Origin of the sequence: Pseudobutyrivibrio sp. YE44 (assembly GCF_900104335.1) — a bacterium.
In the GTDB taxonomy this organism is placed as follows: Bacteria; Bacillota; Clostridia; order Lachnospirales; family Lachnospiraceae; genus Pseudobutyrivibrio.
In genome coordinates, this window is record NZ_FMXT01000016.1 from 1 (window position 1) to 51,238 (window position 51,238).

Below are 51,238 nucleotides of genomic sequence, written 5' to 3' on the forward strand. Positions count from 1 at the left end.
ACAGACAGACAGACAGACAGACAGACAGACAGACAGACAGACAGACAGACAGACAGACAGACAGACAGACAGACAGACAGACAGACAGACAGACATTCTAATAGCCATATTTTTAGGCTTATTCTATAGCTTTTTTTGTTTGGCAGTATCCCCATTGATAAATAGATTAAATAATGACGGACAAGTTTATTATTTAATGGGGCTGGGAATAAAAAAAGGATCTATACCATATCTGGATTTATTCGATAATAAGGGTATATATTTATATTTCATAAACACGATTGCCAGTTTAATATCTGAAAAATTATCTGTAGGACTATTTTTAGTAGAAGCTGCATTTATAATGGCAGATATTTACGTAGTTTTGCAGATTGCAAGATATTATATGGACAGCATATATTCACGTTTGGTATGTGCGATGCTCTTTATGTGTTTGGCACTAAATTACTTTACATTTGATGGTGGAGGTAATTTAGTGGAGGAATATGCCCTGTTTCCGCAATTAATTTCAATATTCTTAATAATATGTTTTATTAAAGGTAATTACAATAATAGACATATGTTTTTTCAGGGAATTCTATGCAGTTTCTCATTCTTTATCAAGCCAAGTTTAATTATGTTTTGGGGTGGAGTATTAGTTATAGTAATACTTCTATTAAAAAAACGTTTTTACAAGCAATCATGTATTTCAATCGGTAGTGGAATAATTGGATTGATGGTGGGTGCTTTACCAGCGTATATTTATGGACGTTTTACAGGTTGCTGGGACGCAATGATTGAAGCAATAGTAATGTTTAACTATAGATATTCTAGTGCAGAGGGCGAAAGTCTAATAAAGAAAATATTTTCTGTAATTTTAAATTGGAGAATGGGTGGTTTGTTTATACTTACCATTGCTTCGTTCATCATCGTTTACAAAAGTAAGAATATAGAGATGCTTCTGATTTATGTCACTTCATTGGTTTTAGAAGTGATTAGCATCAGCTTATCTGGATATAGTTTTGGACATTACTATGAAGGTATGATTGTGTTTACACTACCTTCGTTAGTTTGGATAAGTAAAAAAATATATATAAAAAAAAGCATTGTTATAGCGATAGCAGTTGCAGGAATACTCTGTAATGGAAAGTTACTGATAAAGATACTTGATGATTATGGAATAATCAGAACAATTAGCTACGATGATATGAACTTCATGGCGAAATGTGCAAATTTAAAACAGCAGAATTACAATGATTCAAGTGTTTTGGTGGTGACAGGAACGGGAAACTGCCAAGGAGCTAAATATTACACAGCAATGAATGTTATGCCGGATAACAAGTATTTTTATACACTTAAGATTCCGTATGAAGAACTCCCTGATTCTGTGGATGCTATAGCAAATGCAACTTATAGTGGCAAATATGATGTTTTAGTTATGTATTACATATATAAAGATAAGTCAAAGATGTGGGGGGTTGATAAATACGATAGTGGGCTAAGAGAGTTCTTAAATGAGAACTATGAATTATGTATAGAGAACGAAGTGTTGCCCTTAGAAATGTGGGTGAAAAAAAAGTAGTTCAAAAAGGGTAAATATGCTTTTAGCAGGATGGAAAATTATGAAAATAATTGGTGTTATCATAAAAAGAACAATATCAGTATTTGCGGTGGGGATACTGAGTATTCTATGTATACTTTCTATTAGGTATAACGTAAAAATGAACTTTCAAACGTTTGACGAATTGGCAGTTTTATATACAAATAGTTATGTAAAAGAAGTTATTGTTATTATATTACTTGTAGCGACACCATTGATGCTATGGTTTTTGCATGAATCACTAAATGTAAGAAGAAGGATAATTCTAGGTGTCACATTTATTTTGTTAATAATACATGCGGGATTGTCTGTTTTGTGGATTAAGTATAATACATATCCTCCTTTGTGGGATCAAAAAATGGTATGGGATACTGCAAAGATAATGGTCGAGGGAAAAGAACTGACGGATAAAGCATATTTTGAAATGTATCCATTTCAAGGCGGAATGGTATATATATTTGCTTTATTAATGAGGATTAGCGGGATAAGTAATCCTTTGATGATACGTATACTAAACGTAATGTCAGTTATAGCGTTGGATTTAGGGATAATACTAATTGGAAAAGAATTATGCAACTCATGTGAACAATCGACAATTAATGAACTGGGCGGAATTACAACAGCTATATTATTGATACCATTTCTTCCGTTAGTTATATATACAACTTATGTATATGGAACATTATTTTCAATAGCATTAATAACATGGTCTTTTTATGGTACCGTAAAAATGTTAAACACGAGTTGTTTGAAATGGCTACTAATACCGCTATTTTTTTTGCCAATTTCTAATGTTGTATATACGGGAAGCATTATTGCAACAGTTGCAGTTGTAGTAGTAATTATATTTAATGTATTGGTTGCAGAAAAAAAACAACTTGAAAGCATCATGATAATTGCAGCATTAGTTATTTTGACGGTAATTTGCAAAAGAGGGGTAAGTTCAAGTTTTAATAACAGATTCACTGTATCTGGAAACAATGGTATTTCGCCTATAGAGTATCTGTATATGGGGTTAACAAGTGATGATGGTGTGAGTGGCCCTGGCAGTTACAATGCTTCAACATTAGAGTTATATAACAATTATAATATGCAAGGTGAAGAGTATGGAAGTGAAAATCTCTTACCTGTAATAGAACAATATATGAATGGTTCTCGTAAAGCTGAATATTTTAAAGATAAAACCATTTATCAATGGCTTGAACCGTACTGGGGGGGGCTTTCTATGACTATATTCAAATGGACTGATTATGAACTCCCTGATGAATTTGAGTTGTTTTTAGAAGGAGGATATTTAGAAAACTACAATGTTATATTGAGTATATACATACAGTTGATGTATTTGTTTTCTCTTGCTTATGTACTTCTTACATTTAAGGAAAAGAACTTTTCAAAAATATTAAATATTGTGTATTTTATTGGAGGATTTATTTTCTATTTAGGATGGGAAGCAAAGGCTAGATATTGCTTGCCATACTTTGTTTTATTATTACCTCTTGCTGCTAACGGAATCATACAATCAGCTAGTATAGTTGACAATATAAGGAGAAAGAAACAATAAATAACAATAAATAAACGACAAAAATAGGTTTTTTAAGAGGGGATTGTGACAAAAATGTTCCATATGTAAACCTATTTGATAACAACAAAGGGAGGGAAAGTGATTGTTTAAAGTGGAAAAGAAAATTGTTGAGTGGACGGAGAATAATATTTTTATCATATATTTTTTTGTTGCAACAATTATATCAATCTATGCTAGATATAGTTCGCGAGATTTTGTGTCGACTGACATGGAATTTTTCCTTTTACCATGGTTTGATGATATAAGAAATCGCGGTGGCCTCGGAGCGTTAAATAGCCTTGTAGGTGATTATAACATTACATACCAAACACTAATAGCATTCCTTACATATCTACCATTTAAGCCAATGTATATGTATAAATTTTGCTCATGCTTATTTGACTATTTAATAGCAGGACTAATATACATATTAATTGCTGAAATAACTGGTGATAAGCAAAAAGCAGTATTTTCTCATGTGATGTTTACCTTTTTGCCGATTGTTGTATTTAACTCCTCTTTATGGGGACAATGTGATGCAATATATAGTTTCTTTGTATTACTATCGTTCTGGCTAGTTGTTAGGGAGAAATATCAATGGGGATTTTTCGCGTTTGGAATATCGCTAGCATTTAAATTACAATCGATTTTCTTTCTTCCATTTCTTTTGTTTTATTATATATACAAAAAATCCTTTAGTATATTCAACTTTTTGTATATACCAGTGGCAATGGTAGCATGCGGTAGTGTTGGTCTTTTAAAAGGATTGCCAATTTCGAATTTATGGCAAGTATATATTGCTCAAAAAGACAATAGTACGGCTATATCATTAAATTATCCTTCTTTATGGGCTGTGACAACTTTAAACGGTTCAGAATTATACTTCAATGATTTATACACATTTGCAGTTGGATTAGCATTTATGGTTTTGCTAAGTGCAATGGTTTATTTGATAAAGTTGGAAAAAGAGTTTTCTTTAGTAGAGTTAGTACAGATTGCATTTATTTTCATATATACAACAGTAATTATTCTTCCAGGGATGCATGAGAGGTATGGTTATCTATATATTGTTTTTGGATTTATAGCGATTGTGCTAAAAAGAAAGCTACTATTGAATTATTTAGTACTTTGTATAATAGACATTATGACGTACGGAGATTTCTTGTTTGATATTGAGATTAATTGGGTATTTTTATCAATAGTAAACATAATATGTTGGTCGATTTCATTCTATACAATTATGAAAGAGTTGAAGCAGTAGCTTATTAGTCGATAAGAATAGCTATATTTGCAAACAGGGAAATTGAAGAATATAGAAATGTAGTGGGAAAGATCAATATGAAAATGGACAAAATAATTATCGGTGCAGGCCTCTACGGACTTTATTCTGCACTTTATAGTCGAAAAAAAGGACAGCATGTTATAGTTCTTGAATGCGATGATGCACCTTTCAAAAGGGCTACTTATATCAATCAGGCAAGGGTTCACCAAGGCTATCATTACCCAAGATCAATTTCAACAGCTCTAAAATCAGCAGGATATTTTGAAAGATTTAATAAGGATTATGCGTTTTGCGTAAACAAAGAGTTTGATCAGATTTATGCGACCTCAAGTCAGTATTCTTGGTCAGATGGGAAGCAGTTTAAAGATTTTTGCAAAGCAGCAAATATTCCGTGCGAAGAACTTCATGCAAGCAATTATTTTAAAGATGGTATGTGTGATGGTGTGTTTAGAACTTGTGAATATACATACGATGCAATGATTCTGAAAGAGTATTTGCTAGATGAACTTTCAAAATATGAAAAAGCGGTAACCATTAAGTATGACGTAAAAATTATTGCTATAGAAAAGCAAACTGATACTTATGTTATCAAAACAGAAGATGGTAGTTCGTATGAATCTTCATTTGTGTTGAATTCTACTTATGCAGGAACAAATCAGATTCTCGAGATGGCTGGATTTGAAAAATTTGGAATCAAGTATGAGCTTTGTGAAATTATTCTTTGCGATGTTAATGACAGGCTCAAAGAAATTGGTTTCACAGTAATGGATGGACCATTTTTTTCAATAATGCCTTTCGGAAAAACTGGATACCACTCACTTACATCGGTGACATTTACACCGCATACAACAAGTTATGATACACTGCCAACTTTTTCTTGTCAGGAAGAAAGTAATGGGTACTGCTCAACGAAAAGACTAGGTAACTGTAATGTCTGCTCGGCAAAACCATCGACAGCATTTCCATACATGGCAAGCTTGGCAAAAAAATATATGTTGGATGATTACCAGTTTGAATATAAGAAATCATTATTTTCAATGAAGCCAATATTAATGAGCTCAGAAATAGATGATTCAAGGCCAACAGTGATTAGAACATATTCAAAGAGTCCAACATTTGTAGGAGTTCTTTCTGGAAAAATAAATACAGTTTATGACTTGGATGAGGTGTTAGACGATGGAGAATAAGGAAAAAAACTTCGTATCAGCGGTTATATATGTTCATAACGCTGAAAGAAGGATAGAAAACGTCTTAAACATGATAATCGGAATCATGGAAGAGAACTTCGAGCATTCTGAAATAATCTGTGTTAACGATTGTTCCGATGATGCTAGTGTTGATGCCATTAAAAAAGTAAGCGATAAGGCAAAAACAACAAGTGTTTCAGTTGTAAACATGAGCTTTTTCCATGGCCTGGAGATGGCTATGGATGCAGGAATGGATTTGGCAATTGGCGATTTTGTTTTTGAATTTGATAATACAAATTTTGATTTTGATCCTGAGATGATTATGAAAATTTATCGTCATTCTTTGACAGGATATGACATTGTAAGTGCTTCTCCTAATAAGAGAGAAAAACTTTCATCAAGATTCTTCTATAAGGTTTTCGATAAATTTGCTGAAAATTCTTGTGCCATGACAACTGAGAGCTTCAGGATTCTGAGCAGAAGAGTAATAAACAGAATCAGCTCTATGAATAAGACAATTCCATACAGAAAAGCTATATATGCAGGAAGTGGCCTTAAGACGGCAAATCTCAAGTATGAAGTGAAGATAGATGGTAGAGGAAATGTTGATTCAAAAGAGAAAAGATATAGAAAAAGTTTGGCAGTAGATACATTGATTCTCTTTACAGAGTTTGGTTACAGATTTTCATTTTGGATGACATCCGCGATGATGCTTATTTCAGTATTTATGATTTTATATACAGTAATTGTTTATGTTATCGGTCATCCTATTGAAGGATGGACGACAACAGTATTGTTTTTATCAGTTGCATTTTTGGGATTGTTTGGAATACTGACGATTATTGTTAAGTACTTACAGATAATTGTGGATATGGTGTTCAAGAGAAAATATTACAATTTTGAGAGCATAGAGAAACTAACAAAATAGAGTAGGTGGGGAAATGAAGGCATTAGTAGGTTATACAGGATTTGTAGGAAGTAACATATATGCTGCTGGTGATTTTGATGCAGTTTATAATTCAAAAAACATACAGGATGCATATGGTACAAGACCGGATCTTTTAATATATGCAGGCCTAAGAGCTGAAAAGTATCTTGCAAATAATGCACCCGAAAAAGACATGGAGCTTATTTATCAGGCAGAGGAAAACATAACAAAGATTAATCCAAAAAGATTGGTACTTATATCAACGATAGATGTATTTAAGAACCCGCAGGGCGTAGATGAAAATTCGGATATTGATACAGAAAAACTTCATGCATATGGCTTGAATCGCTATAAATTGGAGTTGTGGGTTAGGGAAAAGTATCCAGATGCTTTAATTATTAGACTTCCAGGTTTATTTGGAAAAAACATTAAAAAGAATTTTATATATGATTACATTAATTTTATTCCATTTATGTTAAAGTCTGATAAGTTTGAAGAATTATCTACAGTGGATACTGAGCTTAAGAAGTATTATAAACTTCAAGACAATGGCTTTTACAAAGTGCAGGATGTTGTAGATAGGGAAGATCTTAAGACACGATTCAGAAAGCTTGGCTTTTCAGCTTTGAATTTTACAGATTGCAGAAGTGTATATCAGTTCTATAACCTTGGAAGACTTTGGAATGATATTCAGGTTGCTTTAGAAGCAGGTATTAAGCTATGGCATCCTGCAACTGAACCGGTATCAGCTGCAGAAGTGTATAAATACCTCTCAGGTGAAGCGTTTGTCAATGAATTAGGCGGAACACCTGCCAATTATAATTATAAGACGGTTCATGCTGAAATATTTGGCGGGAAGAATGGATATATATCGGATAAAAGTCATATTCTAGGAGAGATAATGGAGTTTGTAGAAAATGAGATTGAAAAATAAACGAACAGGCATAATTATTCTAATAGTATTATGCGTACTAATGGCTATATTAATCGGACCAATGGATTATTTTAGACATGGACATTACTACGAAGAATATGATTTTACGCAAATAGCGGAAGAAGATTGGAAGGATCAGATATCGCTAGAGAATGAAGCATACGAAATGGAGTTTTCTCCAATAAAATATTATTTGAATGGATTCTCTATATTTCTTTACAATCAACCAGAGGACAATGAAGGTAGTCTAGTATTAACTATTACAGATGAAAAAGGGAAAGTTATAGATAGTACTAAGGTTGATTTGAGTAAACCACAGGCAGGAAAGTGGTACAAAACTTATATAGATTCAAATTTGAAAAAGGATAAGGTTTACAAGTTGCAGTTTACAGTACATGACTGCAAATATTATCCATATTTACAAAATGTTGATGATGACTATTTGCCAGAAGAAACTCAGTCAGGCAGCATTCTAATAGCATATTCATATGCACAACCGACTTTCACTTTTCAGGAAAGAAGTATGATTGTGCTATTGATACTTGCTTTAATTTTGATGTTAATAGGGGGATTGATTCCTGAAAGAAAAAAAATATTAAATTCAATTGCAATAGTGATATTTCTTACATTAAATTTGTCATGGAACTATATGCATAATTCAATGGATAATGCAAACACATCATTTGACACATATCAACATGATTCAGAGGGATTGACATCTAGTGTGATTTATGCTGAGGAGGACGGTATATATTTTTCAGACGCAGAAGAGAGAGGTTATGGACTTGGTCGATATTATGATTTGAAAGGTGCAATGACAAGCTATAATTTGGAATATACTACTGATGAAGATTGGAACCAAGGATATAGTAGAACAATTGGTGCTATTTTTGTTAGTAAAAATCCATATTCAGAAGAAGTAATAAAAGAGGGGAACTCTATAAAATTTTCAAATGGAGAAATGTTTCAAATAACAAACGTTGAAGAGCGGAAGATAAATGAAACAACATGGAACTATATTGTTTATTTGAACACGGAGTTTACGTTATCGCCATTGAAGTATGGTTCGCTAGATAATGCAGAAATATATAATTCAAACGGTGATAGATTATCACGAAGCAAAGTTACAGCATATGCTTCGCAATACGGATTGCAAGGAAAGATATTTAGACATTTGGCTAGATATATGGAAACAGAAAACGAAATTTCGAATTTAAATTTAATATGTAGCATACTTACTGCTTCGATATTTGTATTAATTGTTTTCATAATTTCGCAAAAATATAATAAACTTATGGCTGGTGTTTATTATGTAACATTTTGGCTATCCCCTTGGATTGTTAACTTTGCAAGAAATACATATTGGGTAGAATTTACATGGTTCATACCAATGTTAATTGGTTTATTATGTTCATGGAAAATAAATAGAAAAGAATGTCGATTATTGAGTTATTTTTTAGCATATATATCTGTACTAGTAAAAAGCTTGTGTGGATATGAATATATTTCAGTTATAATGATGGCGTTAATCGCCTTCTTGATTGTTGATTTAATAATATCTGGTGTTACTAAAAACAAAGAAATGGGAGTATTACAATTTAAAGCAATAGTTATAATTGGTGTTGCCGCGTTAGCGGGGTTTATGACTGCAATTTGTATACATGCAAGTCTTAAAGGGCAAGGAAATATACTCGAAGGAATAAGTGAAATTATCGAAAAAGATGTTTTGAGAAGAACAACAGGAGCGGATTACAATGATTATGAAATTAGTGATATTGATAATATTTGGGTGATAAATTCATTTAACGCATCTGTTTGGGCAGTATATAATGTCTATTTTAAATTTAGTACAGAAATAATAACAGGTATTCCGGGAAATCTATTTCCTCTAACATGTATTATTCCACTGATATTATTTGTAGGAGATTATTATAAAAAGAAAGTAGTTGTTGAACATATTGCTATGTATGTAGCCTTTTTCCTTACATCTATATCCTGGTTCTGCTTAGCAAAAGCACATTCATACGTTCATATACATATGAATTATGTCCTTTGGTATTTTGGTTTTATTCAAACATGTTTCTACGTAATAGTTGATAGGATTGTAAAAATACACAAGAAGAATAATATGGAGAAGTCAGAATGAAATTATCACTCTCAAATATAGGTTGGGCAGTAGAAAATGATGCAGAAGTCTATTCTATGATGAAGAACTATGGGTTTACAGGGCTAGAAATAGCTCCGACTCGTATTTTTTCGAAACAACCGTATGATAAACTTGATGACGCAAGAGCGTGGGCTGACAAACTGAAAGCTGAAAACGGGTTTGTTGTACCATCCATGCAGTCAATATGGTATGGAAGAACAGAGAAACTTTTCGGAACTGATGAAGAGAGATCTGCGTTAGTTGATTATACAAAGAAGGCGATTGACTTTGCAGAGACAGTCGGATGTAAAAATCTTGTATTTGGATGTCCAAGGAATAGAAGCATTCCGGATGGCGCTGATGAAAGGATAGCAATCAAATTTTTTAAGGAAATTGGTGACTACGCAGCAGAGCACGGAACAGTAATTGGAATGGAGGCTAACCCGCCGATTTATAATACAAATTATATAAATGATACTGTGAGCGCTTTGGAGCTTATAGAAAAAGTAGAGTCGGAAGGATTCAAACTTAATTTAGATGTTGGAACCATTGTTGAAAATGGTGAGGATGTTAATGTCCTAAAAGGTAGTGAAAAATATATTAATCATGTTCATATAAGTGAACCAGGTCTTAAACCTATAGAAGAGCGACAGCTTCATCGAGATTTAGGAGCTTTGTTAAAAGCTTGTAATTATAATGGCTTTGTATCTATTGAAGTGGGTAAGCAAGAGAAGGTTGAAGATTTAGAAAATATGATGAGATACGTGGAGGAAATCTTTGGATGAATCAACAGATAAAAGGTCGACAAACCTTAAAAAATAAGGCTTTACGAGTGATTCGGGGGGGGCAAAGCCTAGGTGTAATTTGTATATTTGCAGTCATATTTGTAATGATGGCAACAGTAGCAAGGTACAGATCTGGAGAAATTGATTATTTGGATTCTGATGCTACGTGGCACACTTTACTAACAATTGAATGTTATGATGAAACACCAATATTGCAACACTTATTTTTGCCAATAGTGTCTATGGGGGGAGTAGATGATAAATGGATTGGCTGGGGTGCAACAATCCCAGATTCTGAGGGAAATTATTATTATACTTCCTTTTCTCCTGCAGGATATTTCTTACCCTGGCTATGTATGAAGATTTTTAGGCTACCGGTTGCTGAAAAGAGCTTATACCTTTTCAATAATGGGTTGTTTTGCCTATCAGCAATCATTTTTGTTTTGCTTTTATGGGAAGTTTATAGAGAGAATAGATATAGAAATCTTTTGGTAATAATAGGTGTAATATCGTATATTTTTGCTCCTGAATTACTGCATGGTATGGGAATCGTATATTGGAATCAATCTATCATGCAGGTGACACTCTTATTGCAGATTTATGCGTACTATAGATATGCAGTAAATAAGAACGAAAAAGCAAGGTTGGTTTTTTATGTTACAGCATTTACCAATCCATATATAGAATGGACAGGTTATGTTGCAAATGTGGGTTTTGCCATAGCAGAGATTATTGTTAATTATAAGGATTCGAAAATCCGTGGATTAAAGAAGGCTATAATCCTTGGATTGATAACGGTTCTTTCTTTTGGTGCTTTTTGTGGACATTACTTGCTGAGAACAGATACAGTTACTTTTTTTATGGCACTGAAGAATCGATTTATGGCAAGAAATGTTACGACCTCAGTTTTGTTGACGGATGTTATAGGTGGATATCTTAAATCATTTTTGTATCTATGGGTTGTCCTTTTGGCTTTTACTATATGGGCATTTATCAAGAAGGGGAATGTTGAAATTAAAAACGGTATTCTATTATTTGTATCCTCATTTCCGGTACTTGAAAATATTATTATGAAGGAGCATGCCTTATCATATACCTATGATAGGATGAAAGGTGCTTTTGCCCTGATTCTTATCTTATGTGAAATAGTAAGAAATATACTAGAAACCTATAATACAAAGAAAAGTGCAGTGATAATTGTAGGTGTTTTTATTGCTTCCGCATGGTTAAATATTACGTCCTATATGAATAATCCGGCATATATATGGGAAGTTGATTATAGAAATAGCAATTCACAGATAGCTAAGTATGTAGTTACAAAGTATCCAGATGCTATATACGCGTCAGATACTGCGATTAGAGGATATATGAATCTGCTATTTGGAAGAGGAATATATGAATGGCAAAGTATTGATTCAGCCACAGAAATAGCCGGTCAGAAAGAAAAGCAAACCGTGGTGTTTATAAATAAAGACGGATATAAATTGCAGCCGGTTCATGTAAAGGATATTTCTTCAGGAATGATTACAGAAATTAGCATTCAAGATGGAATGATTTCAGAAGTACTTATGGAATAGAGGAATGAAAAAATGATATTTGAAAAGCAAAGTGGAGTCCCGAAGTTTGAAAGCGCTGAATATGCAGACAAGACCAAGGACTATGTTGTTCTTATCCCAATCATAAATGAGGGTGATAGGATTCATAAGGAATTAAAAAGAGCACAGGATAATAACGTGTCTTCATATGCTGACATAGTTATATGTGATGGTGGATCGAATGATGGATGTACGGCAGAAGAGATTCTGAAATCTTTAGATGTGAATACTCTTTTGGTAAAGAAGGATACCGGAAAACAAGGGGCTCAGCTTCGAATGGGAATATGGTGGGCTCTTGAACGTGGTTACAAAGGAATTGTAACTATAGATGGAAATAACAAGGATAGTATTGAAGATGTTCCTAAGTTTATTGAGAAATTGGAGCAAGGGTATGATTTTGTCCAGGGATCTAGATTTATAAAGGGCGGACATGCAGTTAATACTCCATTTGTCAGAACAATAGCAGTAAGATTCATTCACGCTCCTGTTATATCTCTTACAGCGCATCAGTATTTTACAGATACTACAAGTGCATTTCGTGGATACTCAAGAAGGTATCTGGAAGATGAAAGAGTTCAACCATTGCGTGACATTTTTATGACGTATGAACTGCTGGCATTTCTTTCGGTAAGAGCGACTCAGATAGGCATGAAGGCATGCGAGATTCCTGTTACAAGAGCTTATCCTAAAAAAGGAAAAACTCCAACAAAAATTAGTTTCTTTAAGGGTAATAGCGAACTTATGAAGATTCTCTTTAAAAATGCTTTTGGTGCATATAATCCGCATAATAATTGATAATGAGATAGAATATTACGTAACACTTTACATATGATACATCTTGGAGATTCTTATGACAATGTTATACAGCCGTATCTTTCGTTAGGAATTCATCAGGTTGATTCTCTAATACTAAGAGATTCTGACAATTCATTTGGAGTAAGAAAATATATAGTTGAAAATGGTTATGATACTGTTATTGTTGTCTATGCTCAGTTTATGGTTGGCGCACATGATAATGAAGAATCAGAGAATTATAGAATGTTTTCTTTTGAAAAATAATTAATATAATTGGCATTTCCATTTAGGTAGGAGTATAATACTCGCATTGCAACAATCATAGTTAGGGTGCGTGATTTTAGAAATCCTTAAAAAGTAAAGGTATTAGTTAAAGGTAAATAGAGGAGTGCGTTGTTATGCGTAAAGGTGCAGAATTGGAAAAATTGGCGATTAATGGGGGCTATCCTGTTCGCAATGAGAAAATATTTTATGGTTGTCAGTGTATAGATGAAGAAGATACAAAAGCAGTTGTAGAGACTTTATTAAGTCCATACATTACTTGTGGGCCTAAAGTCGAAGAGACAGAAAGAAAGCTTGAAGAATACACAGGTGCTAAGCATGCGGTAGTAGTATCAAATGGTACGGCAGCGTTACACTGTGCTTGTATTGCAGCAGGCGTTGGACCTGGAGATGAAGTTATTACAACTCCCCTTACATTTGCTGCATCTGCAAATTGTGCCTTATATTGTGGGGCTAAACCAGTGTTTGCAGATATAGACCCAGAAACTTACAACATAGATCCTAAAAGTATTGAGGAGCATATCACTGAGAAAACAAAAGCGGTAGTTGCAGTTGATTTTACTGGACAAGCTGTAAAGATTAAAGAAATCAGAGAAATATGTGATAAGCATAATCTTATTTTTATCGAGGATGGAGCACATTCTATTGGTACAAAATATGATGGAAAATATGTAGGTAGCCTTGCTGATATTACCTGTTTTTCATTTCATCCTGTTAAGACAATTACTGCAGGTGAAGGTGGCGCAGTTACTACTAATAGAGATGATTTATATCAAAAGATTGTAGAAGCACACACTCATGGTATTGTTCATGAAGAAGAGCTTATGGAAGAGGCTCCTCATGAGGGGCCATGGTATTATGAGCAGATTTCATTAGGATACAATTACAGAATGACAGATTTTCAGGCTGCACTTCTTTTGAGTCAGATGAAGAAGCTTGAAAAATTTAAAGCTAGAAGACATGAAATAGTTGAAAAGTATAATAAAGCTTTCGCTGAAGTGCCAGAGATAATTGTACAGAAAGAGATTCCAGAGTCTGATACATGTAGACACCTTTACATTATTAGACTTGATTTAGACAGATTAACATGTACTAGACGAGAATTCTTTGATGCTATGTCTGCTGAAAATGTGCAACCACAGATTCATTATGTGCCTGTATATTGGTTCCCGTATTATAAGCATTTAGGATATGAGCGCGGTTTATGCCCTAATGCAGAGGAAGTATATAAGGGAATAATGAGTATACCACTATATCCTAAGATGACAGATGAAGATGTAGATGATGTAATCGCTGCAGTTAAAAAAGTAGTGGAGGCATATAGAAAGTAATGGAATTATGTCTAGGAACTGTCCAATTTGGAATGGATTATGGCGTGTTTAATCAGCCAAAGAAAGATGTTGATTACTGCGTAGATTGCTTGGATTATGCAACTCAAAACGGAATAAACGCTATTGATACTGCCACTGCCTATGGCATAGCTGAGGAAGTTGTTGGCAAATTTATCAGAAAGAATACAATTAACCGAAATAAGCTTTTTATTAGTTCAAAACTGTTACCAAATATTCTTGATGATTATGAGAAAGAGGATTATGAAAAGGTAATTCTTGATAACATAAAAAAACAATTATCCGTGCTTGGTACCGATTATTTGGATGCATACTTTTTACATAGTTCAAGATACATCCATAATCCTGAGATTCTTGAGGCACTTCAGATTGTGAAACATGAAGGATTGGCTAAAGATGTTGGTGTTTCAATTTATTACGAAGATGAAGCTAAAGTTGCCTTTGGAAACAAAAATGTGCAGTATGTGCAGGCACCATATAGCATTTTTGATCATAGAATGAAGAAAGTTGGGCTTTTTGATAAGACCAAAATTGGAGAAATGAAGGTGGATACGAGAACTACCTTTATTAAAGGATTAATTCGACTTTCTGATTCTGAAATACCAGAGCATTTAGAGAAAGCAAGACCTATTTTGCGAAAACTTGATGAAATATGTAATGAAACTGGATATAACAGAATCCAATTAGCAATCGGTTATGTGAAGCAGCAAGAGGTAATTAACCACCTTGTGTTTGGTGTTCGAGATTTGGAACAGCTAAAGCAGGATATAGAAGCATTTGAATTAGATATACCTTCAGACATCTTTACAAAAATGGATGAAGAGTTTAAAAATATTGACACAGATATCGTTGTGCCAAGTCTATGGAAGAGGTGAGACTGGTGAAGTTTTTAGTATTAATACAAGCAAGATGTGGCTCAAGCAGACTGCCGAACAAGGTGTTAAAGGATATCTGTGGAAAAACAGACTTGCAGTGGGTTATTGAGAGAGTAAAAAGAAGCAAGAATATAGATGAGGTTATGGTTATAACCTCCATAGAAAAAAATAACCTTCCGTTAATCCAAAAATGTGTTGAATTAGATACGAGAGTTTTTGTAGGCTCTGAAAATGACGTTTTAGATAGATATTATCAAGCTGCCAAATTGATTAAGCCTGAATATGTAATTAGAATCACAGCAGATTGTCCGTTATTTGATTGGAATTATCTTGATATGGCTATTGAGCAGATAGAGCCAGACACTGATTACATGGGAGAATTAACAGTCTCTTTCCCTGATGGATTAGATCTTGAAATAATCAAATACACTGCACTTGAAAAAGCTTGGGAAGAAGCGAAGCTTGCGTCTGAACGAGAGCATGTAACTCAGTATATTATTAAGCATCCTGAGCTTTTTAAACACCAGAATTTTGAGTGCCCTATTGAAGGGATTTCTAATCTGAGATGGACACTAGATGAAGATGAAGATTATGAATTAATTAGTGAAATTTATCAACACTTTGTAGCGTCAAAAGGGATGGAAGACTTTACTACAGAAGATGTATTAGGTTTAATAAAGGAAAAACCAGAATTGTTGAATATAAATTCAAAGTTTGCTCGTAACGAGGGATTGATGAAATCGCTTGAGAATGACTATGTTGTATCTTAGTTTTGGTTTGTGTTAAAAAAGAAAGGCATCGAAAATGAATAGTTTTACAAAATCAGATGAGTTATTACAAAGAGAACTTAAGGTATCGCCATTAGCAGCACAGACATACAGTAAGTCATATAGATATTTTAGCAAAGGCTTTGCACCAAGCTATATGGATCATGGTGAAGGTTGCTACATTTATGATGTTGATGGAAATAAATTTATCGATTTTATGTGTGCGTTGGGACCTATCACTGTTGGTTATAATGAACCATCTGTTAATGAGGCAGTAATAAAGCAAGTAAATAAGTTTTCAAGTGGTTCACTTCAGTCAGAGCTGGAAGTTGAATTGGCTGAAAAGATTTGTGAAATTATCCCATGTGCAGAGATGGTTCGCTTTGTAAAAAATGGTGGTGATGCTACCACTGCTGCAGTGAGATTAGCACGTGCTTATACAGGTCGTGATATTATTCTCATGTGCGGTTATCACGGAATGCATGATTGGTCAATTGGTGCATCAGATAATCATAAGGGTGTGCCTGAAGCAGTTAGAAAGCTTACTATAAACTTTACTTATAATGATTTGAATGACTTAGAGACTAAACTTAAAGAAAACGAAGTCGCAGCTGTTATACTTGAGCCAATTCAAAGTAATGGTCCAAAAGATGGCTATCTCGATGCGGTAAAAGAACTTACTCATAAATACGGTGCAATTCTCATATTTGATGAGGTTGTGTCAGGGTTCCATTATGCACTAGGAGGTGCACAGGAGAAGTTCAATGTTGCACCTGATTTAGTAGCATTTGGTAAGGGAATGGCTAACGGTTATCCAATTTCTGCTGTTGCGGGTAGAAGGGATTTACTTGAGCAGATAGAACAAGGTGTGTTCGTTTCAACCACCTTTGGTGGAGATAGCATCGCCATGGCAGCATCGCTCGCTACAATTAAGATATTAGAACAGCCGGGATTTTATGACCATATTAATAAGATTGGAACAATCCTTCATGATGGAATACAAGAAAGAATAGATAAATACGATTTGAATGACGTGCTTGCGGTGAGTGGAATGCCAGCACACTGTGGAGTGGCATTTGAGGGACATGGTTCGCTTTCATATTTAGATGTGCAGTCGGTCTATTCTCAAACTATATTGCAGTATGGTGTTTTACAGTTTGCAATTTATTTCTTGAATGCACATCATACTGAGAAGGAAGCAAAAATATATTTGGATGCAACCGACGAGGCTTTTTCGCTTATAAGAAAAGCTATAGATAAAGATAGCTTGGATGGAATATTGGTAGGCGGAAAAGTTGATCCTGTGTTCAAGAGAAATATAAAATAGTATATAATGAACTGTGAAACTTTTGTTTTCACAGTTCATTTAATATTGGAGAGGAAAAGTGTTTCATATATACGAGAAAATAGCAGCAAATGAACCTTATATAATAGCTGAAATGAGTGCAAATCATGGTGGCTCATTAGATAATGCCTTGGAGATTGTAAGAGAGGCCGCCAAAGCAGGTGCTGATTGTTTGAAAATCCAAACGTATACAGCAGACTCCTTAACTATAGATAGTGACAATGAGTGTTTTAAAATAAAGGGTGGCTTATGGGATGGATACAAGCTATATGATTTGTACAAGGAAGCAGGCACACCCTATGAATGGCAGGGCCTGATAAAAACTGAATGTGAAAAATATGGTATGGACTTTTTATCTACACCATTTGATAAAGATGGAGTTGATTTTTTAGAGAGTTTAGAAGTTGAAGCATACAAAATTGCCAGCTTTGAGCTTGTAGATATTCCTCTTATAGAATATACCGCCTCAAAAGGAAAGCCTATGATTATGTCTACGGGGATGGCATCTATAGATGAAATTCAGGACGCTATTGATGCGTGTCATAGAGTCGGGAATGAGCAGATTATTTTGCTGAAGTGTTGTAGTGAATATCCTGCACCATGGCCAGATATGCATTTAGGAAACATCCCGGATATGTCAAAGCGCTTCAATGTGCCAGTTGGATTATCAGATCATAGTGCAGGCAGTCTAGGTGCTGTAGTAGGCGTTGCGCTTGGCGCATGTGTTATTGAAAAGCATGTAATGCTCGAAGGTGTGGATAGTGCTGATAGTAAATTTAGTATGACTATGACTGATTTCGCCCAGATGGTAAAAGATGTACGCAATGCCAAAATGATAGCAGAAGGTCCAAACTATGAACTGACAGATGGAGAAAAATCATCTACAGTATTTCGACGTAGTATTTTTGTATCAAAGGACATAAAAGCTGGTGACATTTTTTCGGAAGATAATATAAGTGTTATTAGACCAAGCAATGGTATTGAGCCTAAGTATTATGATGATATTGTTGGGAAAAAAGCAGTCAAGGATGTATCCAAAGGAACTCCTTTGAAATGGGAATTGATAGAGGAATAATATTATGGCTAACGGGAAAATTTACTTGCGCAAAGCATCAATAGAAGATTGCGATTTATTGTTTGAATGGGCTAATGATGAAGTTACACGAGCGAATTCATTTAATACAGATAAGATTGAATATGAAAGTCATGTAAAATGGTTCGAAGCGCTAATAAATAATAAACATCGTGCACAATATATTTTGATGATAGACGAAAACCCTATAGGACAAGTTAGATTTGACATAGATGGAGATGTTGCTGAGATAGGTTACAGTATCCAAAAATCCAGTCGTGGAAAAGGGTATGGGAAGTTGATTATCGAATTAGCTGTTTCAATGTTAAAAAATGAATTTCCAAATATAGAAAAGATAGTTGCTAAAGTGAAGGTTGAGAATATATCTTCATCAAAATGTTTTTTTAATAATAATTTTCAACAAGATTATATACAGTATTCTCTAGACGTATAGCGTTTATGGAATTATTCAGATAAGGTGATGGTAATGCATCTTATACAGTAGTCATTGCCATAGGAAAAATCCAAAATCAATAGTTAATGAATGTATTATTGCACAGCTATCAAAGTGAAAGGAAAATAGATTAATTTGCTTCTGAATTAATCATAAAAGCGGAAAGTATGTCCTATACATCTTTGTGGTATTACATAATGGTAATACTGGCACTAATAATATTTTACTTACTACCTAAGCGTTTCAGCTGGGTAGTTTTATTTGTAACTAATTTTATATTTTATGCTTTTATTATTGGAAATAAATACTCGCTGTTGGTTTTGTTGGGCGTGATTCTATCTTCATATCTCAATGCTATTATTTTGTCTAGAAACAAATGGGGCATACATTCTGGTATAATGCTAACAATTGGTGTGAGCATTACATCCATACCTCTACTATTATGGAAAATCACAGATTTATTCCATGTTGAAGTGATTTCAGATAGAATGGCTATTATCGTTCCAATTGGTTTGTCTTTCTTTTCCCTACAGTTGATTGCTTATCAAATTGACGTATATAGAGGTCAAATACAGCCTCAAAGAAATCTATTCAAGTTTTGTACATTCGCAATGTTCTTTCCTCAGATTATTCAAGGTCCTATTCCAAGGTATAATCAGTTGGGTTCACAATTATTCAATAGAAAAGAATACAGTGAAGAAAATACAATTGCTGGGTTACAGTTAATACTATGGGGGTTCTTTCTTAAGCTAATGATTGCTGACAAGGCTTCGATTGTTGTTGACGAAATTTTTAATAATTGGCAGGCATATAAAGGGATGTATGTTCTGGTTGGCGGAATATTGTATAGTATTCAGCTGTATGCAGATTTCTTGTCTTGCACGACTCTTTCCCAGGGTGTTGCCAAATTGTTTGGAATAGATTTAATGGATAATTTTAATCATCCATACTTTTCCCGTTCGGTTAAAGAATTCTGGAGGAGATGGCACATATCATTAAGTACATGGTTAAGAGATTATGTTTATTTCCCTCTTGGAGGAAGTAGGTGTGGACAGTTTAGAAAATGGCTTAATGTATGTTTGACTTTTTTAATAAGCGGTTTATGGCATGGAAATTCCTTCAGATTTATTTTCTGGGGAATCTTGCATGCTTTTTATCAGATATGTGAAGATGTTGGTTCGCTCTTGTTTGAAAGACGAAATCATCATGGCGATAAGAAAAGTGAATCACGAGTAATAACGCTGTTCTGCGTAATGCTAGGATGGATTATCTTTAGAGCGAATTCTCTTAAAATAGGGATAAAGATGATTATCAGCATTTTCACGTGTTTTAACTGGAATGTATTGGTAGATGATTCGTTACTCAGATTAGGTCTAGATATAAAAGAATGGATTGTGTTAATTCTTAGTATGATGGTTCTTTTGATTATAAGTCTTGTTCAAGAAAGAGGAATTGTAATTAAGGAAAAGGTCAATTCATTAGGAACTATCAAGAGATGGATAGTTTATTATGCTTGTATTGTATCCATTTGGATCATGGGGACATATGGATACGGATTTAATGCTGGTGATTTTATTTACGGAGGTTTTTAGCAGGGATGCATAAGCGTTTTACAATTATTAGAGTGATATTGTTTTGTCTTCCGTTGATAGGATTATTATTAGTAATTAATTATATACTCGAGCCAAAGTACACCATTGAAAATAGTGATTGGCCCACGACAAATTATATTGATTTTTATAATTTGGAACAGGATTCCATTGATGTTTTATTTTTAGGCTCAAGTGTTGCTGCAAATGCATTCAATCCTCAGGAGTTATATTCAAAATATGGTATCACCAGTTATAATCTGGCAAGTGCTCAGCAGAGCTTGTTTATGAATTATTACTGGCTGAAAGAGGCATTGAGATATCAAAGTCCATCTGTGGTTGTAGTGGATACGAAGTTTTTATGGAATGTTCATCCAGAAGATTCAATCAATATGTCTGAGGGCCATATCAGAAGATGCTTGGATCCAATGAAATGGTCTTCTGTGAAAATGGAAGCCGTTCATGAACTGTGCAAACTTGACGGCTCACAAGATGAGATGAGCTATTATTTTAAGAATAAACGCTATCATTCTAAGTGGACTTCATTATCGTCTCAGGATTTCCAAATGAGAGATGATATCTCTTATCCATTGATGGGATTTGCGCTGAATTCAGATTATGTTTATGGTGAGTTTTCGGCGTTTGATCCAACAGATGAGGATGCTGTTGTTGAGTTTGCACCGTTGATGCAGGAGTATTTAGATAAAATCAGTGCTTTGTGTAAGGAGAATAATATTAGTCTGGTTTTAACTAGTATGCCAGGCGGAGTGATGAATGATAGTTTTAACAACACGTTGGAAAAGTATGCCAGTGATAACGGTATAGCCTACTATAATTTTGCAGCTGCTGATTTGTATAGTGAGGTCGGAGCCGAGCTGCCACGGGAGAGCATCATAGAGCATGCTAATCTGTGGGGAAGCATTAAGTTGATGGATTATTTAGGAGGCGTTTTTACAAGTGAGTATGGCTTGAAGTCCCATAAGGATTTGACGTTTGAAGAATCAGTTTCCGATTATGAAAGTCTGAAGTACAACTGTGAGATTAAACATATTGAGAATCAGGTTGATTATTTGAACGCAATTAATGTTGATAATTACGCTGTGTTTATAACAGCTAATCATGATTCTGATATTTTGTTTAGTGATGAGGTGAAGACAGCATTTTCTAATCTAGGACTAAGGATTGACATGGAACAATATCCATATCACGGATATGTGGCGGCTATTATTGGCGGAGAAGTGGTTTGCGAGCAAGTATGCGCTGAGCCATATGGTGAGAAAGGAACCGTTGGAAATAAGATATACTCTATCAGTAATTCTGGTCTTAATGGAAATGGCCAGATTCAGCTAGACGGCCAGAATTTGTCTCGTACAGATATTGGAACTAATATTGTTGTTTATGATATTAGACATAAGGTTGTTGTGGATAATGTTGTGCTATCGGGAGAAGAGGTTTTGAGGTGAGAGTTTAGTTGGTAATTTGTGCGAATGTGTGAGGGGATTTTTATGGGTGAGTCTGGGAAATTTGAATTGGAAGAACAAGTTGAAAAATATATTTCTAGGTATATTCGCTCCGAAAATGGAACCTTGCTGGTAGAGCAAACTAGCGAGTTCGCTTGGATTGACTGCTATAGCGTATTTGGCGATTACGTGGGCAAGAATCTTAATTCAGATGAGATAGACCGATTGGCATTAAAACTATTTACATATCTAGCAAACTGGAGCATGTACTCGCGTGGAACGTTTCTAATGGATTATAACTACAGGACTCATTACGATGCGGTTAGGATATTAGTTGATTTTGAATATGCGGATTTGTATGGCAGGAGATATTTTAGCTCAGTTGGAAACGGACGTGGGTTATCAAGTGATTATGAAGAGTATATAAGCGCAGTTATGGAGTTGAAACGTGAATTGGAAGTAGCATACGCTAAGTATAAGCGGAACAATGATACTGTATCTGAAATATTGATTTCGAAGGTAATGCTTGGAGCTCTTGGCTGCGTACCAGCGTATGATACTTGTTTAAATTATGCGCTCACTAAATTGCAAATAGCTCCTAAGACGTTTTCTGGAAATTCTTTGAAGGCGGTACTTAAGTATTGTGAAGACGATGGGAAACAGATTGAGTCTTGCCGCTCCACTTTGATAAATGAAACTGGAATTGAATATCCCGATATGAAAATAATAGACATGGCGCTTTGGATGTATGGAAGAAAGGATGATTCTTCCAAAACAGATGTTATGTGAGTGTATTCACTCAATCGGTATGACATATGTGATAAGTGGAAGCTAGGAGAAGGATGTTGACATTATTTAAAAATGGTAGTTTAACAGGATATTCAAACGAAGAGATTGAAAAACGGAAGATAAAATCCATCTTAAAACGAGAAGGATATACTTTTAATCGGAACTTTATAGATATCGAGGCTGATAGTGTTTTTGATTTGATAACCCATTCAGATGACAAGTATTTTATTTTTATTGATAATAACGTGGAATTGAAATGGGAGTTTACTAAAAATTTTGAAAAAGTTCTAGATAAGAATGATTGGTGTAAAATACAAGCGGAAGTGATAAGAATAATCAACTTACGTGAATTCACAATCCTCAATAAAAAAGCCAGAAAACAAGCATTGAGTATGCTTGGGACGGCAATTGCAACTGTAGAGTGTTATGAGGAAGCAAGAAAGATTTTGCTAGACACAGAAGTGTACGTGCGTGAGAGCGCGAAAGAAACAGTAAGAAATTGGCTCCTAATATTTACTCTTGGGAACATTGGTATCCTTATTGCTTGTGTAGTATGTAATTATTTTTTCAATGTATGGACAAATATGATAAATGTGCTTACACCTTGTTTTTTTGGGGTATTAGGTGGATGTTTTTCTATATTGGTGAAATCAAGGAAAAATGTATTAGAATATAATATTGGTGCAGGTATTGGGGTGATTTTTGTAGATTTTCTAGTCAGAATCACAATTAGTGGTTTGGCTGCATATATTTTATTTTTGGCTTTTGATGCAGGTATTATAAGCATTTCAATAGATGGAGATATCAGCCGTAATTCGTTAAGAATTATTCTTTATATAACAGCGGGGTTTAGTGAAAGACTTGTTCCATCCCTGCTGGAACGTTTGGAAAAGGTTTTTGAAAAAGTAAAAATTGGTTCTAGCCATTGATAGTTTGGGGATTATGGAATCAGATAGCTAAAGAGGGGATGCGTTGATTGCCAAAACTGGCGGGCTTAAGTCTAGTATAATCTTTAGGCAAACTTATGAGGATGAAGGATGTTGCTAAATTAATGGAGGGTATGTATGGAGGATAGAGGAGAACCAATCATGTACACATGCAACATGTGTCAAATGAACTTTCAATCAAAGAAGTGCCCTAAATGCAGAAAGCTTGGTATTAAAGTATATAAAGATCAGATAGGTGATCGTTCAAAGAACAATCCGACGGATATGAATGCATTTTTTAATAAGAAAGGACAATAATGATAATTGATGCTTTTTTTAGTGCGATGGAGCAAGTACGCCGTTTTACTGATAAATATGAGAAATGGTTTGTGGCCAATAAGAGGCGTATAGAAATTTTTAATTTAGTTCAGTTTTTTGTATTTGCAATTATTTACATAAAGTCCAGGAATACGCTTGTAATAAATATAGCGTTTCCTCTGTATTTCTTTTTGTTGTATGTTGAAAATGTATTTGGTTGTTGTAAATCAATTAGGATTTTTCTGAAGACGTTATTCCTTTATTTGATTGGATTTTGCTTTTTGTTGTGGGCCTTATGGGGCCAATTGCTACGATATAACTTATTGACATTTATATTGACAGTAATACTGTATTGTGCACTTTGGATTTTTATTTCAGTTTTAGCAGACTCGGATGTAGCGTTGCTAGGAAATGAGATAATAGCAGGAATCTCCACAACCATCTTCTCAATAGCTACCTTTGTGCTAGCTTTAATTATGAAAAGCTTACCAGGAGATGAGGTCTTTTCAGAATATTATGATGGAAATGAAGATGCTCTTCTACAAGCTTTTTTTTGATCATGAAAAAATGGCAATTGGATTATTTGAGTATGGCTTGTTAAGCTTCATCGAAAGAGCTTTTGTTTTGTTCTTGCCTATTATGGCGTTGAGCTCTGTTAGTATTATTCTGGTGAAAATCAAAGAGTATAGGTTGAAAAAGGCGGAGGCGTTTGTGGAGGTAAGTGATTAATAGTGAGTCTGAAATGAAAAATGAGGTGTATGATAACTTTAAAACGCACGCAAAAACGCACGCGTGCGTTTTTGCGTTGAAGAAAGTCACGATTCGTGTTAACATCTAATAAAAGAAGCTTTGGAGGTACAGGTGGTGCGCACTATTCCGGAAAAAGAAAATCTATCTATTGAGTTTAAAAGTGATATAGAAGGATTCAATGAAAATGACTTGGTTGCGGAAATTGTTGGTATGACTAATACAGAAGGTGGATATTTATATCTAGGGGTAGAAGATGATGGTAGTATAACTGGGCTGTCAGAGAAGCATCGAGATCCAATAGGGTTAATGGCCTTAGTCGCGAATAAGACTGTGCCATCAGTGGCAGTTCGTGCTGAAATATTAGAGGAAACGGGTAACGAAGTAATGCAAATAGCGATACCAATGAGTAGAACTATTGTGGCAACATCCGATGGAAAAATTCAACGCAGAAGATTAAAGGCAGATGGCACACCCGAGAATGTACCTATGTATCCGTTTGAAATCCCTAATAGGTTATCAACATTAAATATGCTTGATTTTTCTGCTCAGATATTGGAAGGTGCAACCATAGATGACTTAGATGAAAGAGAGCGAGTTCGATTAAGAAACATAATAAGATATAGGAAGGGTGATAATTCTCTATTAGAATTAAATGACATGGAATTAGACAAAGCTCTTCGTATAGTGACAGAAGATTCTTCTGGAATACATCCAACCGTAACGGGCATGCTTTTAATAGGCAAAGAAGAACGATTAGAAGAGTTAATGCCTACGGCAAAGGCGATGTTTCAAGTGTTAGAAGGAACGAAGATTAGAAAAAATGAACAGCTATCAAAGCCACTCTTGGCTACATTTGAGTTATTTGAGGAGTATATAAAAGCATGGAATCCTGAGCGAGAAATGGAGTATGGCTTGTTTAGAGTTCCAATACCAGAGTTTTCTGAAGCTGCATTACGAGAAGGATTGGTTAATGCCTTTTGCCACAGGGATTACACAATCCTTCAATCGGTTAGAGTTGCCATTGAGGATGAGGGGTTAACTATTAGTAGTCCAGGTGGGTTTGTAGAAGGTGTAAATATAAAGAATTTGCTAACTGTGGAACCTCATGGCCGTAATCAAACTTTGGCTGATGCGTTAAAAAGAATTGGATTAGCAGAAAAAACGGGAAGAGGTATTGATAGAATTTTCGAGGGGTCGATAGTTTATGGAAGACCATTGCCAGACTATTCAGAGTCTACATCAACGTATGTAAAGCTATTTATTCAAAGAGCGGAGCCTGATTTGCAGTTTACAAAAATGATTTCAAACGAGGAAAACCGCCTTGGCAGATCATTACCAATTAATTCTTTGTTAATATTGTCATGTTTACAAAGTCATAGACGCTTGGATATCAATAGTATTTCCAATGTAGTAAATATAAGCGAGAGCCGAACTAAACAAAATATCGAAAAATTGGTAGAAGCAGGTTTGGTCGAGGCTGTGGGTAGCAATAGATCACGTGAATATATTCTAAGTGCTAAGGTATATAAAGAACAGGACAATGTGGTTGGCTACATAAGACAAACAGGCATTGATTCATTAAAATATGAGGAACTTATAGTCGAGTTGGCCACACGACAAAATGGTTTTGTATCTAGAGAAAATGTCGTGGATTTACTAAACGTTACTCAGCCTCAGGCGTATCGATTATTAAAGAAGCTTGTAAAAAAAGAACGTCTTGAAATGGTTGGTGCAGGGCGCAAGGCAAGATATAGGTTAATAAAATAAACGCACGCCAAAACACACGCGTGCGTTTTGGAATAATGCTGAATAAGGTAAACAATTTTTGTATTAATAATTCTAACAATTACATGCATAATGCTAAGTAAAATAGATAAGCATGTGGATTATAAAACAATGACATTTTTTGGAGAAGCGCTGAATAGCCCGCATGAATATCTGGTTACATCAAAGGGAAAATATACTGAAGAGATTTCTTTGGATTCACTGTGCATGGATAATCAATATATCAAAATGAGCCTTGAAGGAAAGACCACGCGGTTTAGCTGTGATATAGAGGTTGGCGATATATTACGTGAAAATGATGTTAAAGAATAGGTTATTAAGGATATGCTTTTTAATTCAATAAATTACGCAACCTTCCTCCCAATAGTTTTCATCCTATATTGGGCACTACCTACAAAATTCAGAACAGTTTTATTACTTGCAGCCAGCTATTACTTCTACATGAGCTGGAACGCTAAGTACTTAGTTTTGATTTTGTTTGTGACGGTGGTGAGCTACGCAAGTGCTATAGGGATGGATTGCGTACAAAACAAATCAACAAAAAAGATAATATTATTTACGTCTAGTCTGGCAAGTCTAGGCGTTCTTTTTGTGTTCAAATATTATAATTTCTTCGCATGGTCGGTTATGAGATTCTTGCCATTGCAAACAAAGATTTTAGACCTGGTTCTTCCTGTTGGAATTTCATTCTATACCTTTCAGACTCTTAGCTATGTGATAGATGTCTATCGTGGAGATATGAAATCAGAGAGAAACTTTATTACATATGCAACCTTTGTCACATTCTTTCCTCAGCTGGTGGCAGGCCCGATTGAGCGTTCATCAAGGTTATTGCCACAGCTGAAAGAAAAGCATATGTTCAATCTTGAAAATGCCAGACTTGGAATGATGCTAATTCTTTGGGGACTGTTTAAAAAGATTGTCATAGCTGATAATGTAGCGTTATTTGTAGATAAGGTATATGGAAACATCAGCGAGTATGATGGAGCGAGCATCTTTGTTGCCACTGTATTCTTTTCTATTCAGATATATTGTGACTTCTCTGGCTATTCAGATATGGCTAGAGGATCAGCGAAGTTATTTGGCATCGAATTGATGGAGAATTTCAGAAGTCCATATCTTTCAACCAGCATCAGAGAGTTTTGGAGTAGATGGCATATATCATTATCTACATGGTTTAGAGATTATCTTTATATACCATTAGGAGGAAATAGAGTTTCAAAATTAAGAAATGCCATAAATCTTTTGATTACATTTATGGTGAGTGGCTTGTGGCATGGAGCTAACTGGACCTTTATCCTCTGGGGTGGAATTCATGGTCTAGGACAGGTGGCAGAGAAATATACATTTGGAAAGATAAAAAGTGATTCAATAGTTTTGAAGATTGTCCGTGGAGTTTTGGTATATATCTTTGTAACCTTTGCATGGATTTTCTTTAGAGCATCTGGAATAGGTGAAGCTTTATTTGCTGTTAGGTCCATTGCAGGTGCATGTGCTCATCCGGTAGGTTTTGCAGGCTCGGTGCAAAATGTGTTGGTGGCAGATGTGACCAAGTGGATTCCAATATGTGGTTCTATTATTGTTTTACTTGTGGTAGACCTGATTTATAGAAATAAATCCTTCGATGAAGTGATTAAGCTAAATGGTTTTGTACGTAGAGGTGTCGCTCTGCTGGTGATAATTGCAACAATGATATTTGCTTATGTAGGTCAATCATCATTTGTATACTTCCAGTTTTAATAGCTGGATTTCAATGAGGTTATAGAGTGAAAAAAATTGGTATCTTTCTTTTGGAAATAATTATATATGCAGGTATAATCTTTTCTATATTGCTTGGAGTGAATTATTCTGTGGATGCAGCTTCAGTTATAAAGCCTGAGTATAATAAGATGGCATCCTTGGCTTTATCAGGAAATGCTGTCGTTCAGCCGGAGAATTACAATGAGCGCGCCTATCAGCTCAGCGTTATGGCAAATATGAAAAAGATGCCAGATACGGTTGTGATTGGCAGCAGTCGTGGCATGTTCCTTGGTAAGGATATTACGGGCATTGATGATATTTACAACAATTGTGTTTCCGGAGCGTGCTTAGAGGATTATTACGCGTTGTTTGGTTTGTATGATGGCAAGTTTGGTGCAATGCCATCCAATGTGATTTTAGAAGTGTCTCCATGGGTATTTTGGATTGAAAATCCCGAAGCTCGTTGGAAAGAAAATCCTGAGTATTATAATGCTGCCTGTGAATTTTATCAGAAAGTAAATGGCGAAAGCTTGGGGGATAAAGCAGAGATAGGATTTTCTACAGAGAATCCTTATACGTCCTTGGCCTATTTCCAATATAATATGGAAGTGTGGTATAATGAGGGCTCTAAGGTATTTGAAGAAAATGCCAAGGTTAGCACTGATGAAAGTGAGGCTGCTGAGTATCCTGATGGTACTATAAGATACGCTTCATCATCTGAGCACTATAGTGAGGAGCGTTTGAAAAATGTAAAGGATACATCTTCTGGGCCGTGTTATTATCAGAACAGTGACCAGATGGAAGAGGTAGATGCAAATCTTGCGTTGCATTTTGAAAATCTGATTGATTATCTTCAGGGGCAAGGAGTGGAACTCACAATTTATATTGCACCATTTAGTGAAACTCAGTGTCAGTATATATATGATCAAAATACTAATCCTGGGTTTGCGCCAGCGGAGGAATATCTCAGGAGTTTTTGTGAGTCCAGAAATATAAAGATAATTGGCGATTATGATGCAAGAAGCCTAGGTCTGACAGATAAGGATTTTGTAGACTTCATGCATTTAGATAAAGAGGGAACTAGAAAAATATGGGAATGAAAAAGATTTGCTATATTACAACAATATCTCTGACTTTGCGAGTTTTCGTATTAGAGTCTGCAAAATATATTCATGAGCATACTGATTGGGATATTACATTTGTTTGTAATCCTGATCCTGAATTTGAAGCGATGCTACCAGACTATATTAATTTTCATCCTATTTCTATGGAAAGAGGAATAAGCTTTGCTGGAATAAAGGCAATGCTCGAAATGAAGAAGTTTTTTAAGGAAGAGAAGTTTGATTTAATTCAGTACTCTACACCTAATGCGTCGCTTTATGCGGCAATGGCAGGAAAGGCTGCAAAGATTCCGGTAAGGCTATATTGCCAGTGGGGAATGGCCTTTGTTGGCTTCAGTGGTATTAAGAGGAAAATCTTCAAGGCTGTTGAAAAATACGTGTGCTCAAACTCAACTTGGGTTGAGCCTGACAGCAAAAGTAATCTGAACTTCTCACACGCCGAGGGGCTATATCCTGAAAATAAGGGCTCTGTGATTTGGAACGGAAGTGCTTGTGGAATTAAGCTAGATAAATTTGAATATGATAAAAAGGATGGTTGGCGAGAGTCTAAGCGCCAAGAATTAGGAATTCCTGACGATGGCTTTGTGTTTGGATTCGTTGGAAGAATCACAAGAGATAAAGGTATAAACGAACTTCTTGAAGCATATAAGCGAGTGTTGGCAGACAATCCATCTGCATACCTGTTGTTCGTTGGCCCTAGCGAGGTGGATGCCACCATCATTCCTGAGTTATACCAATGGGCAAAGTCTGAAAAGCGAGTTTTGTTCGCGGGATACACAAACACAGTGGAGCAGTACTTATCAGCTATGGATTGCTACGTGTTGCCTAGCTATCGTGAAGGCTTTGGAATGGGTGTTGTTGAGGCAGAGATTATGGGAGTTCCTGTTATCGTTACAAAAATCCCTGGCCCAATTGATGCAATGCTTCCAGAAAAGACAGGTTATGTGGTTGAAAAGAAGTCTGTTGATCAGCTTGAGGCGGCTATGAGAAAAATGTTGGTTTCAGATTTGGATGCATTAGGACAGGCTGGAAGGACATTCGCAATAGAAGGCTTTGAACAGCAAGAATTCTTTAGACAGGTTCTTGAAGATAGAAAGAAACTATTAGGTTTATAAGATAAATGAAAAAAGTTGCGATTATTGGAAAGAATAGTTATATAGGCAGTCATATCAGAGATAGATTTCAAGAGGATGATGGATATGAGGCGTTTGAGGTAGAGGCTCAAGATGGTGCTTGGCACGATGTTGATTTTTCAGATGTCGATGTTGTGGTGCAGGTAGCTGGCATAGTTCATAGGCCTGATGTTACAGATTGGCATTTATATAAGTCTGTTAATGTTGATTTGCCAGTTGAGATAGCAAAAGAAGCAAAGGCATGTGGTGTAAAACAGTTTGTTTTCCTCAGCACCATGGGCGTGTTTGGAGTTGATAAAAGATTATCGCCAAATGTTATCGATGCAGACACAAAACCAAATCCTAAGAGCATGTATGGCCAGAGCAAATATGACGCTGAGCAGTTGCTTATGGAACTGTCTGATGAGGAATTTAAGGTGATTATCGTTCGCCCTCCAAATGTGTATGGCAAAGGATGTCGAGGCGGTTACATCACAGGTTTTGCATCGGTGGTTAGAAAACTTCCTCTTATTCCTAACGCTTATAATAATGTTCATCAGAGTGTGATTTATATAGATAACCTTTCTGAATTTATTTTCCAGGCGACTGTTCGTGATTTGTCAGGGGTGTTCATGCCACAAGATGACAAGGCAGTTAGTGCTTGCGAGTTGATGCTTGCAATTGCATCTGGACTTGGATTGAATCGTCGTGCATCGAAGTTTTTGGGGCTTTTTGTGCCATTAGTTTCTTGGACATCAATTGCAAAGAAGGCTTATGGCGGCTTGGAATATTCCAAAGAGTTGTCAGATATAAAAGGAATAGATTATATTCGAGTGCCGTTTGATGAGGCGATTCAAATTACGGTTTCTGGGGATGATTAATGGTGATGCTGTTTTGAGGAGCTTTGTCTGATTTTTGCTTTGGATTTGTTTTTTGGAGCTTTTAGATAGAGTTTTCCTTTGGAAGGAATTATATAAATGATATTTTTTAGAGCAGATGGAAATTCACAGGTGGGAGCAGGGCATGTTATGCGATGCTTAAGCATAGCTGATGCTTTTGTCCATGCTGGAGAGGATGTGATTTTCTATACTGCAGGCAATGAGCTTTCTAGTTTGATAGAAAGCAGAGGAATAAAGAATATTGTAATTAATTCAGACTTCATGAAAATGGAGTCTGAACTTGTATTTTTAAAAGGTGAGATAGAGGAGGAAAAGCCGGATGCGATATTTGTGGATTCTTATTTTGTTACTTCGCAGTATTTGAAGTCGTTGCAATCTTATTGTCATTCTGTTGGCGGCAAGCTAGTGTATATGGATGATGTGCTGAAGTTTGCCTATCCTTGTGATTATCTTATTAACTATAATGTGTACGCGCCGGATTGTCGTGAGAAGTATCTGAAGTTGTACTATGGAGAAGGTGGTATTGCTTCAACTGGTGTGGCTAATCTTGATTTGGAGGAACCTGGTAATTTAGATTTGAGAGGTGCGACTACTGGTGATGTTGCTAAGCCTGAGTTATTACTTGGACCGGAATATTTGCCAATCAGAAAAGAATTTAGAGGACTGCCTAATCGAGTTATGAATGAGAGTGTGTCTGATATTCTTATTTCCACTGGTGGAGCGGATTTTGAACATTTAGCTTTGGGGATTGTTAAGAGCCTTGTTGATGGAGTTGTGATTGTTCCTGATGGAGTTAGAGTTCACCTTTTGGTTGGAGCTATGAACACTGACAAAGATGAGATAGAGCGACTAGCTTCGAGTAATGATGTTCTTCAGATTGAGTATAATGTGAAAGATATGGTGGCTCTCATGCAAAACTGTGATATTGCAGTCAGTGCTGCAGGCAGTACGCTGTATGAGTTGATTGCAACTCAGACTCCTACTATTACCTATGTCCTTGCTGATAATCAAATCCTTGGAGCGGAAGCATTTTCTACTAGGGACCTTATGGATTATGTTGGTGACATTAGGGCGTTGGGAGAGGCAGGATTAATAAGTGAGATTTTTGAAAGAGTTAATCAGTATATAGCTGATGCTTCTTTGAGAGCAGATAAGATTGCCTCAATGGGCGAGTTTCCAACTGATGGAGCAGAGAGGATTGTGAAGGAAATCCTTGGATGGCACTAGGTTGTTATGTAATTATATCAAGATTATGAAATAGGCCTGTAGAAATTGGTTACTATTGTTCTTGATTGTGTATTGCTAATGATAAGAATAGATTTTTAATGAGGTTATGTTGTGAATAAGAGAAATGAAACTTTAGATATTATAAAGGGTATATGTATTCTGATGATTATTATCACTCATTTTCCTTTGGAAGATGGTGAGAACTTAAAATTCCTGTATCCTTTTTGGATTGATATGGCTGTGCCAATGTTTATGGTAATTACAGGATACGTTTATACGTTATCATATGACAAAAAGAAGGTTGAAAGTTGGCAAGCAGCTTATTCTGTGAGTTTACTGTTGGATAGATTCATACGATATACGATTCCATTTGCAATCCTTTTTGTACCAGAGGTTATCTTTCAAAAATTGGTTGGAAATGTGACATCGGTTGGTGATGTTGTTTCTGGATTTGCAAAAGGTGGATATGGACCAGGCGGATATTATTTCCCTGTAATGATACAGCTGGTTTTAATATTTCCCGTTATATATTTTGTGGTGAAGAAATTTGACTTTATAGGTTTGATTTTATGTTGGGGCTTGAACTTTGTTTTTGAATTGATCCAGAAATTTTTTAATATGCCAGAGAGCGTATATCGATTGTTAATGTTCAGATATATTTTTGTTGTTGCATTTGGTTGCTTCCTCGCGATTGGTAAAAAGCAGGTTAAGATGTGGTTTTGGATTGCGCTAGGTGTGTTATCTTTTGTGTTTATTGTAGTGACTAGATACGGTTTCTACGAACCTCGCATCATTAGATACTGGACTGGAACCTCAATGATGGCTGTAATGTTTGTATTTCCATTTATGGCATGGGCATTTGGAAAGTTATTTAACTGCAGTGTTTTAGCAAAGCTTGGACTTGCTTCCTACAATATCTTCTTATTTCAGAAGCTGTATTACTGTGTGCCGGTTTGGAATTATGTGACATTTGTGGATAATAGATTGGTGCAGTTACTTGTTAATATTGTGATTTGTTCTGCGGCTGGGTATGTGTTCTATTTAGTAGAGGGGCCTTTGACGAAGAAGTTAATTGGGAAGGTTGTGTATGGGAAATAGCGCCTGCAGTCATCGGCGATAGCCGATTATAATCCCTCCATGCTCGCGTGAGCGAGTGGTCTGGGGAGCTCGGGCAGACCTGGCCCCGGAGGGGCCGGATAGGAATGGTAAAATAATAAATGAAAAAGTTAGTGATAATAGGTGCCAGCGGGCACGGAAAAGTGATTGCAGATATAGCCTTGTTGTTAGGCTACGACCAGGTGGTGTTCTTGGATGACAATCCTGCAGTGAAGACTGTAGGTGAGTTTCAGGTGCTAGGCGGAAGCGGCATGGCTGCGGAGTTGGCAGCTTCCGGCTACGACTTTGTGGTAGGAATTGGCAATGCTGCAATCCGAGAACGTATTCAAAATCAATTGGTAGAGAGTGGCTGTATAGTCGTGACTTTGGTTCATCCTAGTGCGGTGGTGGCGTACGATGTGGCTATTGGAGTTGGAACTGTTGTTATGGCTGGCGCGGTCATCAATGCGGGTTCAGCTGTTGGCCGCGGCTGCATCGTAAATACCTGTGCTTCGGTGGACCATGAAAATGTGATTGGCGATTTCGCCCACGTATCAGTGGGCGCTCATACCGCCGGAACAGTAAAACTGGGCTCTCGTTGCTGGCTTGGCATCGGCGCTGTGGTCAGCAACAACATCAACATCTGCGATGATTGCATGATTGGCGCAGGAGCTGTGGTGACGAAGGATATTGAGGTCGCTGGGACTTATGTGGGGGTACCGGCGAGGAAGGTGAAATAGAACTCAAAAGCGATTTGAGTTCCTATTTGACTTCTTGAATTAGAATTTGAGTTCCTTGAAGAAACTTAAATATATAGAGAGAAAACTAAAATAGAATATGAGGAACTGAAATGAAAGAGTATTCAAGAATGCGGCTAGAAGATTCGGACAGGTTCTTGTTTTGATGGGGATAATAAGTTTTATAAAATGAAAGCATTTGTTGAAAAACATAAAATGGGTATACAATCTTAATATATGCGAATAAAATTTTTAAATAATGAAAATAGAGTACAAAGTGAAAATGAGAAAAGTGTGGTGGATAATATGAGTCGATTTACAGAAAATGTTAACGCTTATATGTCCGAAAAAAGAATTAAAAAGAATTATATATCATTGAAGACTGGACTTGACGCTAATAAGTTATCACGAATTTTAACTGGGAAGCAGATTGTTACTGAAGCAGAAATGGATTTAATAGCCAATGCTTTAGGTCATGATTGTGTTTATTTCCTGCAAGGTGATTTTAAGATGTTGTCAGTTAACGAAGGCAATTACATTGGTAATGTTGCTTTATGTTATGCTGGAAATCTGTCTGAGGGACAGAAAAAAATTGCTGAAAAGTTAGTTGAACTTGCGAAAAATATTGACAACGTACTGAGCGTAAAAGCTGCCTTCTATGAGCTTGTAGGAGATAGCAATCATGAGAACTTCTAAGTTTGAAAGCATAATAAATCATAATATGGATAATATTGAAGAGGCCAGAGCTTGTGTTGATAGGTTCTACTCACTTCTTGGTATGGAAGAGGAAAGTGAGATAATGAATATAGCGCAAGTTGCAAGGTCTCTTTTTTTGTATTTAGAGGAGGTATTTAGAAATGGGTATTATGAACCCCAAATGTACATAATGCAGTAAAGGCTTTATATGCGGATGTTCATTGTAATATTGTTTTTGTTCCAATTGTTCCGGATAAGAACGATTTATATTGTGGAGATTCATATAAGTTAGGATGCGTGAAGATAAGTGAGTTGGTGAATCCATATTATAAACAGGATATTAAGGCAAAAGATTACTTCGATGCGGTATTTAGATTTGATGAAATATACGAGGATGTGGGGCATTTACTGAGTATTGTTTCCGTTGTTGAAAAAATATAATAAAGAATAATAAAAGTATTAGTTGACAGGGTGCATAAATGTAAGCGTAAGTAATATTCAAAGGAAGCCTAATCAATATATATGGGGGGATGGGATAATGAAGAATTTGTTGTCTGTATTACCGAAAAAAGTTTTAAGATACTCTATATGTGCAGTATTGGCCTATGCTGTAGAGTTTACGATAAATATATTTGGACTTTTGGATATGTTTAAAGTGGATAATATTCCACCTCTTGGTATTTTTCAATGTTCTGTATTGGCATCTGTAGCTTTAATTATAATGTTTGTTGTTGCTTGGTTTATTCAGCAGCCTAATACTATCTATTTGGCCATAAAAAAGAATGCAATTTTGTTTCAGTTTGGCGGAATGATTGTGGAAGTAGTGGCATTGTATAAAGCCTATAGTCATATTCAACTAATGGTTATGGTAAATACTGTTTTATGGCTACTCTTGATAGATTATATTTCTCTTAAATATGTAGATTACAATGATGCACAAGCAATTGCTCCTAATAGCAGTTTGTATCTTGAAAAACCTTTTGATGTTAATACTAGAATGACTACTAGTCAGAGGGAAGCATATGAACAGTTGGTAAAACTAATCGACGGAAAAACAAGCAAAGCAAGTTTTAATATTGGTTTTATAGGGGCTTTTGGAAGTGGAAAATCAAGTGTAATTAAAGCATTAGTAAACAATTGGGCAAAAAGAAAAGCTGGACCTAAATATTTTGTTTTTAAAATAAGTGCTCTGGAAATAAATGGTGTTGACAATATCATTAATTATACTAAGCGTTATTTTGATGATTTGTTTTCAAAGTATGAAGTTTCGTTTATTAATAAAGCTGGGTTTTTGTCTGCTTTAGCGGTAATGTTTGAAATAAAACAACCTGTAAAAATATCAGCTAACTTAAATAGTAGCAACGCCTACGTTAACATAGATCAGGAAAGAGTTGTTTTTGCTAATCAAGTCAAAAGCTTGCTTAAAGTATCTGGACGAAAAAATATAGTTATTATAGTTGAGGATGCGGATAGAACGGATATTAAAAATGAGGTTCTGAACTTCTTGTATGAATTTTCGGAGATAGAAGGAATAATAGGTCTTATCACTTTGGATAAGAGTAGTGATATTTGCATAAGGCCAAGTGTTCAAGGTATGACAAATGATAACGGGGAATTTATAGGAAAATCGTTGGTTCAACCTCAATATGACAAGTTGGATAAGTTTATTCATGTGCGTGTAAGGATTAATGATGATAAAGATATTTCAAAGAATCCAGGGGTAACTAAATTAATACTTGAGCAGTACTCGAATTTGAATAATAGAAACGAGGATGCTTATGTCCAAATACCTCAGCAATATAAGAATTTGAGTATGTTCGAGCATAATGTAGGGAGCACAGTTATAAAGAATTCTGTAGGTAAAAACGATTATGATATTTTGACTGATATTTTTTTTATGAAGTTGAAGAAAAATGAAAAGTCTTTAGGAGATTATTTCGGGGAACTTGCTATTAATTACCTATACAATACAAATGAAATGTTATCAAGAATAAAGGAGATTATTATTGCTGAAAAGAATGGAACGTTGACCTATGATTTAAAGGCTTTTTATGCAGTGTATTTGAACTTTGAAGCTGATAATTACTTTCAATGGGATTGGCTCAATAGAATTGAAAGTATAGCAAACAATGCGTGGAACTACTTAAATATAGTATACAATGGCGCATTATATCTTGATAAATTTGGTGATAAATATATTGGAATAAAATCTATAGGTGATATATATTTATGCTATTTAAATAGGGCGAATAACAACTTTAATTTAGAGAATCATTTTGGAGATGGTATAGTAAATCCTTATTTGTGCATAGTATTTAATGACCATGAATTATCTGAAGCTAAGATGAAAATTAAAAATAAGAATTATACAGCATTGGCCAAACAGGTATACGAGGTGGCCAAGAAGGCTAGGACTCTTCTGTTAGAGGTTATTCCGTTGAGACGTTTTGTTGATTATATAAGACAGTCAGAGAATAACTATCGATTTCTAAAGATGCAATTACGAGAAGCTGAACTGCTTAACCTTAATTTTCTAGATTATCTTATAGGCGAATGGCAGATAAATGACAACGAATATGAAGATATTAAGGCAAGATTAAAAAACGATTATAAATTTGACGATAGTGAAATGCAGTGGATTCCTATTAGAACTACAGTAGACGCAATATTGTATACAAATTACATTCATTTTTTCTTAAAGGATATCCAGTTAAAAGAAATAAATACCACTCGAGCTTATATATTTGGAGATAAATATATATGTATATCTGAAGAGGATAGACGAGAGCCTGTTTGCGTAACTATTGACGAGGGAAAGGTTGTAGAACCATGTGCGGCTGAATACGGAGAAATAATTAAGTATGATGATGAATTGTGGAATCGCAAAGTAGATTGATAAAATTAGCAGTTGCTTATATTGCAACTGCTAATTTTATCTAATGATTACCTTTTTGGTAATTAAAATTGATTATCGCAATAATAGATGTTATAATTCTATTACCAAAAGGGTAATCAAAACAGAAAGAACGATGTTATGAAAATTTTGTATAAGAATTCTGTAGCAAAAAAGAGAGTGGGTGCATTATGAGTAGCATAACGGAATATAAAGAGTTAATAGCGTTTCATCCAGGTTACTATCTCTCTGAGATATTAGAAGACATGGGGATTACTCAGGCCGAGTTTGCAACTCGCTTGGGCACAAACACTAAGACCCTCAGCTATTTAATAAATGGGCAAACAAATATCACAAATGATTTGGCAAAAAAATTGTCAGTTATGCTCGGTACAAGCGAAGAGGTTTGGTTGAATTTACAGAATGTCTACGATCAAAAACTTATCGAGATAGAAAAGGAAAAAGATTTTGATAAACAGCAAGCTGTGGCAAGGCTTATTGATTATAGTTATTTTATGAAAGTCGCTGGGTTGCCAAAAGCAAAATCAATTAATGAAAAGATAGAAAATTTATGTGGTTATCTTAAAGTGGCAGATTTAAGAATCATGCTAAAGCCTGATTTTTTGGTCAACTGTAGAACAGGAATAAGCGAGGTAAACGAAAAAAATATTGTTAATTCTAGAGCATGGGTTCAAACTGCCATCAACTGTTCTCAAAAAATTGAAACAGACAAATATGATGCTGAAAAATTGAAGTTTCATTTATCAGAGATAAGAGATATGACTGTAAAAGAACCAGAAGAATTTATACCTAGAATGAATCAGATATTTGCTGAATGTGGCGTGGCATTTGTGTTGTTGCCAAGTTTGAAAAACTCGGGTGTTAATGGTGCTGTTAAATGGGTGAATGAGAACAGAGTGGTTTTAGCAATGAATAATAGAAGGTTAGACGCTGATATCTTTTGGTTCTCACTGTTTCATGAAATCAAGCATGTACTTCAAAGAAAAACAAAAACAACATTTATTAGCTATTCTGAAAACGAAATGATTAGCAAGAATGAAGCGCTAGAGGAGGAAGCAGATAAATTTGCAACAAATTATCTAATCCCTCCAGCTGCTCTTAGAAAGTTTGCACCAACAAAATACACATCAGATGAAGAAATAATTAGATTTGCTAATTCTATAGGAATCCATCCCGGTATTGTCGCTGGACGATTGCAACATGAGGGGATAATACCTCAAAATAGATGCTCGAAGTTAAAGGTGAAATATGTAATTGAGATGGAGAACTAGAAAATGGACTACATAAAGATTGAGCATATATGTGTGGAAATAGTTGAATAGGCATCACAGAGGGGGCTAGAATATGCAAAAGAAAGTTGAAAAAATAATAGCATATATCAATTCAATAATCATAATATTTGCAGCTATATATTTTCCGATTGTAATTGTTGTTTCTCTTTTTAAATCCATATTACCAAAGCAAATTTTGCCGGTGGCATCATGGACAGTGTATGCAGGAAGTTTATTACTTATGGTAGTATGCATTGTTTTTATTATTGGGGGAATTATATCAGCAATAATATCTGCGACTAAGAATTATAAGGGTATAGATGAACCAGTGTTTCGTCAAATTGATATGTTTCTAAAGACATGGAACGAGACAAATAATAGCTACCTGAGAATGATAGTTGTTATTAATGCAGCTTATGGAGAATCTGGTGAAATCCAACAGTATATTGCAGATGGCCGTTTGGATGTTTTGTTTCAAAGAAAAAATGACCTTGAAAATAGTATTAATGGGCCTGTTCATGAAAAGGACGATATTGCAGCGTGGTTTATTTCTTTAATTGCTGCAGTGTTCTACGAAAAAATAATAAATGAGAACAGCAATGATGTTAAAACGGTAGCTTGGGTTATATTCATTATTCTTATATTTGCAGTGATTCTATTTAGAAGATATTTATCAAAGGGACATGGAAACTCTTATAAATACAACATACGTGAGTATGAATTAAAGTTACTAGAGAAAAAAATCGACAATATGATGTCTGAAACAATTGCCACAAATATGGATTACATTGAGAACCAACAGCGCACAATTAGTGTGTTAATTGATAAGGCGCTTCATTGTCATAACAATAAGAAAAGAGAACAAATTGTGTCTGATATCAACTTAATTGATTCGTTGCCTTTAGATCTTCATGAGTTTCCAGAAGAATCCTATGATGGGGTGTATAATGCGTTGAAAAGTAATGGAATTTTAGATGGAGAAAAACTATAAAAATAATCCTGATACATTCTTTGACAATACTTATGAAGAACTGGAATTAAAAAATATAGTTTGAAGACAATACTAGTAATTACAAGTACAATAGATAATACTGTTTCCTACGTAGTTGAAAGGTATGCAAATAGGGCAATTTTTTTGGTTAAGGGCTATAAGAATAGCGTTAGGTATTATTACAAGCAAGGAGTAAACTCGGATGAAACTATTTCAGCTATTTCCGAGGAAAAGCCTGATATAGTTGTTGTAAATGGCACTGGCATCATCTCTGAGAGAGCCTAATCCCCTTTCTAGTCCTATTATCAATGTAAAACCTGTGGAGCATTTACGGTGCTTGTGGATAATTCTATCGTGAATATAATAGGAATGGTAAAATAAACGAATGATGAGTATAATATAAGTTGAATGAAGTATAAAATCTACAGCTATTCAATTTTGACGGAGAAATGATTATCAGTTTGTAAACTATTTTGGGGAGCACACTATGATTAAAAATCAATGGTATGCAGTTCTTTCATCACACAAACTTAAAAAGAATGATATCCTTGGTGCTCGCCGATTCGGGGAGAATCTTATTTTCTTTCGAGACCTTGATGGGAATGTGGCTTGTGTGAATTCTCTGTGTGCCCATAGGGGCGCATCTCTGGGAAAAGGCAGGCTAGAAAATAATCATATAAAATGTCCATTTCACGGAATTGAATATGATAGTTCTGGAGCATGTACCTATGTTCCATCCAATGGAAAAGCCTCCATTGATGATTATGATAAGCTTCATCTTAAGAGTTATCCAACCAGAGAAATTGGTGGGATTATTTTTGCATGGTATGGGGACAAAGAACCTGAAAAAGAACCTGATTATTTCAGTATCATCACTAATGAATCATATACCTATGACCATATGGAGGATGCGTGGAATGTTCATTATTCACGTGTCATTGAGAACCAGTTAGACGTTTCGCATCTTGCATTTGTTCATTACAATACTATTGGTAAAGGTAATAGAACTTTATGCAATGGCCCTAAGGTTGTATGGCTCGATGAGAACACTTTTAGGACTAGTGCTGATAATGAAGTAGATGTTGGTCAGACGCCAAAACCATCGATGGATTCGGAAATCAAATCCACAAATTTGAATTTTAAATTTCCAAACATGTGGCTGAATCATGTGACAGATAAAATACAGATATTGGCATTTTTTATTCCTGTGGATGACGAGCATGCTATAATTGCCCTGAGATTTTATAACAGGATTACGGGTTTAAAGCCTATAGATAAAGCAATAGCTTGGTTGGGAAGCAGAGCCAACAAGATTATTGAACGGCAGGATAAGAAGGTAGTTGAAACCCAGATGCCAAAATCCACAGATTTGTATATGGGTGAAAACCTAGTGGCGGCAGATTTGCCTATAATTGAATACAGAACTAGGCGTCAACAACTTAAGATGCAAGGCGAGGGGGCTAAGGCAACAACATCGAAAGGAGAAAATGCTATGGCGGAGATGAACACAAAGGCAATGTATAAATTATCCTATGGGTTGTTTGTGTGCACAGCAGTACGTGATGGAAAAGCTAATGGTTGCATCATCAATACGGCAATTCAGGTTGCATCGGAACCCAATCGTATTTCTATAGCTATTAACAAGGCGAACTTCACCCACGACATGGTGAAGCAGACTGGCGCATGCAACATTTCTGTCATCAGTCAGGATGCTTCTTTCGATTTGTTCAAGCATTTCGGATTTCAATCTGGTCGTGATGTTGATAAGTTTGAAGAGTATCCAAAGGCTAACTATCATCAGGCGGATAATGGGATTCCTTACATTGTAGTGGGGACCAATGCATATTTCTCGCTCAAGGTTATGGAAACAGTTGATTTGGGCTCCCATACTTTGTTTATTTGTGAGCCTACATTTATGACTGTCCTTTCAGATACGACGTCAGCAACATACGAATATTACCAGAATAATATCAAACCAAAGCCTGAGGCTGTTGGAACCACTCCAAAAGGTGAGACGGTTTGGCGTTGTCGCATATGTGGATATGAGTATGTTGGGGAGGAACTGCCAGACGATTTTATATGTCCTATTTGCAAGCATCCAAAGGCGGACTTCGAGAAGATTGTGTGAACGGGACATTTTTATGACCGATTAGAGTAATAAGAATTGCAATATGCTTTCTTTCGTTACTTCTTTTCAGATAAATGATGGCTAGTTGGATATTGGAATTATTGATACCATGAAGGACCTTCTTGTAAATCTAGCTGGGATTCGCACTGTTAGAAATGTAGGATATGTAATTGATTAGAGAATAAAACAAAGATTAAATAATAAGGGGGTGTACTCAAATGTACGAACAAATCAAATTGCCTTATGCAGCAGATGCTCTCGAGCCACACATCGACCAGCTTACAATCGAGACTCATCATGGCAAGCATCATGCTACATACACAAAGAACTTCAACGATTTGGCAGAGCAAGCTGGGGTTGCTGGCAAGCCAGCAGAAGAGGTTCTTGCAAATCTTGACGCCGTTGCTGACGAGACCTTGAGAAAAGGCCTTAGAAATCAGGGCGGTGGCTATTACAACCACAATCTTTATTTTGAGATGTTCTCACCAAATCCTGCAAAGGCTCCTACAGGGAAGCTTGCAGAGGCCATCGACAAAGCTTTTGGAAGTCTGGAAGCCTGCAAAGATGAGCTTTCAAAGCTTGCAGCTGCGCAATTTGGTTCAGGTTGGGCTTTCCTTTCAGTAGATAAGGATGGCGGACTTCATGCATCTAATTCCTTGAACCAAGACAATCCTCTTTCAGAAGGCAAGGGATGGACACCTATCTTGGCACTTGATGTATGGGAGCATGCATATTATCTCAAATACAAGAATCTTCGCCCAGACTACATTAAGGAATTCTGGGAGATTCTGGACTGGGGTAAGGTGAGTGCGAAGTATGAGAGCTTAGTTTAGGTGTAATCATAAATATGGATAAAATATAAGGCTATGATCAAGCAAGTTGTCATAGTCTTATTTTTATGTTTTTTGTTTTGTCATATTTTCAAAATAAATCTACTTGAAAATATGACAAGAAGGTTCTATAATATAAATAGTTAGAATGGAGGGCAGCTTATGGAAGGAAATATTCAAAGTAATAGGCTGAAGGAATTAAGAAAGAATAGCAAGTTAACTCAGGAACAAATGGCAAAGTACCTTGGTGTAGACCAAAGTATGATTACCAAATTGGAAAATGGCACAAGGGTGCTAAATGTCACTTTGATTGAAAAGATTTGCAGTCTTTTCTGTTGCACAGAGGAATATCTTTTTGGAGTCAGCGATGAGTATATTCCTATCAAGTTTGCATTTAGAGCAAATAGCATTATGACAGAGGATCTAGAAAGCATTGCAGCTGTGAACAGACTAGCAAAGAATATTCGCTATATGAATAAGATGATTGGAGAGTAGTTAGTGAAATCAGAACAACAATTAAACTCACTGGCATTAGAGACAAGAAGAATGTGGGGCGAGGATGGATACTCTCCTATAGATATATTCGCTATTGTCAATGGCCTGCGAGATATGAAGATTACAGTTTTGAAATATCCTTTATCTGAGCGTATCAGTGGAATGTGCTCAAAGGTGGATGATGATTTTGTAATCTGCATTAATTCATCAACTTCATATGGCAGACAGAGATTTACTCTCGCCCATGAGTTTTATCACATCCTCTATGAAGATATTGAAGGTCAGGTGATATGTAACATGAGTATGGGAGATGACAAGCCGGACTCAGAAAGAGAAGCTGATATTTTTGCTAGTTACTTATTGATGCCTTACGATGCCCTTTATCAGATATCAAAAAGAAATCATGATACTTGGAACTTAGAATCAGTGATTCATGTGGAGCAGTTTTATCAAGTCAGTCATATGGCTATATTATTCAGGTTGGAAAAAGATGGCTTTATCAATTCTGAGTCAGCTTCCGAGTTTCGCGAGATTACAGTTTCTCGATTTGCTGCTTTGTTAGGATATGGAAAAGAATTATATCAACCATCACCTGAGAATAAAAGATATTTCACTACTGGTGAGTATATTCGTAAAGTCGAAGAGTTGGCTAACAAAGGTGTCATATCAAATGGCAAAAAAGAAGAACTCTTGTTAGATGGCTATCGAGCAGACATTGTTTACAACTTAGATGAGGAGGAAGGCAATCTTAATGACTGATGAGTATTTCTTTGATACAGATTGTATATCCGCCTTCCTTTGGATTAATGACACAAATATTTTGCATGAGTTGTATGGGGGCAAAATAATATTTCCTGCACCTGTATATGATGAATTAAGCAATCCTGCTATTCCTCATCTTAAGAGACGTGCAGATGGGTTGATAGATGATGGTACGGCAAAGATTCAACAGTTGGAAATAGGAACAGATGAGTTCGACTTGTACAATAAGTTAGTACATGGAAGTGTAGATGGAAAGCAGATCGGTAAAGATGAAGCAGCAGGTATAGCCCTAGCAAAAACTTTCAATGGCATCTTGGCTAGTAACAACTATCGAGACATAGCTCCTTATATAGCTAAGTATGGACTTAAGCATATTGATACAGGACACATATTGCTTGAGGCATTGAATAGGGGGCTGATAAGTGAAGCTGATGGAAATACTATTTGGTATAAGATGCTGGCTAAAAACAGAAAGCTTCCAGCAGCGTCATTTACGGAGTATTTAAAGAGAAACTCATAGTATTTTTAGTAGGTTGCACAATATCTATGAATGTAATAAATTGTTTAGACCTGATTGTAAGTGAGGGATAATCGTGTCTTTAGTATTTAGTAAGAAGAATGTAAAAATTGCTAGAAAAAATGCTAGTAGCGAATATTTGTTAAAGAACGGTTTCATATCTGAAAATGATGCGGAAATGGATAAAAGAGCAGCTGCTGCGGTAGAAGCTGCGATAAAAAAACTTGAGGTTAGAAAGAAACCCATAGCACGTTTTGATGTGTTGAATAACAAGGCATATCTAGAGTATCCTGGTGAGGAGTAATTATATTTAGATGCATATTATAAATAAATGAATTATAATGAAGGCTGTGGCTCTTGCCACAGCCTATAGTTTTACTTGGAGGAAATATTTTGGAATCAAAATCAGATAATAAGGGTCTTGCAATCCTTTTGAAATCCAGCTTTTGGTATTTGTTTTCTACCATCTTGCTGAACGGAATAAATTTCATCGTGACACCAATCTTCACTCGTATCATGAGCACCAACGAGTATGGTATCTACAACAACTACTGTAGTTGGCAGAGCATTTTTGCGGTGTTTGTCACTTTGAATCTTGGTGTTACCCTCATGTCAGCTTACGGTGATTACAAGTCAGACATAAAGCGTTACAGCTATTCCATGACTGTGCTTATGTGCTTATCAACCCTGTTGTGGTTGGTGCTGTTCACACTTTTCAGAAAGCCACTGATGTCATGGACCACCCTGGAGATGAAATACCTTTACATGATTCTGGCATCCAGCATCGGCGCCAGCATCTTGTCTATGTTTCAGTCTTATCAGCGAATGGAGTTCCGCTACAAGACCTCCACAGCCATCAGCATCATAATCGCTCTTGCTAACACAGGCTTGGCACTGGCTTTGGTGCTTTCCATGAAGGGAAAGGCCTTTGGTCGAATCATTGGTACAACATTGCCAACCTTCCTGTTTGGCCTTGTATTGTTTTTCTATTTCGCAAAGGGCGCTCACGGCATCAAGACCAGCTACTGGAAATACGCAGTTCCACTGGCTTTGCCATACGTTCCACATTCCTTGTCAATGACCTTGCTCAACAGCATGGACAAAACCATGATCACAAAGATGTGCGGCAACGAAAAGACTGCCATTTACTCCGTGGCTTACACCTGCGGCAGCATTGTTATCGTAGTTCTTATGGCAATCAACACTGCCTACTCGCCATGGCTTCGTGAGAAGGTGGAGCAGGATGCCCACGCAAAGGTTCGCAAGTTCTCATATCTTTATGTGGGAATCGGCGTCAGCATTTGCCTTATGGTCATCCTATTTGCACCAGAGATTATCTTGCTTTTCGGCGGTAGCAAGTACAAGGATTCAGTCTACGTGCTTCCACCAATCGCCATGGGATGCATGCTCCAGTTCCTTTACACCATGTTTGTAAACATCGAGCAGATTCAAAAGCACACCGTTGAGATGGCCTTCGCCAGTGCCACCGCCGCCCTGGTAAACCTTGGCCTCAACTTTCTGTTGATTCCACGCTTTGGATATCTTGCTGCAGCCTACACCACTTTGGTGGGATACCTGGTGCTGCTGCTCATCCATATGCACGTGGTAAAGAAGATAAAAATGGACCACTACTACAACTACAAGTTCATCTACGGTCTTGTGGTGGTGATGGTAACCTTTAGCATATTCGCAAATACGATATACGGAAACATCTTTGTGAGAGTTGGCGTCATCCTTGCTCTGCTCATTGCCATCTGTGTGGTGGCTTACAAGGTGAAGGCAGTGGAGAAGGTGAAAGCGTTAATCGCAAAGAGAAAATAGGACTTTTTGACTTGGCCTATGTCTGGTAATAGCCTCAGGCTCTCAAACCCATCCAGAGTTCACAAATAAAAGTTTTATAATCCTTGCAAATGTGCTACCATATATCCGAAGTTTTTCGTGAATTGATTGGAGAAAATCATGCTTTTTTCAGTTGTTATTCCAGTCTATGGCTGCCGCGCTGCTCTTCCAGAGTTACACCGCAGATTGACAGAGACTCTGTCCGCCATGACTGACGATTATGAAATTGTTTTAGTTAATGATAATTGCCCAGAAAATTCCTGGGAGGTAATAGAGGAGCTTTGCCAGCAGGATGCTCACGTGAAGGGCATGGAGCTGTCTCGTAACTTCGGCCAGATGAATGCCATGCTTGCAGGCTTGGATTACTGCACTGGCGAGTGGGTCATAGTTATGGACTGCGATCTTCAGGACCGCCCAGAGGAGATTCCACGACTTTATGCAAAAGCTCAGGAGGGCTACGATGTTGTCTTTGCCCGCCGCGCAGAGCGCCAGGATTCCAAGATAAAGATTTTCTGGTCAAATCTTTTTTATAAGGTTTACAATTTTGCTACAGACGGTCACTACGACGGCGCCCTCTGTAATTTCTCTGTGGTGAATCACAAGGTCATCGACGAGTATTGCAAGATGCCTGAACAATATCGTGATTACGTTATGTACATCAAGTGGCTGGGCTTCAGAACCACAGCGTTGGATGTAGAGCACAATGCCCGTTTCGAGGGAGAGAGCTCATACACATTCAAGAAGCGCGTGAACATGGCTTTGGAGCTTCTTACATCCCAGTCAGACAAGGTTTTGCGCTTCGTCGTGAGCCTAGGATTTGGCATGACACTTATTTCCTTCATTGGAATTATTATCACCATAATTCGTTACTTTGTAATCGATATTGACCCTGGCTACACCAGCCTTGCGGCTATCATGTGCTTCATCGGCGGCATGATTATCATGACCATCGGCGTGGTTGGCTTGTATGTGGGCAATATTTTCGTTCAGACCAAGAATCGTCCGAAGTACGTTGTTCGACAGATTCTAAATGATAAGGAAGAAGACTAATGAAAAAATTAGCAATCATTGGGGCCTCGTATTTGCAGGTCCCTCTTATTAATAAGGCCAAAGAATTGGGCTACGAGACCCACGTGTTCGCCTGGGCTGCAGGCGATGTTGGTGAGGCTCTCGCTGACCATTTCTATCCTATCAGCATCGTTGAAAAAGAAGCTATCTTAGAGGAGTGCAGAAAGATTCAGCCTGATGGCATCTGCACCATCGCCTCTGATTTGGCCACTGTTGCGGTAAACTATGTGGCGACCGAGCTTGGTTTGCCTGGCAATTCCATGGACACCATGTTAAAGTCCACCAACAAGTGGGAGATGCGAAAGACCTTTGATGAAAACGGAGACCCAAGCCCAAAGAGTGTCCGCGTTTCTTCTTTTGAAGAATGCCAGGATAAGAATTTTGAATTCCCTGTTATCGTAAAGCCTTTGGATCGTTCCGGCAGCCGCGGCGTCACAAAGGTGGAGGATATGGCAGGCCTTAAGACAGCTATCGACGATGCTCTTGAATGTGGATTTGAGAAGGCTGTTGTGGTGGAGGAATACGCCACTGGTCTTGAATATAGTGTGGAGTGTGTTACCTTCGGCGGCAAGCACAACTTGCTTGCCATCACTCGTAAGTATACCACCGAGGCACCAAAGTTTATTGAGGTGGCTCATTTGGAACCAGCGCCATTGTCTTCTGATGTAGTTGGTCGAGTGCGTGAGGTTGTGTTCCATGCGCTGGATAGCCTTGGGGTTACAAACAGTGCCTCACACTCTGAGTTGAAGATTGACGCTGACGGCCGAATTCGCATCATCGAAATCGGCGCCCGCATGGGTGGCGACTGCATCGGAAGCAGCCTTGTACAGCTTTCCACTGGAATCGACTTCGTAAAGGCGGTAATCGACGTGGCTGTTGGCAAGGAACCATCTGTCACTCCTACCAAGAAAGGTTACGCCATGATTCGATACATCATGAACGCAGACGACGCAAAGCTTCTTGAGGAAGTGAAGCGCGACTGCGCTGACCAACTCGTAGAGTACGAAATCGCAGATGATTTAACTACAGAAATCACTGACAGTTCTACCAGATACGGATATTTTATCCTTGCGGATGAGTGCGGGGATGTTAGGAAATATTTGCCGGAGTAAGGTTTTGGTTAGCTGATTTTGTAAGATAAAGTGTGTTATAAATCAACTTATTAATAAATGGATTAAGTTGATATGCTATATGAAAAAGCTAGGCTATTCTTTGTGATGCTAGATTTTTCATGGTGAATTTTAAGTTAATACTAGAAAGTTTTTGGGTTTCATGGTTTTATGGTTTTATCGCGGCATAGCCTAAAATCAACTGTTTTAAAGGGTCTATTGATAAAAATAGAGCAAAAATGGTTATTTTTTATCACACAACCAATGGATTATTTAGGTTTATGAATGGTGCAGTGATAAAATTTTGAAGAAAAAGCCTGATTTTTATCACAAAAGTAGTGATTTTGGCTGGTTTGCGATAAATAAGCCCCATGATAATACAAGATTTATCATAAAAGTATAACTATTACTTGATTTGTGATAATGGGCTTTAGGAATTTTTAGTTGGATTCTATTGTTTTAGTGGTATTATAGATTACATATTTGGGTTTATTGTTATGTTCCTGATAAAATAGGGACATGATGATGACATGAGAAATGATAAATAGATTTACACAAGTGAGCTAAAAGACTTCGCCTGTGTATAAGGAGGAAAGAAAATGATTTCTTTTAATGTTCCACCTTATGTGGGAACTGAATTTGATTTTATAAAGGATGCAATTTCAAAGCACAAGATTTGCGGCGATGGTGAGTACACCAAGAAGTGCAACGCTTGGTTTGAAGAGAAGACTGGTTCGCCAAAGGTTCTTCTTACAACATCTTGCACACATGCCACAGAAATGGCAGCACTTCTCTGTGAGATTCAGCCAGGTGATGAGGTTATCATGCCATCCTTCACATTTGTTTCAACAGCTGATGCCTTCGTTCTTCGTGGGGCAACTGTTGTGTTCGTTGATATCCGACCAGACACCATGAACATCGATGAGACAAAGATTGAGGCTGCCATCACAGACAAGACAAAGGCTATCGTGCCTGTTCACTATGCTGGCGTTGCATGTGAGATGGACACAATCATGGATATCGCAAAGCGTCACAACCTAAAGGTGGTTGAGGATGCTGCCCAGGGCGTAATGAGCACTTACAAGGGACAGGCTCTCGGAACCATCGCAGACTACGGCGCATATTCCTTCCACGAGACAAAGAACTACTCAATGGGTGAAGGCGGAGCCCTTCTTATCAAGGACGAGGCCAACGCTGAGATGGCTGAAATCATCCGCGAAAAGGGTACAAACCGTGCCAAGTTCTTCCGTGGCCAGATTGACAAATACACTTGGGTTGAGCCAGGTTCATCATATCTTCCATCAGAGCTTAACGCAGCTTACCTTTACGGTCAGCTCCAGCAAGCAGATGAGATTTTCAACGACAGAATGAATTCTTGGAATGAGTACTTCGATGCTTTCAAGGAGCTTGCTGACGCAGGACGTGTTGAACTTCCAACCATCCCTGAGGGATGCACTCACAATGCTCACATGTTCTACCTCAAGTGCAAGGACCTTGAAGAGCGCAGCGCTCTCATCAAGTACGGCAAGGAAAACGGCGTGGAGATGGTATTCCACTACATCCCACTTCATTCTTCACCAGCTGGTAAGAAGTACGGTCGCTTCCACGGCGAAGACGTCTACACCACCAAGGAAAGTGAGCGACTCGTTCGTCTTCCTCTTTACTATGGCTTGACTGCCGAGGACAGAGCTAAGGTTATTGAGGTTGTGAAGGAGTTTTATAAGAATAATTAATAATTGGGCTGACCCTTATAGTTGTGGTTGCCTGATTTATATGAAATATTACTGGTAGCTGTTTAGCTGCTGGTAGAAATGTAGGAGCTTGTCTTTTGAATTTAGACAAGCTCCTTTTTTATTGTAGGGCAAGGCCCTCTTTTTTCAAATTGTTAAGTTGGTCATTTAATGAGATTAAAGATTTTGAAAAAAGAATAAAACCACCTGCTTTGCGGGTGGTGGGAAAATGCTTCAGCTTACAGAAAAATACCTCCAATGCTAGAATTACTATGGTTCGTCAGCCAAGTAAAATAACAAAGGAGGTAGTCCCCGATGGACATGAATAGTTTATCACACACTAAGTGGGAGTGTAAGTATCATATAGTTTTTGCACCTAAGTATAGAAGGAAGGTTGCTTATGG

51 protein-coding genes and 1 pseudogene are annotated in these 51,238 nt (G+C 36.5%); all 52 read left to right on the forward strand.

The features are described from left to right. Positions 1-139: 139 nt before the first annotated feature. Positions 140-1,561 carry a hypothetical protein gene (locus tag BLR54_RS13680; protein ID WP_176761957.1) on the forward strand — a complete coding sequence of 474 codons (1,422 nt, stop codon included), beginning with the start codon at positions 140-142 and terminating at the stop codon, positions 1,559-1,561. Positions 1,562-1,577: 16 nt separating this feature from the next. After that, the gene (locus BLR54_RS13685) at positions 1,578-3,140 is read left to right on the forward strand and encodes a hypothetical protein (protein ID WP_090422029.1); all 1,563 of its coding nucleotides are present in this window, start codon (positions 1,578-1,580) and stop codon (positions 3,138-3,140) included. 103 nt (positions 3,141-3,243) lie between these two features. Then, positions 3,244-4,401, forward strand: a complete 1,158-nt coding sequence (locus BLR54_RS13690) for a hypothetical protein (RefSeq protein WP_090422031.1) — start codon at positions 3,244-3,246, stop codon at positions 4,399-4,401. Between the two features lie 77 nt (positions 4,402-4,478). Then, positions 4,479-5,609, forward strand: coding sequence for an FAD-dependent oxidoreductase (locus BLR54_RS13695; RefSeq protein ID WP_090422034.1), 1,131 nt, complete (start codon positions 4,479-4,481; stop codon positions 5,607-5,609). Beyond that, complete coding sequence (locus tag BLR54_RS13700; protein WP_090422036.1) at positions 5,599-6,537, forward strand: glycosyltransferase; 939 nt, start codon at positions 5,599-5,601, stop codon at positions 6,535-6,537. Before BLR54_RS13695 ends, BLR54_RS13700 begins: the two co-directional genes overlap by 11 nt. 13 nt (positions 6,538-6,550) lie before the next feature. Next, positions 6,551-7,471, forward strand: a complete 921-nt coding sequence (locus BLR54_RS13705) for a sugar nucleotide-binding protein (protein ID WP_090422038.1) — start codon at positions 6,551-6,553, stop codon at positions 7,469-7,471. 40 nt (positions 7,472-7,511) lie between these two features. Next, positions 7,512-9,617 (forward strand): hypothetical protein, encoded by a 2,106-nt coding sequence (locus BLR54_RS13710; RefSeq protein WP_143008455.1) that lies wholly within the window; start codon positions 7,512-7,514, stop codon positions 9,615-9,617. Further along, entirely contained in the window at positions 9,614-10,402 is a 789-nt protein-coding gene (locus BLR54_RS13715) for a sugar phosphate isomerase/epimerase family protein (RefSeq protein ID WP_090422042.1), read from the forward strand. Before BLR54_RS13710 ends, BLR54_RS13715 begins: the two co-directional genes overlap by 4 nt. 104 nt (positions 10,403-10,506) lie before the next feature. Beyond that, on the forward strand, positions 10,507-11,979 hold the full coding sequence (locus tag BLR54_RS13720) for a hypothetical protein (protein WP_143008456.1): 1,473 nt from the start codon (positions 10,507-10,509) through the stop codon (positions 11,977-11,979). 12 nt (positions 11,980-11,991) lie between these two features. Beyond that, positions 11,992-12,792, forward strand: a complete 801-nt coding sequence (locus BLR54_RS13725) for a glycosyltransferase family 2 protein (RefSeq protein WP_090422045.1) — start codon at positions 11,992-11,994, stop codon at positions 12,790-12,792. Positions 12,793-12,825: 33 nt separating this feature from the next. Beyond that, complete coding sequence (locus BLR54_RS13730; protein WP_090422047.1) at positions 12,826-13,056, forward strand: hypothetical protein; 231 nt, start codon at positions 12,826-12,828, stop codon at positions 13,054-13,056. A gap of 134 nt (positions 13,057-13,190) precedes the next feature. Further along, the gene (gene pseC, locus BLR54_RS13735) at positions 13,191-14,405 is read left to right on the forward strand and encodes a UDP-4-amino-4,6-dideoxy-N-acetyl-beta-L-altrosamine transaminase (RefSeq protein ID WP_090422049.1); all 1,215 of its coding nucleotides are present in this window, start codon (positions 13,191-13,193) and stop codon (positions 14,403-14,405) included. After that, positions 14,405-15,298, forward strand: coding sequence for an aldo/keto reductase (locus tag BLR54_RS13740; protein ID WP_090422051.1), 894 nt, complete (start codon positions 14,405-14,407; stop codon positions 15,296-15,298). The genes pseC and BLR54_RS13740 overlap by 1 nt, the downstream gene beginning before the upstream one ends. Continuing rightward, a complete protein-coding gene (locus BLR54_RS13745) occupies positions 15,286-16,068 on the forward strand; it encodes a cytidylyltransferase domain-containing protein (RefSeq protein WP_090422053.1) in 783 nt (260 codons plus the stop codon). Before BLR54_RS13740 ends, BLR54_RS13745 begins: the two co-directional genes overlap by 13 nt. A gap of 34 nt (positions 16,069-16,102) precedes the next feature. Continuing rightward, complete coding sequence (locus tag BLR54_RS13750) at positions 16,103-17,392, forward strand: aspartate aminotransferase family protein (protein ID WP_090422055.1); 1,290 nt, start codon at positions 16,103-16,105, stop codon at positions 17,390-17,392. A gap of 112 nt (positions 17,393-17,504) precedes the next feature. Next, a complete protein-coding gene (gene pseI, locus BLR54_RS13755; protein ID WP_242871259.1) occupies positions 17,505-18,485 on the forward strand; it encodes a pseudaminic acid synthase in 981 nt (326 codons plus the stop codon). A gap of 4 nt (positions 18,486-18,489) precedes the next feature. Next, positions 18,490-18,936, forward strand: a complete 447-nt coding sequence (locus BLR54_RS13760) for a GNAT family N-acetyltransferase (RefSeq protein WP_090422059.1) — start codon at positions 18,490-18,492, stop codon at positions 18,934-18,936. Positions 18,937-19,133: 197 nt separating this feature from the next. Further along, a complete protein-coding gene (locus BLR54_RS13765) occupies positions 19,134-20,528 on the forward strand; it encodes an MBOAT family O-acyltransferase (RefSeq protein WP_176761958.1) in 1,395 nt (464 codons plus the stop codon). Positions 20,529-20,533: 5 nt separating this feature from the next. Next, entirely contained in the window at positions 20,534-21,988 is a 1,455-nt protein-coding gene (locus tag BLR54_RS13770) for a hypothetical protein (protein ID WP_090422065.1), read from the forward strand. Between the two features lie 66 nt (positions 21,989-22,054). Then, entirely contained in the window at positions 22,055-22,774 is a 720-nt protein-coding gene (locus tag BLR54_RS13775) for a hypothetical protein (protein WP_143008457.1), read from the forward strand. A 53-nt stretch (positions 22,775-22,827) separates the two neighbouring features. Then, positions 22,828-23,703, forward strand: a complete 876-nt coding sequence (locus BLR54_RS13780) for a hypothetical protein (protein ID WP_090422069.1) — start codon at positions 22,828-22,830, stop codon at positions 23,701-23,703. Positions 23,704-23,838: 135 nt separating this feature from the next. Beyond that, on the forward strand, positions 23,839-24,018 hold the full coding sequence (locus tag BLR54_RS13785; protein WP_090422071.1) for a SurA N-terminal domain-containing protein: 180 nt from the start codon (positions 23,839-23,841) through the stop codon (positions 24,016-24,018). 516 nt (positions 24,019-24,534) lie between these two features. After that, positions 24,535-24,747, forward strand: a complete 213-nt coding sequence (locus tag BLR54_RS13795; protein WP_143008459.1) for a hypothetical protein — start codon at positions 24,535-24,537, stop codon at positions 24,745-24,747. Between the two features lie 132 nt (positions 24,748-24,879). After that, positions 24,880-26,535 carry an ATP-binding protein gene (locus BLR54_RS13800; RefSeq protein WP_242871260.1) on the forward strand — a complete coding sequence of 552 codons (1,656 nt, stop codon included), beginning with the start codon at positions 24,880-24,882 and terminating at the stop codon, positions 26,533-26,535. Positions 26,536-26,664: 129 nt separating this feature from the next. Then, positions 26,665-26,865: a hypothetical protein gene (locus BLR54_RS13805; protein WP_090422079.1), complete on the forward strand. Its 201-nt coding sequence runs from the start codon at positions 26,665-26,667 to the stop codon at positions 26,863-26,865. Positions 26,866-26,877: 12 nt separating this feature from the next. After that, positions 26,878-28,293: an MBOAT family O-acyltransferase gene (locus BLR54_RS13810; protein ID WP_090422081.1), complete on the forward strand. Its 1,416-nt coding sequence runs from the start codon at positions 26,878-26,880 to the stop codon at positions 28,291-28,293. Positions 28,294-28,319: 26 nt separating this feature from the next. Next, positions 28,320-29,393 (forward strand): hypothetical protein, encoded by a 1,074-nt coding sequence (locus BLR54_RS13815; protein ID WP_090422083.1) that lies wholly within the window; start codon positions 28,320-28,322, stop codon positions 29,391-29,393. Next, the gene (locus BLR54_RS13820) at positions 29,384-30,529 is read left to right on the forward strand and encodes a glycosyltransferase (protein WP_242871261.1); all 1,146 of its coding nucleotides are present in this window, start codon (positions 29,384-29,386) and stop codon (positions 30,527-30,529) included. Before BLR54_RS13815 ends, BLR54_RS13820 begins: the two co-directional genes overlap by 10 nt. A gap of 5 nt (positions 30,530-30,534) precedes the next feature. Next, complete coding sequence (locus BLR54_RS13825) at positions 30,535-31,407, forward strand: NAD-dependent epimerase/dehydratase family protein (RefSeq protein WP_090422085.1); 873 nt, start codon at positions 30,535-30,537, stop codon at positions 31,405-31,407. A 96-nt stretch (positions 31,408-31,503) separates the two neighbouring features. Beyond that, positions 31,504-32,652 carry a PseG/SpsG family protein gene (locus BLR54_RS13830; protein ID WP_090422087.1) on the forward strand — a complete coding sequence of 383 codons (1,149 nt, stop codon included), beginning with the start codon at positions 31,504-31,506 and terminating at the stop codon, positions 32,650-32,652. A 111-nt stretch (positions 32,653-32,763) separates the two neighbouring features. Further along, positions 32,764-33,750, forward strand: coding sequence for an acyltransferase family protein (locus tag BLR54_RS13835; RefSeq protein ID WP_090422089.1), 987 nt, complete (start codon positions 32,764-32,766; stop codon positions 33,748-33,750). A 119-nt stretch (positions 33,751-33,869) separates the two neighbouring features. Further along, entirely contained in the window at positions 33,870-34,487 is a 618-nt protein-coding gene (locus tag BLR54_RS13840) for an acetyltransferase (RefSeq protein ID WP_090422090.1), read from the forward strand. A gap of 303 nt (positions 34,488-34,790) precedes the next feature. After that, on the forward strand, positions 34,791-35,180 hold the full coding sequence (locus BLR54_RS13845) for a helix-turn-helix domain-containing protein (RefSeq protein ID WP_090422092.1): 390 nt from the start codon (positions 34,791-34,793) through the stop codon (positions 35,178-35,180). Continuing rightward, complete coding sequence (locus BLR54_RS13850) at positions 35,167-35,379, forward strand: hypothetical protein (RefSeq protein ID WP_090422094.1); 213 nt, start codon at positions 35,167-35,169, stop codon at positions 35,377-35,379. Before BLR54_RS13845 ends, BLR54_RS13850 begins: the two co-directional genes overlap by 14 nt. 98 nt (positions 35,380-35,477) lie before the next feature. After that, positions 35,478-35,621: a hypothetical protein gene (locus BLR54_RS15015; protein ID WP_176761959.1), complete on the forward strand. Its 144-nt coding sequence runs from the start codon at positions 35,478-35,480 to the stop codon at positions 35,619-35,621. A gap of 97 nt (positions 35,622-35,718) precedes the next feature. After that, positions 35,719-38,076 (forward strand): P-loop NTPase fold protein, encoded by a 2,358-nt coding sequence (locus BLR54_RS13855; protein WP_090422096.1) that lies wholly within the window; start codon positions 35,719-35,721, stop codon positions 38,074-38,076. 188 nt (positions 38,077-38,264) lie between these two features. Beyond that, a complete protein-coding gene (locus tag BLR54_RS13860) occupies positions 38,265-39,365 on the forward strand; it encodes a HigA family addiction module antitoxin (RefSeq protein ID WP_090422099.1) in 1,101 nt (366 codons plus the stop codon). Between the two features lie 73 nt (positions 39,366-39,438). After that, positions 39,439-40,356, forward strand: a complete 918-nt coding sequence (locus BLR54_RS13865) for a hypothetical protein (protein WP_090422101.1) — start codon at positions 39,439-39,441, stop codon at positions 40,354-40,356. Positions 40,357-40,416: 60 nt separating this feature from the next. Then, on the forward strand, positions 40,417-40,641 hold the full coding sequence (locus BLR54_RS13870; RefSeq protein ID WP_090422103.1) for a hypothetical protein: 225 nt from the start codon (positions 40,417-40,419) through the stop codon (positions 40,639-40,641). A gap of 202 nt (positions 40,642-40,843) precedes the next feature. Continuing rightward, positions 40,844-41,785: pseudogene (locus BLR54_RS15270) on the forward strand (Rieske 2Fe-2S domain-containing protein); the annotation flags it as partial. Positions 41,786-41,857: 72 nt separating this feature from the next. Beyond that, positions 41,858-42,484: a flavin reductase gene (locus tag BLR54_RS15275; RefSeq protein WP_090422125.1), complete on the forward strand. Its 627-nt coding sequence runs from the start codon at positions 41,858-41,860 to the stop codon at positions 42,482-42,484. A gap of 218 nt (positions 42,485-42,702) precedes the next feature. Continuing rightward, the gene (locus BLR54_RS13885) at positions 42,703-43,317 is read left to right on the forward strand and encodes a superoxide dismutase (RefSeq protein ID WP_090422105.1); all 615 of its coding nucleotides are present in this window, start codon (positions 42,703-42,705) and stop codon (positions 43,315-43,317) included. Between the two features lie 159 nt (positions 43,318-43,476). Further along, positions 43,477-43,809, forward strand: a complete 333-nt coding sequence (locus tag BLR54_RS13890; RefSeq protein ID WP_090422106.1) for a helix-turn-helix domain-containing protein — start codon at positions 43,477-43,479, stop codon at positions 43,807-43,809. A 3-nt stretch (positions 43,810-43,812) separates the two neighbouring features. Continuing rightward, positions 43,813-44,568 (forward strand): ImmA/IrrE family metallo-endopeptidase, encoded by a 756-nt coding sequence (locus BLR54_RS13895; protein WP_090422108.1) that lies wholly within the window; start codon positions 43,813-43,815, stop codon positions 44,566-44,568. Further along, positions 44,561-45,091, forward strand: a complete 531-nt coding sequence (locus BLR54_RS13900) for a PIN domain-containing protein (protein WP_090422110.1) — start codon at positions 44,561-44,563, stop codon at positions 45,089-45,091. Before BLR54_RS13895 ends, BLR54_RS13900 begins: the two co-directional genes overlap by 8 nt. Positions 45,092-45,164: 73 nt before the next feature. Then, positions 45,165-45,392, forward strand: a complete 228-nt coding sequence (locus BLR54_RS13905; protein WP_090422112.1) for a hypothetical protein — start codon at positions 45,165-45,167, stop codon at positions 45,390-45,392. Between the two features lie 89 nt (positions 45,393-45,481). Continuing rightward, positions 45,482-46,909 (forward strand): lipopolysaccharide biosynthesis protein, encoded by a 1,428-nt coding sequence (locus BLR54_RS13910; RefSeq protein ID WP_176761960.1) that lies wholly within the window; start codon positions 45,482-45,484, stop codon positions 46,907-46,909. Positions 46,910-47,047: 138 nt separating this feature from the next. Continuing rightward, positions 47,048-47,977, forward strand: a complete 930-nt coding sequence (locus BLR54_RS13915) for a glycosyltransferase family 2 protein (protein ID WP_090422115.1) — start codon at positions 47,048-47,050, stop codon at positions 47,975-47,977. Continuing rightward, positions 47,977-49,107 (forward strand): ATP-grasp domain-containing protein, encoded by a 1,131-nt coding sequence (locus BLR54_RS13920; RefSeq protein WP_090422117.1) that lies wholly within the window; start codon positions 47,977-47,979, stop codon positions 49,105-49,107. The genes BLR54_RS13915 and BLR54_RS13920 overlap by 1 nt, the downstream gene beginning before the upstream one ends. 596 nt (positions 49,108-49,703) lie before the next feature. Then, positions 49,704-50,837 carry a dTDP-4-amino-4,6-dideoxygalactose transaminase gene (gene rffA / locus BLR54_RS13925; protein WP_090422119.1) on the forward strand — a complete coding sequence of 378 codons (1,134 nt, stop codon included), beginning with the start codon at positions 49,704-49,706 and terminating at the stop codon, positions 50,835-50,837. 95 nt (positions 50,838-50,932) lie between these two features. Beyond that, a complete protein-coding gene (locus tag BLR54_RS13930; RefSeq protein WP_090422121.1) occupies positions 50,933-51,163 on the forward strand; it encodes a hypothetical protein in 231 nt (76 codons plus the stop codon). Beyond that, on the forward strand, positions 51,150-51,238 hold an 89-nt coding region (locus tag BLR54_RS13935), incomplete at its 3' end, for a transposase (protein ID WP_176761962.1). The genes BLR54_RS13930 and BLR54_RS13935, both read left to right, overlap by 14 nt.

What these genes read in the sequence shown, in the direction of transcription:
- pseC (WP_090422049.1), top strand. Translation starts at nt 13,191, where the DNA reads ATGCGTAAAGGTGCAGAATTGGAAAAATTGGCGATTAATGGGGGCTAT.
- BLR54_RS13685 (WP_090422029.1), top strand. Translation starts at nt 1,578, where the DNA reads ATGCTTTTAGCAGGATGGAAAATTATGAAAATAATTGGTGTTATCATA.
- BLR54_RS13805 (WP_090422079.1), top strand. Translation starts at nt 26,665, where the DNA reads ATGACATTTTTTGGAGAAGCGCTGAATAGCCCGCATGAATATCTGGTT.
- BLR54_RS13900 (WP_090422110.1), top strand. Translation starts at nt 44,561, where the DNA reads ATGACTGATGAGTATTTCTTTGATACAGATTGTATATCCGCCTTCCTT.
- BLR54_RS13855 (WP_090422096.1), top strand. Translation starts at nt 35,719, where the DNA reads ATGAAGAATTTGTTGTCTGTATTACCGAAAAAAGTTTTAAGATACTCT.
- BLR54_RS13750 (WP_090422055.1), top strand. Translation starts at nt 16,103, where the DNA reads ATGAATAGTTTTACAAAATCAGATGAGTTATTACAAAGAGAACTTAAG.
- BLR54_RS13700 (WP_090422036.1), top strand. Translation starts at nt 5,599, where the DNA reads ATGGAGAATAAGGAAAAAAACTTCGTATCAGCGGTTATATATGTTCAT.
- BLR54_RS13820 (WP_242871261.1), top strand. Translation starts at nt 29,384, where the DNA reads ATGGGAATGAAAAAGATTTGCTATATTACAACAATATCTCTGACTTTG.
- BLR54_RS13885 (WP_090422105.1), top strand. Translation starts at nt 42,703, where the DNA reads ATGTACGAACAAATCAAATTGCCTTATGCAGCAGATGCTCTCGAGCCA.
- BLR54_RS13765 (WP_176761958.1), top strand. Translation starts at nt 19,134, where the DNA reads ATGGTAATACTGGCACTAATAATATTTTACTTACTACCTAAGCGTTTC.
- BLR54_RS13810 (WP_090422081.1), top strand. Translation starts at nt 26,878, where the DNA reads ATGCTTTTTAATTCAATAAATTACGCAACCTTCCTCCCAATAGTTTTC.
- BLR54_RS13915 (WP_090422115.1), top strand. Translation starts at nt 47,048, where the DNA reads ATGCTTTTTTCAGTTGTTATTCCAGTCTATGGCTGCCGCGCTGCTCTT.
- BLR54_RS13770 (WP_090422065.1), top strand. Translation starts at nt 20,534, where the DNA reads ATGCATAAGCGTTTTACAATTATTAGAGTGATATTGTTTTGTCTTCCG.
- BLR54_RS13695 (WP_090422034.1), top strand. Translation starts at nt 4,479, where the DNA reads ATGAAAATGGACAAAATAATTATCGGTGCAGGCCTCTACGGACTTTAT.
- BLR54_RS13920 (WP_090422117.1), top strand. Translation starts at nt 47,977, where the DNA reads ATGAAAAAATTAGCAATCATTGGGGCCTCGTATTTGCAGGTCCCTCTT.
- BLR54_RS13850 (WP_090422094.1), top strand. Translation starts at nt 35,167, where the DNA reads ATGAGAACTTCTAAGTTTGAAAGCATAATAAATCATAATATGGATAAT.
- BLR54_RS13740 (WP_090422051.1), top strand. Translation starts at nt 14,405, where the DNA reads ATGGAATTATGTCTAGGAACTGTCCAATTTGGAATGGATTATGGCGTG.
- BLR54_RS13780 (WP_090422069.1), top strand. Translation starts at nt 22,828, where the DNA reads ATGTTGACATTATTTAAAAATGGTAGTTTAACAGGATATTCAAACGAA.
- BLR54_RS13710 (WP_143008455.1), top strand. Translation starts at nt 7,512, where the DNA reads ATGGCTATATTAATCGGACCAATGGATTATTTTAGACATGGACATTAC.
- BLR54_RS13705 (WP_090422038.1), top strand. Translation starts at nt 6,551, where the DNA reads ATGAAGGCATTAGTAGGTTATACAGGATTTGTAGGAAGTAACATATAT.
- BLR54_RS13830 (WP_090422087.1), top strand. Translation starts at nt 31,504, where the DNA reads ATGATATTTTTTAGAGCAGATGGAAATTCACAGGTGGGAGCAGGGCAT.
- BLR54_RS13865 (WP_090422101.1), top strand. Translation starts at nt 39,439, where the DNA reads ATGCAAAAGAAAGTTGAAAAAATAATAGCATATATCAATTCAATAATC.
- rffA (WP_090422119.1), top strand. Translation starts at nt 49,704, where the DNA reads ATGATTTCTTTTAATGTTCCACCTTATGTGGGAACTGAATTTGATTTT.
- BLR54_RS13730 (WP_090422047.1), top strand. Translation starts at nt 12,826, where the DNA reads ATGATACATCTTGGAGATTCTTATGACAATGTTATACAGCCGTATCTT.
- pseI (WP_242871259.1), top strand. Translation starts at nt 17,505, where the DNA reads ATGAGTGCAAATCATGGTGGCTCATTAGATAATGCCTTGGAGATTGTA.
- BLR54_RS13825 (WP_090422085.1), top strand. Translation starts at nt 30,535, where the DNA reads ATGAAAAAAGTTGCGATTATTGGAAAGAATAGTTATATAGGCAGTCAT.
- BLR54_RS13840 (WP_090422090.1), top strand. Translation starts at nt 33,870, where the DNA reads ATGAAAAAGTTAGTGATAATAGGTGCCAGCGGGCACGGAAAAGTGATT.
- BLR54_RS13725 (WP_090422045.1), top strand. Translation starts at nt 11,992, where the DNA reads ATGATATTTGAAAAGCAAAGTGGAGTCCCGAAGTTTGAAAGCGCTGAA.
- BLR54_RS15275 (WP_090422125.1), top strand. Translation starts at nt 41,858, where the DNA reads ATGAACACAAAGGCAATGTATAAATTATCCTATGGGTTGTTTGTGTGC.
- BLR54_RS13715 (WP_090422042.1), top strand. Translation starts at nt 9,614, where the DNA reads ATGAAATTATCACTCTCAAATATAGGTTGGGCAGTAGAAAATGATGCA.
- BLR54_RS13860 (WP_090422099.1), top strand. Translation starts at nt 38,265, where the DNA reads ATGAGTAGCATAACGGAATATAAAGAGTTAATAGCGTTTCATCCAGGT.
- BLR54_RS13760 (WP_090422059.1), top strand. Translation starts at nt 18,490, where the DNA reads ATGGCTAACGGGAAAATTTACTTGCGCAAAGCATCAATAGAAGATTGC.
- BLR54_RS13795 (WP_143008459.1), top strand. Translation starts at nt 24,535, where the DNA reads ATGATGGAAATGAAGATGCTCTTCTACAAGCTTTTTTTTGATCATGAA.
- BLR54_RS13785 (WP_090422071.1), top strand. Translation starts at nt 23,839, where the DNA reads ATGGAGGATAGAGGAGAACCAATCATGTACACATGCAACATGTGTCAA.
- BLR54_RS13745 (WP_090422053.1), top strand. Translation starts at nt 15,286, where the DNA reads ATGGAAGAGGTGAGACTGGTGAAGTTTTTAGTATTAATACAAGCAAGA.
- BLR54_RS13845 (WP_090422092.1), top strand. Translation starts at nt 34,791, where the DNA reads ATGAGTCGATTTACAGAAAATGTTAACGCTTATATGTCCGAAAAAAGA.
- BLR54_RS13720 (WP_143008456.1), top strand. Translation starts at nt 10,507, where the DNA reads ATGATGGCAACAGTAGCAAGGTACAGATCTGGAGAAATTGATTATTTG.
- BLR54_RS13890 (WP_090422106.1), top strand. Translation starts at nt 43,477, where the DNA reads ATGGAAGGAAATATTCAAAGTAATAGGCTGAAGGAATTAAGAAAGAAT.